A 57671-nucleotide genomic window follows, 5' to 3' on the forward strand; every position below is an offset into this window, starting at 1 on the left:
CGGGCGAACCGCTCGGAGTGCTCCGCCCAGAAGGCGGGCAGGTCGAAGTCCTCGTCCCGCGCGAAGCGCTCGTCGCCGGCCGCGACGGCGGAGAACCGGTCGATACGGTACGTGCGGTACGCCCCGTCCTCGGGCACCCGGGCGCACAGGTACCAGACCCCCGCCTTCAGGACCAGCCCGTACGGCTCCAGCACCCGCTCCACCTCGCGCTCGCCCCGCCGGTAGCGGGCCGTGACCCGGCGGTCGTCCCACACCGCCTCCGCGACCGCCGGCAGCAGCGGAGGCGTCTGCGGTTCCCGGAACCAGGCCGGCGCGTCCAGATGGAACCGCTGCGCCGCCGTACGGGAGGCGTCGCGCAGCGACGGCAGCAGCGCGGCGGACACCTTCAGCCGGGCTGCGGAGGCGGCGTCCTCCAGCCCCATCTCCCGCAGTGCCCCCGGCACCCCGGACAGGAACAGCGCCTCGGCCTCGCCGCGGGCCAGCCCCGTCAGCCGCGTGCGGTACCCGCCGATCAGCCGGTAGCCGCCGGCCCGGCCCCGGTCCGCGTACACCGGGACGCCCGCCTCGCTCAGCGCCTGCGCGTCCCGTGTGACGGTCCGCTCCGACACATCCAGCTCCCGCGCCAGTTCGGCGGCGGTCATCGAGGGCCGGGACTGCAGGAGGAGCACCATCTTGATCAGCCGGGCAGCACGCATACGGCCATCATGCCGGGGCCCACCGACAACGAAGGGGCACGGCGGACGCCGTACCCCTTCGTCGGGACCTGGGTGATTACAGGCCGTACTTCTCGCGGGCTTCCTTCACCGACGCGGCCTTGACCTCGCCGCGGCCGGCGAGCTGGGCCAGCGCCGCGACGACGATCGACTCCGCGTCGACGCCGAAGTGGCGGCGGGCGGCCTCACGGGTGTCCGACAGACCGAAGCCGTCGGCGCCCAGCGAGGACCAGTCCTGCTCCACCCACTGCGCGATCTGGTCCGGGACCTGGCGCATGTAGTCGGAGACGGCCAGCACCGGGCCCTCGGCGCCCTGCAGCGCCTGACGGACGAACGGCACCCGCTCCTCGCCGCGCAGGAGGGCCGCGTCGGCCTCCAGCGCGTCCCGGCGCAGCTCCGTCCAGGAGGTCGCGGACCACACGTCGGCGGCCACGCCCCACTCCTCGGCGAGCAACTGCTGCGCCTTCAGCGCCCAGTGGATCGCCGTACCGGAGCCCAGCAGCTGGATGCGCGGGGCGTTCGCCGGGACGGTGACGCCCGCGGACTCCGCCGTGTTGAAGCGGTACAGGCCCTTGACGATGCCCTCGTCGATGCCGAGACCCTGCGGCTTCGCCGGCTGCGGCATCGGCTCGTTGTAGACCGTCAGGTAGTAGAAGACGTTCTGGTCCTCGCCCGGCTTAGCCTCGCCGTACATCCGGCGCAGACCCTCGCGCACGATCACCGCGATCTCGTAGGCGAACGCGGGGTCGTAGCTGAGCGCGGCCGGGTTGGTCGCGGCGATCACCGGCGAGTGGCCGTCGGCGTGCTGCAGACCCTCACCGGTCAGCGTGGTGCGGCCCGCCGTGGCGCCGACGAGGAAGCCGCGGCCGAGCTGGTCGCCGAGCTGCCACATCTGGTCGGCCGTGCGCTGCCAGCCGAACATCGAGTAGAAGATGTAGAACGGGATCATCGCCTCGCCGTGCGTCGCGTACGACGACGAAGCGGCGATGAAGTCGGCCATGGAGCCGGCCTCGGTGATCCCCTCGTTGAGGATCTGGCCGTTCTTGGCTTCCTTGTAGTACATCAGCTGGTCGCGGTCGACCGGCTCGTACGTCTGGCCCTTGGGCGAGTAGATGCCGAGGGACGGGAAGAGCGACTCCATGCCGAAGGTGCGCGCCTCGTCGGGGACGATCGGCACCCAGCGCTTGCCGGTCTCCTTGTCGCGCACCAGGTCCTTGACCAGGCGGACGAACGCCATCGTGGTCGCCACGCTCTGCGAGCCGGAGCCCTTGTCGAAGGCGGCGAACGCCTTCTCGGCCGGGGCCGGCAGCGGGGCCAGCGCATGCGTGCGACGGGCCGGGGCCGGGCCGCCGAGCGCCGCGCGGCGCTCCTGGAGGTAGCGGACCTCGGGGGAGTCGGCGCCCGGGTGGCCGTAGGGGACCACGCCGTCGACGAAGTCGCTGTCCTTGATCGGCAGCTCGAGCAGGTCGCGCATCGCCTTGAACTCGTCCACCGTCAGCTTCTTCATCTGGTGGTTGGCGTTCTTCGACGCGAAGCCCTCGCCGAGGGTGTGGCCCTTGACCGTCTGGGCCAGGATCACGGTCGGCGCGCCCTTGTGCTCGACGGCGGCCTTGTACGCGGCGTAGACCTTGCGGGCCTCGTGACCGCCGCGCGAGAGGTGGAAGCACTCGAGGATCTTGTCGTCGCCGATCAGCTTCGCCATCTCGACGAGCGCCGGGTCGGCGCCGAAGAAGTCCTGGCGGATGTAGGCGGCGTCGCGGGTCTGGTACGTCTGGATCTGCGCGTCCGGTACCTGGCGCAGACGGCGTACGAGCGCGCCGGTGGTGTCGAGCGCGAACAGCTCGTCCCACGCGGTGCCCCACAGCGTCTTGACGACGTTCCAGCCGGCGCCGCGGAACTGGGCCTCCAGCTCCTGCACGATCTTGAAGTTCGCGCGGACCGGGCCGTCCAGGCGCTGCAGGTTGCAGTTGATGACGAAGGTGAGGTTGTCCAGCTCCTCACGCGCGGCGAGCGCGAGGGCCGCCGTCGACTCCGGCTCGTCCATCTCGCCGTCGCCGAGGAACGCCCACACGTGCGAGGCGGAGACGTCCTTGATGCCGCGGTTGGTGAGGTAGCGGTTGAAGCGCGCCTGGTAGATCGCCGACAGCGGGCCGAGGCCCATGGAGACGGTCGGGAACTCCCACAGCCAGGGCAGGCGGCGCGGGTGCGGGTAGGACGGCAGGCCGTTGCCGGCGGCCTCCTGGCGGAAGTTGTCGAGGTGGGCCTCGGTCAGGCGGCCGTCCAGGAAGGCGCGGGCGTAGATGCCGGGAGAGGCGTGGCCCTGGATGTACAGCTGGTCGCCGGAGCCGTCCCCCTCCTTGCCCTTGAAGAAGTGGTTGAAGCCGGTCTCGTAGAGCCAGGCCGCGGAGGCGAAGGTGGCGATGTGGCCGCCGACGCCGTGCTTGGAGCCGCGGGTCACCATGGCGGCCGCGTTCCAGCGGTTCCACGCGGTGATGCGGGCCTCCATCTCCGGGTCACCGGGCAGGCCCGGCTCCGCGGAGGTGGGGATGGTGTTGACGTAGTCCGTCTCGAGGAGCTTCGGCAGGGCGATGCCGGCGCCCTCGGCGCGCTCCAGCGTGCGCCGCATCAGGTACGCGGCCCGGTGCGGCCCGGCCGCCTTGGCGACGGCGTCCAGGGAGGCCTGCCATTCGGCGGTCTCCTCGGGGTCGCGGTCCGGGAGCTGGTCGAGCTCGCTCGGCTGGATGGCGTTGGGGTCGGTCATGTCGCCGCCTTCCTCAGTCGAAGGGGGTTCCCTCACAGTGAAGGGTTCAGGGGTGCCCTAGGTCTTTGGCAGGACAGGGCTCAAGAACTTCGGTGGAAGTCCGTCGGTGACTCTAACTCCGTGATCGATGATCGATCAAAGGGTTGAGGGTGAAAACCTCTTGATCACGAGAAAGTCGGCACGGGGTGCCTCCGGCGGTGGCACCGGGTGACTGCTCGGGGGAGGTGTTTGTGCAGGTGAGCGCGGTGCAGCTCGGGTGGTGCGGTGGGGCGGCGGGTGCGGGTCGTGTGGGGTTGGTCGCGCAGTTCCCCGCGCCCCTTCAGGGTGCGTTCCGCGCGTCCGCGCCGCGGGTGTGCCGGGGGGTGTTGGTGGGTGCGGGTCGTGTGGGGTTGGTCGCGCAGTTCCCCGCGCCCCTTCAGGGCGCGTTCCGCGCCCGTCCGCGCTGTGTGCCCTTCACGGCGGGGCCGCGATCCGCGTCCGCTGACGCCGCGCTCCGGGCGGCCTGCCCTCGCGGCGGGACCCCCGTAGCGACCAGGGGCGCGGGGAACTGCGCGGCGGGGGCCCGGGGGCGGAGCCCCCGGGGACGGGGAGGGTAGGGGCGGCGGGGGCGAAAACCCCTGGGCTCGGGGCAGCCAAGGGGGACGTGAGCCCTCCACGGCGGGGCGTGGCCAAGAGGGCGTGACCCCAGTGCGGGAGGGGGGCGTGACGGAGACAGGGGGTGCAACCCCACGCGCGGGGCGGGGCCGAGGCAGGGGGAGCAACCCAACGCGCGGGGCGGAGAGGCGGCGGGAGCGCCGCCGGCCCGGACGTGGGCGGCAGTCCTACGGACGCGGGGCGCAGCCCAGGACGTGGGCCTTCACCAGTTCCGCGATCCGGGGGTCGCGGCGCTGGAAGGCCTGCACCAGCTCCTCGTGCTCCTCCGCGTACGACTGCTGGACCGTGCCGAGCCAGCGGATCGACAGGGCCGTGAAGACCTCGATCCCGAGGCCCTCCCAGGTGTGCAGCAGCACGGAGTTGTCGGCCGCGCGGACCAGCTCACGGTGGAAGCCCACGGTGTGCCGCACCTGGGCCGTGCCGTCGGCGTTGCGGTCGGCCGCGTACAGGGCCGTGACGTGCGGCTGAAGCACCGAGCAGTCCACGGCCAGCTTCTCCGCCGCCAGCTCGGCCGCGATGGCCTCCAGGCCGGCCCGCACCGGGTAGCTCTCCTCCAGGTCGGCCGCCGTCAGGTTGCGTACCCGCACGCCCTTGTTCGGGGCGGACTCGATCAGCCGCAGCGACTCCAGCTCACGCAGCGCCTCGCGGACCGGGGTCTGGCTGACCTCCAGTTCGGTGGCGATACGGCGCTCCACGATCCGCTCGCCCGGCTGCCAGCGCCCGCTGACGATTCCCTCCACGATGTGCTCGCGGATCTGTTCGCGCAGCGAGTGGACGACGGGCGCGGTCATGAGAGCTCCTTAGGGAGGGCTGACATGTAGACAATACGGCGGGTTCGCTCCGCGGGGAGGGCGTGCGGGGGTGTCTTTGCGCAGGTGAGACCAGGGTTACACGCCGTGGGACGGGCGGGGTGCCCAGGAGCGCGGTTCCGTCCGTGTTCGGGCGGGTGGGGACCGTTCGTGGTTGCTCGCACAGTTCCCCGCGCCCCTGACGGGGTCGCATGTGCCGCATACCCGTTACGTTCCGTGTCGCCACATACGTCGGTGCCCCCGCCCGGAGATTCCGGGCGGGGGCACTCGATCCGCTGCGCCGAGCGATGGTTACAGGCCGAGCTCGACCTCGAACTCGCCCGCCTCCAGGATCGCCTTGACCGCGGTCAGGTAACGCGCGGCGTCGGCGCCGTCCACCAGGCGGTGGTCGTAGGACAGGGTCAGGTAGACCATGTCGCGGACGCCGATGACCGTGCCCTCGGGGGTCTCGATGACGGCCGGACGCTTGACCGTGGCACCGATGCCGAGGATCGCGACCTGGCCCGGCGGCACGATGATCGTGTCGAACAGCGCGCCGCGCGAACCGGTGTTGGAGATGGTGAAGGTCGCACCGGACAGCTCGTCCGGGGTGATCTTGTTGGCGCGGACCTTGCCGGCCAGCTCCGCCGTCGCCTTCGAGATGCCCGCGATGTTGAGGTCGCCGGCGTGCTTGATGACCGGGGTCATCAGGCCCTTCTCGGAGTCCACCGCGATACCGATGCTCTCGGTGTCGAAGTAGGTGATCGTGCCCTCGGCCTCGTTGATCTTGGCGTTGATGACCGGGTGGGCCTTCAGCGCCTGCGCGGCGGCCTTGACGAAGAACGGCATCGGGGAGAGCTTGACGCCCTCACGCGCGGCGAAGGAGTCCTTCGCCTGGGCGCGCAGCCGCATCAGCTTGGTGACGTCGACCTCGACCACGGAGGACAGCTGGGCCTGCTCGTGCAGGGCCTTGACCATGTTGTCGCCGATGACCTTGCGGATCCGCGGCATCTTCACGGTCTGGCCGCGCAGCGGGGAGACCTCCAGCGCCGGGGCCTTCTTGGCGGCGGCCGGAGCAGCGGCGGCCGGGGCCGGGGCGGCGGCGGGAGCCTTGGCGGCCTCGGCGGCGGCCACGACGTCCTGCTTGCGGATGCGGCCGCCGACGCCGGTGCCCTTGACGGTGGCCAGGTCGACGCCGTTCTCGGCGGCGAGCTTGCGCACCAGGGGGGTCACGTAGGCGCCCTCGTCGGTCGCCTGGGTGGCGGTCGGCGCGGTGGGCGCGGCAGCCGGGGCGGCCGGAGCCGGGGCGGGCGCCGGAGCGGCGGGCTGGGCCGGCGCCGGGGCGGCAGCGGCGGGCGCGGCCGGAGCGGCGGGGGCCGGGGCGGGGGCGGCCGGCTGGGCCGGGGCCGCGGGGGCGGCCGGGGCCTCGGCGGCGGGCGCCGGAGCCGGGGCCGGGGCGGCGGCCGGAGCGGCACCCGCCTCGCCGATGACGGCGAGCTTGGCGCCGACCTCGGCGGTCTCGTCCTCGCCGACCACGATCTCCAGCAGCACGCCGGAGGCGGGCGCCGGGATCTCGGTGTCGACCTTGTCCGTGGAGACCTCGAGCAGCGGCTCGTCGGCCTCGACGGAGTCGCCGACCGACTTCAGCCAGCGGGTGACGGTGCCCTCGGTGACGGACTCGCCGAGCGCCGGGAGGACCACGTCGGTGCCCTGTGCGGAGGAGGCGCCGGAGGTGGCCTCGGCGGACGGGGCCGGGGCCGGGGCGGCCTGCTCGGTGGACGGCGCGGCCGCGGCGGGCTCGGGGGCCGGAGCCGGAGCCTCCTCGGCGGCGGGGGCCGGAGCGGCAGCGGGGGCGCCGGTGCCGTCGTCGATGACGGCCAGCTCGGCGCCGACCTCGACCGTCTCGTCCTCGGCGACCTTGATGGAGGCCAGGACACCCGCGGCGGGGGAGGGGATCTCGGTGTCGACCTTGTCGGTGGAGACCTCGAGCAGCGGCTCGTCGGCCTCGACGCGCTCACCCTCGGCCTTCAGCCAACGGGTGACGGTGCCCTCGGTGACGCTCTCGCCGAGCGCCGGAAGGGTTACGGAAACCGCCATGGTTTCGGTTGCTCCTTACGAGTTGCGGAAAGTCTGTGTCGTCGCGCCCGAGGGCTGATCAGTCGTGCGCGTGCAGCGGCTTGCCGGCCAGCGCCAGGTGGGCCTCGCCGAGCGCCTCGTTCTGCGTCGGGTGGGCGTGGACGAGCTGGGCGACCTCGGCCGGCAGCGCTTCCCAGTTGTAGATCAGCTGGGCCTCGCCGACCTGCTCGCCCATGCGGTCGCCGACCATGTGGACGCCGACCACGGCACCGTCCTTGACCTGGACGAGCTTGATCTCGCCGGCGGTCTTGAGGATCTTGCTCTTGCCGTTGCCCGCCAGGCTGTACTTCAGAGCGACGACCTTGTCCGCGCCGTAGATCTCCTTGGCCTTGGCCTCGGTGATGCCGACGGAGGCGACCTCCGGGTGGCAGTACGTCACCCGCGGGACACCGTCGTAGTCGATCGGGACGGTCTTCAGACCGGCCAGCCGCTCCGCCACCAGAATGCCCTCGGCGAAGCCGACGTGCGCGAGCTGCAGCGTCGGGACCAGGTCACCGACGGCGGAGATGGTCGGAACGTTGGTGCGCATGTACTCGTCGACGAGGACGTAGCCGCGGTCCATGGCGACCCCGGCCTCCTCGTAGCCCAGGCCCTGGGAGACCGGCCCGCGGCCGACCGCGACCAGCAGGACCTCGGCCTCGAACTCCTTGCCGTCGGCGAGGGTGACCTTGACGCCGTCCTGGGTGTACTCGGCCTTCTGGAAGAAGGTGCCCAGGTTGAACTTGATGCCGCGCTTGCGGAAGGCGCGCTCGAGCAGCTTGGAGGAGTTCTCGTCCTCGACCGGGACGAGGTGCTTCATGCCCTCGATGATCGTGACGTCGGAGCCGAAGGACTTCCACGCGGAGGCGAACTCGACGCCGATGACGCCGCCGCCCAGGATGATCGCGGACTTCGGCACGCGGTCCAGGACGAGGGCGTGGTCGGAGGAGATGATCCGGTTGCCGTCGATCTCGAGGCCCGGCAGCGACTTCGGCACGGAGCCCGTCGCGAGCAGGATGTGGCGGCCCTGGACGCGCTGACCGTTCACGTCGACGGAGGTGGCCGACGACAGACGGCCCTCACCCTCGATGTAGGTCACCTTGCGGGAGGCGACGAGGCCCTGCAGACCCTTGTACAGGCCCGAGATCACCTCGTCCTTGTACTTGTGGACACCCGCGATGTCGATGCCCTCGAAGGTGGCCTTGACGCCGAACTGGGCGCTCTCACGCGCCTGGTCGGCGATCTCGCCCGCGTGCAGCAGGGCCTTGGTGGGGATGCAACCCCGGTGCAGGCAGGTACCGCCGACCTTGTCCTTCTCGATCAGGGCGACGTCCAGGCCCAGCTGAGCCCCGCGCAGGGCCGCGGCGTAACCACCGCTACCACCGCCGAGGATCACTAGGTCGAAAACGGTGCTGGCGTCGTTCGCCACGTCACGTCCTCCATGCATGTGCGCCGTACGCCGGTCGTCGATGACCGGCAGGCGGCTGGTGTCCGGCCGCTCGTTCTTCGGCCCTCGGGTAGGGGCCCTGTCCTGCCGGGCTCCATCTTTGCACTTGTCGGACGGGATCGAGACGCCGGGCCGGTGTGTGAGACGTCCCACGTCCCCTTGAAGCCAAGGGGAGGGATGCCAAGGGAAAGGGGCGCGAGGGACTGCGCGACCAGCCCCCCACGCTCCGAAAGCCGCCATATGACGGACATGACCCCTTCAGTGGGCGAACGCCGTCCGACGTTCACCCGGGATCACAGGTTCAGCCCAGATCCCCGGCCGCCGCCAGCTCGGCCACCCGGACCAGCGTCCGCACCGCCGTACCCGTGCCGCCCTTCGGCGTGTACCCGAACGCCCCGCCCTCGTTGAACGCCGGGCCGGCGATGTCGAGGTGCGCCCACGGGATGCCCTCGCCGACGAACTCGCGCAGGAACAGACCGGCGACGAGGCCGCCGCCCATCCGCTCACCCATGTTCGCGATGTCGGCGACCTGGGAGTCCATGCCCTTGCGCAGGTGCTCCGGCAGCGGCATCGGCCAGGCCGGCTCGCCGACCTCCTCCGCGGCCTCGTGCACCGCGGCGCGGAACGCGTCGTCGTTGGCCATCACGCCGAACGTCCGGCTGCCGAGCGCCAGCATCATCGCGCCGGTCAGGGTCGCCACGTCGATGATCGCGTCCGGCTTCTCCTCCGACGCGGCCCACAGGGCGTCGCCCAGCACCAGCCGGCCCTCGGCGTCGGTGTTGAGCACCTCGACCGTCTTGCCGCTGTACATGCGCAGCACGTCACCGGGGCGCACGGCGGAACCGGAGGGCATGTTCTCGGCCAGCGCCAGCCAGCCGGTGACGTTGACCTCCAGGCCCAGGCGCGCGGCGGCGACGACGGCGGCGAACACGGCCGCCGCACCGCTCATGTCGCACTTCATCGTCTCGTTGTGACCGGCCGGCTTCAGCGAGATGCCGCCCGAGTCGTAGGTGATGCCCTTGCCCACGAACGCGAGGTGCTTCTTGGCCTTGGAGCTGGTGTACGACAGCTTCACCAGGCGCGGAGCGGCCGCGGAGCCGCCGCCGACGCCGAGGATGCCGCCGTAGCCGCCCTTGGTGAGCGCCTTCTCGTCGAGCACCTGCACCTTGATGCCGTGCTCCTTGGCCGCGGCCTGCGCGATCGCGGCGAAGGACTGCGGGGTGAGGTCGTTCGGCGGGGTGTTGATCAGGTCGCGGGCCCGGTTCAGCTCCTCGCCGACCGCGGTGGCCCGGGCCAGCGCGCCCTTGAACGCGGCGTCGCGCGGCTTGCCGCCGAGCAGCACGGCCTCGGCGAGCGGCGCCTTGCCGTTCCTGGCCTTGGCGCCGTCCTTGGCCTGACGGCCCTCCTGCTTGTAGACGTCGAAGGAGTACGCGCCCAGCAGCACGCCCTCCGCGACGGCGCCGGCGTCCGCGGCGTCGGTCAGCGGCAGCGCGAACGCGGCCTTCTTCGCCCCGGTCAGGGTGCGGGCGGCCACGCCGGCGGCCCGGCGCAGCGCCTCGGCGTCGTACGTCTCGTCCTTCTCCGGCTCCGCGCCCAGGCCCACCGCGATCACGAGCGGAGCCTTGAACCCGGCCGGCGCCGGCAGCTTGGTCACCTCGCCCTCGGCACCGGAGGCCCCGAGGGTCTCCAGGACGGCGGCGAGCCGCCCGTCGTAGGGCTTGTCCACGGCCTCGGCGCCCGGTGCGACGACCAGGTCGCCGGACTTGGATCGGGTGCCCTTGGCGACACCGATCACGATCGCGTCGGCCCGCAGACCGGACGCCGCGGCGGTGCTGAGAGTGAGAGCAGTCACGGTGGTGATATCTCGCTTCCGATGTGAAGTTCCTGCGGCCGAGTGGTGTGGGTTCGACCGGACCCGACGGCCGACACTAGATCCGGGTCCGGGAGGCGGTCCCCACCGGGGGTCCCCGACCGGCGCGGCGAACCGGCGGGACACCCTGGAGGGAGCCTACGCTCGCGGCCCCGTTCGCTCACTCCTGCGAGCGTTCACCTGTCGGTGGCGTCGTGGCCATTTCCCGATCCTCGCACCTGATGACCTGAGTCACACTCATCGGGTTCCGGTGAGCACCGACCTCACCGCTTCGCATCATTTCCACGGATCCTCCGCGTACCGGCCACAACGGGCGGGGGTTTCCTTGGGGGGGAGAGGACCACATGGCGCACAGTGCGCGCAGAACCACGGCTGCCCTGGTGACGGCGGCGGCCACGATGGCGCTCGGGCTCGCGGTGCCCGGCGCGGCGGCGGCCGTCACGCCGCGCATCGACCTGAAGGTGCTGGTCGTGGACGACGGGAGCAGCCCCGTCGCGGCCATCACCGACCAGCTGACGAACACCGGCATCCCGTACACCACCGTCGACCTGAACGCCGTGAGCCGTCCGGTGATCGACGCGGCCTTCCTCGCCGACACCACCGGCTCCACGCCCCGCGCCCGCTACCAGGGTGTGGTGCTGCCCGACGAGGCCCCGTTCGGCTCGGCGACCTCGCCGGAGCAGCTCGCGCTGGAGGCGTACGAGAGGACGTACGCGATCCCGCAGGTCGACGCCTACACCTGGGCGCACCCCGAAGTGGGTCTGGACTACACCAGCGACGGCGGCTGGGCCGGCACCCTCGACGGGCAGGGAGCGCAGGTCACCGCGGCCGGCAAGGGCGGCTGGTTCGGCTACCTCGACGGGGCGTTCACCTTCGAGGACAACTCGCCCTACGTCCAGGAGAGTTACGGCTACGTGGCCCGCCCCCGCGCCGGCTTCACCTCCTACGTCGACACCGCGGTCCCCGGCTCCACCGGCCGCGGCAGCCTGGTCGGTGAGTACGCCCACGACGGCCGCCGCGAGCTGGTCGTGACGTTCGCCTACAACCGCTACCAGCAGCAGTTCCGGCTGCTCGCCCGGGGCATCGTGGAGTGGCTCACCCAGGGCGTGCACCTGGGGCAGGCCCGCAACTACTTCGCCGTGCACGTCGACGACGTCTTCGCTCCGGACAGCCGCTGGGACGCCGCGCGCAACTGCACGCCCGGTGACTTCGACTGCGTCGGCGGCGACGGGGCGGGCACCGTGCCGATCCGGATGACGGCGGACGACGCCGCCTACGCCGCGCAGTGGCAGCGGGAGCACGGCTTCACCCTGGACATGGTGTTCAACGCCGGGTCGGGCGAGGAGTGGAAGAGCGAGCACGGCGGCACCGACGCCCTCGCGGACCGGCTGCTCGCCGACAAGGCGCAGTACCGCTGGATCAACCACACCTACACGCACCAGTACCTCGGCTGCGTCCAGGACACCACCACCGTGCCGTGGAGCTGCGCGAAGAACGCCGACGGCTCCACGCAGTGGATGAGCCGCTCGGGGATCTCCGCGGAGATCCGCAACAACTACAACTGGGCCGTCACCAAGGGCCTTCCCCTCGACCGCACGGAACTGGTCACCGGCGAGCACTCCGGCCTGAAGACGCTTCCGCAGCAGCCCACCGACAACCCCAACCTGGCCGGCGCGCTCGCCGACAACGGCGTGAAGTGGACCGCGTCGGACAACTCGCGCGAGCCCGGGCAGCGCCCGGTCGGCGCCGCCCTGACCGTGCCGCGCTACCCGATGAACGTGTACTACAACGTGGGCACCAAGGCGGAGATGGCCGACGAGTACAACTGGATCTACACCTCCCGCACCGACGGCGGCAGCGGCATCTGCGAGAACAACCCCACGTCCACCTGCCTGACCGGCCCCCTGGACACCGCCACCGGCTACGACGACGTGATCGTCCCGCAGGAGGCGCGCACCGACCTCGGGCACGCGATCTCGAACGATCCGCGCCCGCACTACGCCCACCAGTCCAACCTGGCCGAGGACCGCATCCTCTACCCGGTGCTGGACAGGGTGCTCGCCGACTACAAGGCCCTGTTCGCCGACAACACGCCGCTGGAGAACCCGCGCCAGAGCGCGATCGGCACCGAACTCCAGCGCCGCGCGGCCTGGCAGTCGGCCCTCGCGAACAACCGTGTCACGGCGTACCGCGTCGGCACCACGGTGACGGTCACCGCACCGTCCGGGGTCCAGATCCCGGTGACGGTCCCGGAGGGCACGAAGAAGCAACTCCTCCTGGGCACCGGCACCTTCGGCACGCCGTACGCGGGGGAGCGCTCGGCGTGGACCACACCGGAGCCGCTGCAGTCCGCGGTCACTCTGAAACTGCCGTAGGGGGAAGCGCCCCGAAAGGGCGCGGGGAACTGCGCGGGCAACCACAACGGACCCGCAGCCGGGGCCCGGCGCAGTTCCCCCGACAGATCCGCACAACAGGGGGGAAGCGGCGCAGCCATGCGCGTCACCATGCTCACCGAAGGCACCTACCCGCACGTCCACGGAGGGGTCAGCACTTGGTGCGACCAGCTCGTCAAGGGCATGCCGGAGGTGTCGTTCGACCTGATATCCCTCACCGGCACCGGCCGTGAGCCCGTCACCTGGGAACTGCCGCCCAACGTCCACCGGCACACCTCCGTGCCCACCTGGGGCCCGCGCCCCGGCCGCAAGAGCCCGCCCCACGGCAGGGCCAGGCGCCGCTTCACCGACGCCTACGAGCAACTGCTGCTCTCCTTCCTCGACCCGCAGGCGGGTTGCGACTTCGGCGAGGCCCTCACCGAGCTGGCCCGCCTCGCCCGCGACGGGCGGCTGCCGGCCGCACTGCGCACGGAGGGCGCGCTGCGCTCGCTGATGTGGATCTGGACGATGCCGCATCTGCCGACGGCCCGCGCCCGGCCCACCGTGCACGACGCGCTCACCGCGACCGACCTGCTGGAACACGCGTTGCGCCCGCTCGGGGTGCGGGTTGCGGAGGACTCCGTCGCCCACGCGGTCAGCAGCGGTCTGGCCACCCTGCCGGCGGTCGCCGCCCGGGCCCTGGACGGCGTGCCGTTCCTGCTCACCGAGCACGGCATCTATCTGCGCGAGCGCTACCTCGGGTACCGGAGCGACAGCCAGCGCTGGCCGGTGAAGGCGTTCATGCTCGGCTTCTACCGTGAGCTGAACTCACACGGCTACCGGATGGCCGATCTGATCACACCGTGCAACCAGTACAACCGCCGCTGGGAGGAGCGCGGCGGCGCCGACGTCCACAGGATCCGGACCGTGTACAACGGCGTCGACCCGCACGCCTTCCCGCACGCCGGACCCGAGCCGGACGTCCCCACGCTCAGCTGGTGCGGCCGGATCGACCCGATCAAGGACCTGGAGACCCTGCTGCGCGCCTACGCCCTGGTGCGCGCCGAGCTCCCCGAGACCCGCCTGCGGCTCTTCGGCCCCGTCCCGCCCGGCGGCGAGGCCTACCGCACCCGCCTGGAGAAGCTCGCTGCCGAACTCGGCGTCACCGACGGCCTCACCTTCGAAGGCCGTATCAGCGAGGTGTGGCGCGCCTACGCGGCCGGCCATGTCGTCATGCTGTCCTCCATCTCCGAGGGCTTCCCCTTCTCGATCATCGAGGCCATGTCCTGCGGCCGTACGACCGTCTCCACGGACGTAGGCGGCGTGCGCGAGGCCGTGGGGGACACCGGGCTCGTCGTCCCGCCGCGCGAGCCGGAGAAGATGGCCGCCGCCGCGCTGACCCTGCTCAAGGACGACCGGCGGCGCCTTGAGCTGGGCGCGCTGGCCCGGCAGCGGGTCATCGACCGGTTCACCCTGAAACGCTCGGTGGACAACTTCCGCACGATCTACCAGGAACTCGCCGGGCTGCCCGAGGTGTACGAGCCGACGGTGGAGACGGTCGCCGACTGGACCGCCGAACTGCGCGACCCCTGGTACGCGGCCGTCGCGACGGACGGAGCCGGCTGGTGAGCGGCTCCGTCTGGCTGCCGCCCGGCGCCCGCCCGCAGACCCTGCCCGCCGTGCCGCGCCAGCGCACCACCCCGGCGTGGGCCGAGCCCGACCCGGTCGACGAACTCGCCACACGGCTGGAGGACTTCATCGCGGCCGCCGTCCACCCGGACGAGATAGCCGCCCTGCTGGAGTCCGACGGCCTCTCCGACGACCGGATACGCGAGCGGTACGGCGTGAAGAACTCCTTCGCGCTCGCCGAGGAGCTGTACGACCGCGTCGAGCGCCGCCATCCCGAGCCGGAGGGTCCACCCCACGACCCCTGGCAGGCCGGCCTGCTCGGCTGTCTGCTGCGCGGTGTGGTCTTCGCCCTGCCCGGCTTCGCCTACGTGCTCGGCGGTCCGCTCCTGGCCGGCCCCCGCGACGGCCTCGGGCTGCCCGCGGGCACGCTCACCCTCCTCGCGGGCGCCCTGACCGGCTGGACCTGGAACCAGGGCCTGGCCCACCGGGCGTACTCCTGGCTCGGCCTCGGCGACACCTCGGCCGCGCGCCGCTCCCTGCTGCTGGGCGCCCCGGTGGGCGCGCTGCTCGGCACGCTGGTCGCGCTCGCGGTCGGGGGCACCGGCCACCCGGCCGCGCCGGCCTTCGCCGCCGGGCAGTCCTGCTACCTGGGCGCGGCCACCACCCTGCTGGTCCTCGGCCGCGAACGCGCCCTGCTGGCGGCGCTCGCGCCGATGGCCGCGGGCGCCGCGGTGTCCCTGGCCACGCCGCTCCCCGGGCCGGTCCGGCTGGTCCTGCTCCTCGGTTCGCTCGCCGCCGTCGCGCTGCTCGCCCTGCGCGAGGTCGCCCCGGCCGTCAAGGATCTGGGCGAGGGGAGCTGGGCGGCGGGCCTGACCGCGCTGCTGCCCTTCGGCGGCCTCGGCGCGGCCCCCGCCCGCGATCGCGGTGCGCCGCTGTGGCTGACGGGCTCCCTGCCGTACGCGCTGTTCGGTCTGGGCAGCGGGGTGCTGGTGCTGTACGCCGCGCTCGGTGACGTGCTCGCGGGGGAGGAGCACAGCGCGATCGCCGCGCCCGCCGCGGTCGCGCTCACCTTGAGCATGGGGCCCGCCGAGTGGCTGCTGTACCGCTTCCGCAGCGGCAGCCTGGCCGGGCTGCGGTCCACCAGCAGCCCGCGCGCGTTCTGGCGGCGCACCGCGCGCACGGTGGCCGAGTGCCTCACCGGCTACCTCGCCGTGCTGTTCGCCCTGGCCCTGGCCACCACCGCGCTGTGGCCGCACTCCCCGGGACCGAGCGGCCTGCGCCTGGCGGGCCTGCTCCTGCTGGGCGTGGTGCTGTGGACCGGCCTGCTGCTGCAGTCGTTCGGCGCGGTGCACACCGCGGTCGCCGTGTGCTGCCTGGCCGCCCTCGCGCAGAGCCTCGCCCTGGCCACTCACGCGGCGGGACCGCACCAGGTCGCCGTGGCCGTGTACGGCACGGCCGGAGCCGCGCAGGCGGTCCTGGTCTGCGTCCTGCTGGGAAGGGCGACCGCACACCGATGAACACACCCATGAACACCCCCATGAACACAGCCATGGACACACCGATCACCGCCCCGAGGCCCGATCTGCTGGTCCCGTACTACGAGCACCCGTCGGTCCGCCCCGCCGAATGGGAGGCGATCATCGCCGCCGCGCCCCGCCTGTACGGCGTGGTGCTCAACCCGGCGAGCGGCCCCGGCACCGCCCCCGACCCGGCGTTCGCCGACGTCGCCGCGCGGCTGCGGGCGGCCGGGGTGCGGGTGCTCGGCTACGCCGACACCGGTTACGCGCTGCGGCCGCACGACGAGGTGGCGGCGGACCTCGCCCGCTACCGCGACTGGTACGGCGCGGACGGTGCCTTCCTCGACCAGGTGTCCGCGGGTCCGCACGCCCTCGTGCACTACCGCGGCCTGGCCGCCGCCGCGTGGCGCGCCGGCTGCGGCACGCTGGTCCTCAACCACGGCACCCTCCCGCACCCCTCCTACGCCCGGATCGCCGACGTCCTGGTGACCTTCGAGGGCGCCTGGGAGTCGTATCGCTCGCTGCCCGCGCAGCCGCTCCTGGACGGCGCGCTGACCTGTCACCTGGTGCACGCGGTGCCGTCCGGCGCCGACTGCGCGGTCCTGGCCCGGGCGCGCGGCGCCGGCCTGCATTGCGCGGTGCCGGGCGGCGGGGATCATCCTTGGGGTACGTTGCCGCACACCCTGGAGCCCGCCCGGTGAAACGCCCGATCCTGCTCGTCGTCGCCCTGCTGGCGCTGCTGGTGGCGGGCTGCACATCCGCCTCCGACGACCGCTCGGACAAGCCGCGGCCGACGGCACCGCCGGCCGGATCGCCCTCCGGATCGCCGTCCGGGCAGGCACGCTGGCAGCCGCGGCCGGGCACCCCCTGGCAGTGGCAGCTCAGCGGCCGTCTGGACACCTCCGTCGACGTCCCGGTGTACGACATCGACGGCTTCGACCACTCCCGGGAGACCGTGGCCGCGCTGCACCGCGCGGGCCGCAAGGTCGTCTGCTACCTGTCGACCGGCGCCTGGGAGGACTGGCGGCCGGACGCGGAGAAGTTCCCCGCGTCCGTGCTCGGCAAGGGCAACGGGTGGGACGGTGAGCGCTGGCTCGACATCCGCCGTACGGACACGCTGGAGCCGTTGATGGCGGCCCGCCTCGACCTGTGCCGGGACAAGGGCTTCGACGCGGTCGAGCCGGACAACATGGACGGCTACGTCAACGTGACCGGCTTCCCGCTCACGGCCGCCGACCAGCTCCGCTACAACCGGCTGATCGCACGGCTGGCGCACGAGCGTGGCCTGGCCGTCGGTCTCAAGAACGACCTCGACCAGATCCCGGAGCTGGTGGGCGACTTCGATTTCGCGGTGAACGAGCAGTGCGCCCAGTACGGCGAGTGCGTGCGGCTGACGCCGTTCGTGCGGGCCGGAAAGGCGGTCTTCCACGTCGAGTACGAGCTGCCGACGAGCCGGTTCTGCGCGGCCTCGCACCGCCTGGGGCTGAGTTCGATGCTCAAGAAGTACGAGCTGGGGGCGTGGCGCCGGCCCTGCTGAGACCCAGGCCCGTCACCGCCGTCCCCGCGATCCGGTCGGCCAGCGAGCGGCGGCTGGGGAAGAACACCGGCACCGCGTTGACCAGGAACAGCACCACCGCGAGCGCCCACACCAGGAACGACAGCGCGAAGTGGCCCTCGATCAGCAGCACGCAGGCCACCGCGTACACGGCGACGTCGGCGGCCGTGGTGACGGCGGCGCGCAGCGCGGCCCGGCGCGGGGCGGCCTGCGCCACCCTCAGGCCGAGCAGCCCCTTGCCGACGGTGCGCCCGAGGAGGGCGAGGCAGGCCCACTGGTAGGCGAACGTGACGAGCACCAGCACCGCGAAGGCCTGCTCCACGTACAGCACCACCTTGTGCCACAGCGACGACCCGAGGTGCTCGGAGGCGCCGAGCACGTCGCCGCGCGAGGTCACGAGGTCCAGGCCGCCCCGGGTGGCCAGTTCGGGCACGTCGGTGACGAGCGCGGATATCCGGTGGAAGGTGAGCACCGCGAGCGCCGACGCCGCCGCGACGACGAGCGCGAAGTCGATGAACCAGGCCACGGCACGGCGCAGCTTGGGCATGACGGTCCCCCGATCGGTCATTGTCCGTGTACGGCGGAAGAGATTACCGACCCAGGCAGAACACCAGCAGGGCGACCGTGCCCGCCGTCTCCGCCAGCGCGCCGAACACGTCACCGGTGACCCCGCCGAAGCGGCGGACACAGTGCCGCAGCAGGAGTTCGGCGGCGGCGAGCGCGAGCAGTACGGCGAGGGCGGCGCGCAGCGCGTCGTAGGCGCCGAGGAGGGCACCGCCCGCGGCGGCGGCAGCGGTGACCAGTGCCGTGGCGAGCAGCGCGCCGCCCGCCGGGACGACCCCCGCCACGGCGGCACCGAGCCCCTCGGGGCGGGCGGCCGGCACGCCGGGACGGGCCGCCAGCGTCAGCGCCAGCCGGGCGGTGGCCGCCGAGACGAGGGTGGCGAGGGCGCCCCGGCCCCATGAGCCGCCGTAGAGCTGGGCGAGCGCCGCGACCTGCGCGAGCACCACGAAGACCAGGGTCAGCACACCGAACGGCCCGATGTCCGACTGCTTCATGATCCGCAGCGCGTCCTCGGCGGGCTTGCCGCTGCCCAGCCCGTCCGCGGTGTCGGCGAGCCCGTCGAGATGCAGTCCCCGGGTCAGTACGGCGGGTACGGCGGCCCCGGCGACGCAGGCGAGCGGCGCGCCCGCGCCCAGGGCCAGCAGCGCGAGCGCGCAGCCGGCGGCCAGGGCGCCGACGACGAGGCCGGCGACGGGTGCCGCCAGCATGCCGCCGCGCGCGGCTCCGCGGTCCCAGCGGGTGACGGTGACCGGCAGGACGGTGAGCGTGCCGAAGGCGAATCGCAGGCCGTCGAGAGGGGAGGGGGTCGTGGACACCGGCGCAGGGTATCCGGGGGGCGCGCGGGCACGGACGGCGGCCGGGGACGAGCGCGACTAAAGTGCGGATATGGGGCATTGGTGGGTGCGCAACATCGTGGAGCCGGGCAAGCTCCCCCTGCTCCTCGCCCTGGCCGCCTTCGTCCTGACGTTTCTGATCACCCGGCTCGTCACCCGGCTGATCCGGGCCGGCCGGGGACCCTTCGGCAACGTCAAGGCAGGCGGGGTGCACGTCCATCACGTCGTCCCCGGAGTCGTCCTCACCGTCGTCGGGGGCTTCGGCGCGGTCGCCAGCGGGCGGCACGGCTTCGGCGCGGGACTGTGCGCGGTCCTGTTCGGCATCGGCGCCGGGCTCGTCCTGGACGAGTTCGCGCTGATCCTGCACCTCGACGACGTCTACTGGAGCGAGGCGGGCCGCAAGAGCGTCGAACTCGTCGTGTTCACCGCCGCGCTGGTCGGGCTGGTCCTCGTCGGCTTCTCACCCTTCGGCGTCAACGACGTCAGCCAGGCGGAACTGCAGAACCGCGGCGAGGCCATCCTGACGGTCGCGGTGAACTTCCTCTTCGCCCTGATCGCCCTCACCAAGGGCAAGGGCCGCATGGCCGTCCTCGGCGTGATCATCCCCTTCATCGCCCTGATCGGTGCCGTACGGCTGGCCCGCCCCGGCTCGCTGTGGGCCCGGCGCTTCTACGGCCGCCGCCCCCGCGCCCGCGCCAAGGCCGGGCTGCGCGCCTACCGCCACGACCGCCGCTGGTCGCGGCCCCGCCGCGCAGTCCAGGACTGGCTCGGCGGGAAACCGGACCCCGAGCCGACCCGCGCCGTCGAACGCCGGTGACGCCGTCGCCACTGCGCCGCCGCGCACAGCACCACCACACCGGCGAGCGCGGCCAGGTGCTCCTTGCCGGCCAGGTTGTCCTTCACCAGCACCTCGGCGATCATCGCCAGCGTCACCGCGCCGGCCGTGACATGGGCTCCGTAGCGCCAGCACAGGTACACCGCGAGGCACACCACGGCCGCCGACGGGCCGGTGTCGACCACCTGGGCGTCGGAGGCCGGCAGCCCGAGGGGAGCGTGCGGCCCGAGACGGATGCCGAGGCGGGCGTAGAGGGTGCCGGCCAGCGTCGCGGCGTAGGCGATGCCGAGCGTGCGCCACCAGCCCAGGCACAGCTCGGCGATGCCGAACACCAGCAGGATCTGCGCCAGCGCGCCCCACACGGGCAGGTCGAGCGCGGGCACGAACACCGACAGCGGGGTGCGCAGCAGTGACAGCCACAGCGGGTCCTCGGCCCGCACCGCGCCCACGTCCTGCACGAACCCGAACCCCCAGGACCGGTTCTGCACTACCTGCAGCACCGCCGTCAGGCACACCGCCGACAGCGTCATCGGAACCGCCCGCCATCTCCTCTCCAGCAGCGGCTCGCGCACGGTGACGTACAGCAGTCCCCATTCGGCGCGGGCCCAGCGGGCGAGGTGCTTCATCTGCGGGTCTCCAGATGGGTACGGTGCAGCCACTTCGGCAGCCCCGGCGCCTCGAGAAACCCTTCTGCCCGCGCGGCGGCGAGGCCGATGCGCAGCAGGTCCGCGCTCTTCTCGAAGAGCAGGAACCGGGGCTCCCAGATGGGCCGGTACTTCGCGTTGGCGCGGTAGAGCGACTCGATCTGCCACCAGCGGGAGAAGAAGCTGAGCAGCGACCGCCACAGCCTCAGCACCGGCCCGGCGCCGAGGCGTGCGCCACGTTCGAAGACCGAGCGGAACATCGCGAAGTTGAGAGAGACCTGCGTGATCCCGATCTCGTGGGCCCGCCGCAGCAGCTCGATGACCATGAACTCCATCAGACCGTTGTCGGAGTCCCGGTCCCGTCGCATCAGGTCCAGGGAGAGCCCCTTCGGACCCCACGGCACGAAGGACAGCAGCGCCCGCAGCCGGCCGTCGGCGTCATGGCACTCCAGCATCACGCACCGGCCGTCGTCACTGTCCCCGAGCCGCCCCAGCGCCATGCTGAAACCCCGCTCGGTGGCGCCGTCCCGCCAGTCGTCGGCACGCCGCACCAGGTACGTCATCTCGTCCGCGCGGATGTCCTCGTGCCGCCGGATCCGCACCGTGTACCCGGCCCGCCGCACCCGGTTGCAGGCCTGCCGGACCGTGCGCATGGCTCGGCCCTCCAGCGTGAACTCGGCGACCTCCACCACCGCCTCGTCGCCCAGCTCCAGCGCGTCCAGGCCGTGGCGCGCGTACACGGTTCCGGCCTCCTCGCTCGCCCCCATCACCGCCGGGATCCAGCCGTGCGCGCGGGCCTGCGCCAGCCACGGCTCGATCGCCCCGGGCCACGCCTCCGGGTCGCCGAGCGGATCCCCGGACGCCAGCGACACCCCGCCGACCACCCGGTAGGCGACGGCCGCCTTGCCCGTCGGCGACCACACCACGCTCTTCTCGCGGCGCAGCGCGAAGTAGCCGAGCGAGTCGCGCTCCCCGTGCCGCTCCAGCAGCTCCCGCAGCCCCTTCTCGTCCTCGGCGGTGAGCGGGTCGACGGCCCGCCGGGAGCGGAAGGCGGCGTACAGGACCGCGAGGACCAGGGCCGTGCTCAGCACGTTGACCGCCACGTCGACCCAGGTGGGCGTGGACAGGCCGGGGAAGCGGGAGTCGTCGGCGGCGACCGAGACCAGGTGCAGCGTGCCGTACCACCAGCGCGAGGCGAACGTCGAACGGCCGGCGTCCGCCGCCTGGTTGGTGACCGTCACCAGCAGCGCCGCCAGCAGGGACGCGGCGAGCCCGCCACCGGCGGCGACCACGGCGGCGAGCCGCGGATTGGACCGGTCGCCCTTGGCGTAGAACTCACGCCGGCCCGCGAGCAGCGAGGCGACGAAAGCCGCGGTCAGGGCCAGTGACACCCAGTTCTGCGCGGAGTGCCGGATCTCCGGCAGCAGGGCCGTGGCCAGGGCGAACAGCGCGAGGAACGCCCCGCCGAGCACCAGGTTCAAAATCCACGCGGCCCGCTTGCGCCGCCGCATGGTGACGGCCAGGAACGCGGTGAAGACTCCCGACGCGAACCCGGCCGTCAGCAGATAGGGCGTGAAGAGGTTCTCCTGGTTGTGCCGCCGCACGTCCTGCCCGAGGGAGACCCACACCGCGCTCAGGAAGTTGACGAAGGCGACGGCGCGCAGATACCAGACGGCGAAGGCGGCGGCCCGACGTGCGATGCGGCTCTCTCCCATGACCGGGGATCATATGGCCGCCGTCCGGGCAAACCGTCCTATTTGGGCCGTACGGGGTGGTCGCTACTCCTCGTCGGGTTCGCCCGCCGCGTCGACGGTGCCGCCCACGCCCGCGTCGGCCGTGTCGCCCCCGCCCTTGTCGTCCTCGTCGCCCTTGTCGTCCCTCTCCGGCAGCTCCGCCGCGAGGGCCGCCGCGGCCTGGACCAGCGGCAGTGCGAGCAGAGCGCCCGCGCCCTCACCGACCCGCACGCCCTGGTCCAGCAGCGGCTCCAGCGCCATCCGGTCCAGAGCCTTGGCCTGCCCCGGCTCCCCACCGGTGTGCCCGGCCAGCCACCAGTCCGGCGCCCGGAACGCGATCCGCTGCCCGACCAGCGCGCACGCCGCGCCCACCACGCCGTCCAGGATCACCGGCACCTTGCGCACCGCGCACTGCAGCAGGAAGCCCGTCATCGCGGTCAGGTCGGCGCCGCCCACGGTCGCCAGCAGCTGCAACTGGTCGCCCAGCACCGGCCGGGCCCGGCGCAGCGCGTCCCGGATCGCCGCGCACTTGCGCATCCACGCCAGGTCGTCGATGGCCAGCCCGCCCCGCCCGGTCACCACCGACGCGTCGGTCCCGCACAGCGCCGCGACCAGCACCCCGGCCGCCGTGGTCCCGCCGACGCTGATGTCGCCGAGCACGATCAGGTCGGTGCCGGAGTCGGCCTCCTCGTCGGCCACCGCGACCCCGGCCCGGAAGGCGGCCTCCGCCTCCTGAAGGGTGAGCGCGTCCTCGACGTCGATCCGGCCGCTGCCGCGCCGCACCCGGTGCCGTACGACGTCCGCGGGCAGCTCCTCCGGCGCGCAGTCCAGCGCCATGTCGACCACCCGCACCGGGACGCCGAGCCGCCGGGCCAGCACCGACACCGGCCGGGCGCCCTCCAGTACGTCCCGCACGAGCGCGGCCGCGGTGCCGGCGGGGCGCGCCGAGACGTCCAGTCCGGCGATCCCGTGGTCGCCGGCGAACAGCACGAGACGGGGATGTTCGACGGGACGCACGGGGACGACGCCCTGCGCCGCGGCCAGCCACTCGCCCAGTTCGTCCAGGCGTCCCAGCGCGCCGGGCGGCACGATCCGACGCTCGCGGCGGGACTCCGCGTCGCGGCGCACCCCGCCGTCGGGGCGCTCGATGAGATCGGTGAAGTCGTCGAGATTAAGCGAGCTCATTCGCCGAACAGTACCGGCCCCGGTCGAACACGACCGCGCCACGCCGTGACCCCGCGGGCACGGCGTCGTTGCACCCCGGAAGGCGGTCCCGTACGTTCCGTTTTGCACGGATTGTCGTATGGGAGGCGCCGATGTCGACCGTTCCGCCCCTGCCGGCCGTTCCGCCCATGCCGACCCTCCCGCCCACCCCGTCGGTGCCGCCGGCGCCGCGTGCGCAGTGCCCGTGGTGCGGCTCGGCGCTGCTGACCGGCCGGCGCCGGCTGCGCGCACTCGCCCGCCGCGTGGCACGCCTCGCCGCGGAACCCGAGAGCTGGCTCGACGTGGGCACGGGCGACGGCGCGTTCCCGGACACGGCACGGGAGTTCTTCCCGTACACCTCCTTCGACGGCGTCGACCCCGCCCCCCGCGTGCTGTGGGCGCGCGCGGCGGAACGCGTCGAGGAGGCCTACGTCGGCCCGCTCGCCGACACCGCGCTGAGCGACCGCTACGACGTGGTCACCCTGCTCCACCACCTGGAACACAGCGCCGACCCGCGCCGCGAACTGACCGCCGCCCTCACCGCCCTGCGCGTCGGCGGCCTCCTCGTCGTCCGGCTCCACACCCGCAACAGCCCCTTCCATCCCGCCGACGTCCACACCGAACTGACGGACCGGGGCTGCACCCTGCTGACGAAGAGACCCCGCGGCTGGTCACCGACCTGCCGCGTCGTCGCCCGCAAGAACTGACCTCCCCTCACCCCCGCAGCACCAGCGCCTGCCCGGCCACGACCAGCACCACCTGCTCGCACTCACCGGCCACCGCCGCGTTCAGCCGCCCCAGCTCGTCCCGGTAGCGCCGCCCCGAGGCGGTGGCCGGCACCACGCCGGAACCGACCTCGTTGGACACCAGCACCACCGTCCGCCGCGCCTCGCGCACCGCCCGGGCCAGCGCCGTCACCCGCTCGCGCAGCGCCCGCTCACCGCCACCGGCCCACGTGGCGTCGTCCCACGCCCCGACGGAGTCCATCGCGTGGGCCAGCCACAGCGACAGACAGTCCACCAGCAGCGGCGGCCCCTCCTGCGTCAGCAGCGGCAGCAGGTCGACCGTCTCCGCCGTGCGCCACGACGCCGGCCGCCGCTCCCGGTGCAGTTCCACCCGCGCCGCCCACTCCGCGTCCCCGTCCCGGGTACCGCCCGTCGCCACGTACAGCACGTCCGGGAAGGCCTCAAGCCGCCGCTCCGCCTCCACCGACTTGCCCGACCGGGCGCCGCCCAGCACCAGGGTGCGCCGCGGTACGTCGGGCACGTCCTCGTACGCCCCGACCACCAGCGTCGTCCCGTCCGGCACCGCCCGCGCGCCCGCCGCCGCGAGCCGCCGCGACAACTCGCCGCCCGGCGGCACGTCGTGGTCGAGGTGGACCGCGACGACGTCCGTGGTCGGCGCCACCGCTCCCACCGCCCGCAGCCGCGCCAGTGCGTCCGGCCGCCCCACGACGTCCGCCAGCACCATGTCGTACGGCGCCGCCCGACCGGCCCCCGCCTCCAGCCCGGCCGGCGCGCAGCCCGGAGGCAGATACAGCAGCCGCTGTCCTTCGGGACCGGTCACCGCGTAGCCCGTGCCCGGCGTGTCCATCGCCAGCGCCCGCACCCGATGCCCCGTCAGCAGGGCCAGCTCCCGTCCGTCCGGCACCCGCCCGGGCTGCGGCAGCCCGGCCGGCACCTCCACCGGCGGCCCGTCGTGCGGATGCGACAGCAGCACCTGCCGTACCCCGCCCAGCGAATGCCCGGCCCGGGCCGCCGCGAACGCCGCGCCGGGGGTGAGGTCCAGCAGCAGGGTCCCGTCGACCAGGGCAGCGGTCGCCGCCCGCGCGTCACCGCCGAGCGAGGTCGCGCAGATGGCGCAGGGACAGTCGGGGCGGGGCAGTCCCGCGGGGGCACCGGTGCCGAGCAGAGTCACGTCCACACCATGATTTTCTCCGTTCGGCGCCCGGCTCGCGTGACGGAGGCCCCCCAGGGGTGCGGCCGTGTTCGCTGTGCGGTTCCGCCGCGGGGGCGGGGCCGGCCCCACGACCCGCATTTTGACCGATCACCTGCGGTCTTACGGCGGTCTCTTGGCGGCTCACCCGGCGGAGCGAATACGCTGCGGGCTGGAGCCGGACCAAGATCCGGCGTCCGCCGGAGCAGGTACTCACACCCGGGAGGCGTACATGGCGGCATGGACGTGGCGGTTCGAGAAGGCCGACGGGACGGAGGTCCAGCCCGCGGTGCAGCCGGAGGAGTTCACCACGCAGGGGGACGCCGAGTCCTGGATCGGGGAGAACTGGAAGGCCCTGGCGGAGGGCGGCGCGGACCAGGTGCGGCTGTTCGAGGACGCCACGGAGATCTACGGCCCGATGAGCCTGCACGCGGACGAGTCGTAGGACAGCCGGTGTCCCGGGGGCGAACCGCCCCCGGGCACCGTCTCACTGCTCGCCGAGCGTCACGTCCACCGTCTTCTCACGGCCGTCCCGTGTGTACGTCACCGTGGTCCTCTGGCCCGGCTTGTCCGCGGCCAGCGCCTCGGAGAGCGAGGTGATGGTGGTGATGCGGGTGCCGCCCACCTTGGTGATGACGTCCCCGGCCCGCAGGGCCGCCTTGTCGGCGGCACCGCCACTCTTGACGTCGACCACCACGACCCCGGCCGGCTGGTAGCTGTCGTCGAGGAACGTGCGGGCCGTGATGCCCAGGGCCGCGCGGCCCGAGTCGGTCACCTTGCCGCTGCTGACGATCTGATCCGCGATGGTCTTCACCATCGACGCGGGGATCGCGAAACCGATACCGGGCGCCGAACCGCCGCCGAGCTGCGGGTCGGTGGCGGCCAGCGTCGGGATGCCGATGACCTGCCCGTCCAGGTTGACCAGCGCGCCGCCGCTGTTGCCGGGGTTGATGGCCGCCGACGTCTGCACCATGTTGGCGATGGTGGCGCCCGTACCCCCGCCGCTGCGGCCCTCGGTGACGGTCCGTCCGGTCGCCGAGACGATGCCCTGCGTCACGCTGGACGACAGGCCGAGCGGCGATCCCATGGCGAGCACGATCTGCCCCACCTCCACCTTGGCCGAGTCGCCGAACGTCGCGGCCCGCAGCCCGGCCGGCACCTTGTCCAGCTTGACGACCGCGAGGTCCTGCTGCGGGTAGGAGTAGACCAGGGTCGCGGTGAGCGGTTCGCCGCTGTTGGCCGCCGTGACCTCGAAGGTCTTCTCGTCGCCGACGACGTGCGCGTTGGTGACGATGTGTCCCTTGTCGTCGTACACCACGCCGGAGCCGAGTTCGTTGCTCGCCTGGATCTGCACGACCGACGGCAGGACCTCCCGGATCACCTTCAGGTAGTCGGACTGGAGGTCGGTGGCCTCCCGGCCGGGAGCGGCGGGCTGCGCCGCCTGCGTCGTCGCGTTCTCCTTCTCACCGGACGAACCGGCGCCGGAGCACCCGGCCAGCAGGACGGCACCGCACACACAGGCCGCGACGGCGAACCGGAGACGGGCGACAGCGACACGGGAAACGTCCATGGCCCGAGTCTCAGGCCCGGGTGGCTCCCCGGCCCGCGCAGCTCACCCGAACGAGCGAGACCGGAACCCGGCGGCCGCACGTCAGTGGCGCAAACCGGCGCGCACGATTGCGACGCACGCCGCCCGCGAGGCACCCGCCGACCCGCAAGGGGCCGTGGTGACCGGCGCAGGCGGGTGCGGCTCGCTCGCCCGGCCGCCGGCGACCCGCAGTGGGCCCGCGACGTCGGGCGGCCGCGGCTGTCAGCCGCGTACCCCGCACAGATGCAGCAGCGCCGCGACGCCCCGGTAGGGGTCCGTGCGGCCGGCCTTCTCCTCGACCGTCAGCAGCGTGTCGAGGTCGGCGGGCGCCTGAGCGCCGTCCGCCGCCGTGTCGGTGAAGACCCGCACGCCGTACCAGCTCTGCAGAGGCGCGCCGATCCCGGCGAGCGTGGCCGTCAAAGTCGCCAGCCGGTCGGCGCGTACGTCCATGCCGAGGCGGTTGCGATAGGCGGTGGTGTCGAACGCGCCCAGCGCCCCGGCCCAGTCGCCGGACAGGCCCGGCCGCATCGCCAGCGCGTCACCGTTGCGCACCAGCAGCGACAGCAGTCCGCCCGGGGCGAGCATCCGGGCCAGCCCCGCGAGCAGCGGGTCGGGCTCCTCGACGTACATCAGCACGCCGTGGCACAGCACCACGTCGAAGCTGCCCGGCAGGAAGTGCACGCCGGTGTCCCGGCCGTCCCCCTCGATGATCCGCATCCGCTCCCGGATGCCCTCCGGCTCACCGGCGAGAGTCTCCCGGGCCGCGGCGATCATCGTGCGGTCCTGCTCCAGACCGGTCACCTTGTGCCCGGCCCGGGCCAGCCGCAGCGCCTGCGTGCCCTGGCCCATCCCCACGTCGAGCACCCGCAGCCGCTGCCCGATGGGGAACCGCCCGGCTATCTGCTCGTCCAGCTGCCGTGCCACCAGTTCCTGGCGGACGACGTCCCGCAGCCCGCCCAGCTTGCTCAGCCAGGCCTCGGCCGCGCCCCCGGTGAACGGTGTCGTGCTCAGGGCCGCTCTCCGCGCTTGACCTGCGGCTTGGGCAGCCGGAGCCGGCGCATCTGCAGCGAGCGCATCAGGGCGTAGGCCACCGCGCCGCGCTTGGGCGTGTCGGGGAAGCGCTCGGCCAGCCGCTTCTTCAGGCGGAACGCCGTGACGATCGAGTCGAGCACGATCAGCACGATCACGACCAGCCACAGCAGCAGCGCGATGCTCTGCAGCGAGCCCACCCGGATCATGCTCAGCACGAGGATGACCACGGCCATCGGGAGGAAGAACTCCGCGATGTTGAACCGCGAGTCGATGAAGTCGCGCGCGAAGCGGCGCACCGGGCCCTTGTCCCGGGGCGGCAGATAGCGCTCGTCACCGCTGGCCAGCGCCTGGCGCTGGCGCTCCATCGCGACGCGGCGCTCCTCGCGCTGCCGCTTGGCGGCCTCCTTGCGATTCGTCGGCGTGGTGGCGACACTGCGGCGCTGGGAACGGGCCTCACTCCGCTTGGGAGTGGGCCTGCCCTTCGGGGCCTGCGGGTCGCGGGGCTGCTTGGAGAGGTCTACCGCCGCCTGGTCGGCGCCGGGGGCCTTCTCTTCCTTGGCACGGCTACGGAACACAAAATCCAAGGGTAAGGGCATGACGGGCATGGACCCCAGCCCGCTGGGGAACGATCCCGCAACACCAGTCGTCTGTACAGGACAGAAGGGGCACCGTGGGACGCCGCGGTCGGGGTCCGCTCTCCTCCCTCCGCCGGAGCGGTGTCCACCGCAGTCGTCCTTGGGGATGAGCGCATCCGTCCCCGAACAGTGCGTCAATGGAGGCAGGGCCCGTACTGTGGGTCTTGTCGCAGAGCTGGAGCCGGAGTCCGTCAGAAGGGGGCGCGCGAAGCCCATGAGCGGTGTCATGAAGCGTATGGGGATGATCTTCCGCGCGAAGGCGAACAAGGCCCTTGACCGGGCCGAGGACCCGCGCGAGACCCTCGATTACTCGTACCAGAAGCAGCTGGAGCTGCTGCAGAAGGTCCGCCGCGGCGTCGCCGACGTGGCCACCTCGCGCAAGCGCCTGGAGCTCCAGCTCAACCAGCTGCAGCAGCAGTCCACCAAGCTGGAGGACCAGGGCCGCAAGGCCCTCGCCCTGGGCCGCGAGGACCTCGCCCGCGAGGCGCTGTCCCGCAAGGCCGCCCTCCAGCAGCAGGTGACGGACCTCGAGACGCAGCACGCGACCCTCCAGGGCGAGGAGGAGAAGCTCACCCTGGCGGCCCAGCGCCTGCAGGCCAAGGTCGACGCCTTCCGCACCAAGAAGGAGACCATCAAGGCCACCTACACCGCCGCCCAGGCCCAGACCCGCATCGGCGAGGCGTTCTCCGGCATCTCCGAGGAGATGGGCGACGTCGGCCTGGCCATCCAGCGGGCCGAGGACAAGACCGCGCAGCTGCAGGCCCGCGCCGGCGCCCTCGACGAGCTGCTGGCCTCCGGCGCCCTGGACGACCCCTCCGGCATGCACAAGGACGACCTCCAGGCCGAGCTGGACCGGCTCTCCGGTGGTACGGATGTAGAGCTGGAGCTGCAGCGCATGAAGGCCGAGCTGGCCGGGGGCACGTCCGCCGACCGGCAGGCCCTCGAGGGCGGCAACGGCCAGGCGCAGACCCAGCAGCAGCCGCAGGACACCCCGCGCTTCGACAAGCAGTAGGCGAGCGCCGAGAGCCCGGAGGGCGACATGGCCGACATGATCGTACGGATCATGGGGGAGGGGCAGGTGAGGCTGGCGGACAGCCACCTCACCGAACTCAACAAGCTGGACGACGAACTCCTGGCCGAGATGGAGAACGGCGACGGCCCCGGCTTCCGCCGCACCCTGACGGCCCTGCTGACCAAGGTGCGCGAGCTGGGCACACCGCTGCCCGACGACTCCCTCGAGCCGTCGGACCTGATCCTCCCCGCGGCCGAGGCCACGCTGGAGGAGGTCCGCGAGCTGCTCAGCGACGACGGGCTGATCCCCGGCTGACGACGACCGGTCACGGCGTCCCGGTGCCGGGCGGCACCGGGACGCCGTACCGTACTCAGGCGTGAGCACCCCCCGTACCCTCGACCGCGCCCGATGCCGGCTCAAGGCGCACCCCGCGGCGTTCGACGCGGCGCTGGCCGCCGGGGTGCTGCTCTGCATGGTCGCCGGATCCTTCGTGGACCCGCACGGCGAGAACGGCGTGACGTGGGGCGTACGCCGCCCCGACCCGCTCAGTCTGCTGCTCATGACGATCGGCGCGGCCGCACTGGTGGCCCGCCGCCGCGCCCCGCTGCGAGTCCTCCTCGTCACGGGCACGGTCGCGGTCGTCGAATGCGTCACCAGCGACCCGCGCGCCCCCGTCGCGATGTCCGCCGTGGTGGCCCTCTACACGGTGGCGGCGACGACCGACCGTCCCACGACCTGGCGGGTCGGTCTGCTGACGATGACCGTCCTCACCGGCGCCGCGATGTTGGCGGGCCCGCTGCCCTGGTACGCCCAGGAGAACCTCGGCATCTTCGCCTGGACCGGCATGGCCGCTGCCGCCGGCGACGCCGTCCGCAGCCGGCGCGCCTTCGTGCACGCGATCCGCGAACGAGCCGAACGCGCGGAACGCACCCGCGAGGAGGAAGCCCGCCGCCGCGTCGCCGAGGAACGCCTGCGCATCGCCCGCGACCTGCACGACGTGGTCGCCCACCACATCGCGCTGGTCAACGTGCAGGCCGGAGTCGCCGCCCACGTCATGGACAAGCGCCCCGACCAGGCCAAGGAAGCCCTGGCCCACGTCCGCGAGGCCAGCCGCAGCGCGCTGAACGAACTGCGCGCCACGGTCGGCCTGCTCCGGCAGTCCGGCGACCCGGAGGCCCCCACCGAGCCGGCCCCCGGCCTGGACCGTCTCGACGAACTCGCCGGCACGTTCCGCAGCGCGGGCCTGCACGTGGAGGTGGTCCGGGCGGACCAGGACACCACCCTGCCCGCCGCCGTCGGCCTGGCCGCCTACCGGGTCATCCAGGAGGCCCTCACCAACGTCCACAAACACGCGGGCACCGGGGCGAAGGCCGAGGTCAGCGTGGTCCGGGTGGGCCCCCGCATCGAGATCACGGTCCTCGACGACGGCGCGGGCAAGGAGGCCCCGACGCCCGCCCCCGGCGGCGGCCACGGCCTCCTGGGCATGCGCGAACGCACCACGGCCCTCGGCGGCACCCTGACCACGGCCCCCCGCTACGGAGGAGGTTTCCGCGTCCACGCCACGCTGCCGCTGAAGCCACCCGGTTCTGACCCAGGGTGACCCCCACGCCTGCGCGGCCCGTGCCGACCGCGTCCTGCCTGCTCCCCGCGCCCCTGATGCATCCGGCGCCGCCGTCAGTGCCGCAGGACCCAGGGGGCCCGCACCCGAGACGAAACGGGCGACGGCCCGCACCCGCGTACGTCGGGAAGGGGCCGGGGTGGGGGGTGTCCGCCCGCAGCGGCCGGCACCGAGACACAGCGAGCCCGTCGGAAACGGCCGGCCGGACCGAGGACGGACACCCCCCCACCCCGGCCCCGCCCCACAACGCACCGCAGGCGCGACACCAGCCCACCACGCACCGCAACGGGCCGCCGCAGGCAAAAAAAGGGGCGCGGGGAACGGCGCGACCAGCCACAACGCACCCGCAGCCGCAACACGACCAGGCGCCGCAGGCGAGGGCGGCCGGCCACGACGCACCCCCCCCGCAGGCAAGGGCGCCGCAGGCGAGGGCGGCCGACCACGACGCACCCCCCGCAGGCAAGGGCGCCGCAGGCGGGGGCGGCCGACCACGACGCACCCCTCGCAGGCAAGGGCGCCGCAGGCAAGCGCGGTCGGCCACAACGCATACCGCCCCCCGACAACGCCCCCGAGCCCCATGAAATCCTGCCCCCATGACCACCCCCATCCGCGTACTCCTCGCCGACGACCAGGCCCTGCTCCGCAGCGCCTTCCGCGTGCTCGTCGACTCCGAGCCCGACATGGAGGTCGTCGGCGAGGCCTCCGACGGCGCCGAAGCCGTCACCCTCGCCAAGGAACACCGCGCCGACGTCGTCCTCATGGACATCCGCATGCCCGGCACCGACGGCCTCGCCGCCACCCGCCTGATCAGTGCCGACCCCGACCTGGCCGGCGTCCGCGTCGTGATCCTCACGACCTTCGAGGTCGACGACTACGTCGTGCAGTCCCTGCGCGCCGGAGCCTCCGGCTTCCTCGGCAAGGGCTCGGAACCCGACGAACTCCTCAACGCCATCCGCGTCGCCGCCGCCGGGGAGGCCCTGCTCTCGCCCGTCGCCACCAGGGGCCTCATCGCCCGCTTCCTCGCCCAGAGCGACCCTGCCGACGGGGACGGCGACCGCGATCCCGCCCGCGCCGACCGCCTCGCCGCCCTCACCGTCCGCGAGCGCGAGGTGCTGGTGCAGGTCGCCGGCGGCCACTCCAACGACGAGATCGCCGAGCGCCTCGAGGTCAGTCCGCTCACCGTGAAGACGCACGTCAACCGCGCCATGGCCAAGCTCGGCGCCCGCGACCGTGCCCAGCTCGTGGTGATCGCCTACGAGTCCGGCCTGGTCCGTCCACGGGTGGAGTGACCTCAACCCGGCCGTACTGCACCCGGAGTATGCCCCGCATAAGGAAACGGGACCTGCGGCCTACGGAAGTGCACCCGGGCATGCCACAAGGTGAGAGGGCCACGCTTCTGCCGCTCGCAGAAGCCACCGCTTCTGCCGCTCACAGAAGGAAGACCCTGACGCCATGTCCTGGCTGTCCCGATTCAGCCTGGCACAACGTGCCCTGATAGGCCTGATGTCCCTCATCGCGCTCGTGTTCGGCGCGATCGCCATCCCGCAGCTGAAACAGCAGCTCCTGCCCACCATCGAACTGCCGATGGTCTCCATCATCGCTCCCTACCAGGGCGCCTCCCCGGACGTCGTCGAGAAGCAGGTCGTCGAGCCGATCGAGGACCGCCTCGACGCCGTCGACGGCATCACCGGCGTCACCTCCAAGGCCGGCGAGGGCAACGCCGTGATCATGGCGTCCTTCGACTACGGCAACGACACCAAGCGGATCGTCGCCGACGTCCAGCAGGCCGTGAACCGCGCCCGCGTCCAGCTCCCGGACGCCGTCGACCCGCAGGTCGTCGCGGGCTCCACCGACGACATGCCGGCCGTCGTCCTCGCCGTCACCTCCGGCAAGGACCAGCAGGCCCTCGCCGACCAGCTCGACAAGACGGTCGTACCGGCGCTGAAGGACATCGACGGCGTCGGCCAGGTCACCGTCAGCGGCGTGCGCGATCTCCGGGTCGCCGTCACCCCGGACGAGGCCAAGCTGGCCGCGGCGGGTCTGACCGTGCAGTCCCTCGCCCAGGCCCTCCAGGGCGGCGGCGCGGCGATGCCGGCCGGTGCCTTCGACGAGGGCGGCCACAACCGCACCGTCCAGGTCGGCGGCGGCTTCACTTCCCTGGAGCAGATCCAGAATCTGACGATCCCCGCCCGGGACGGTCACCGGGCGGCCCGGCTCGGCGACGTGGCGACGGTGAAGCAGCAGGAGGCCCCGGCGGACTCCATCACCCGCACCGACGGCAAGCCCAGCCTCGCCGTGATGGCGACCATGGACCACGACGGCAGCGCGGTGGCGATCTCCGACGCGGTCAACGACAAGCTCCCGGACCTGCGCAAGGACCTCGGCAAGGACGCGACGATCACCGTCGTCAGCGACCAGGGCCCGGCGGTGTCCAAGTCCATCTCCGGCCTGACCACCGAGGGCGCGCTCGGCCTGCTCTTCGCGGTCCTCGTGATCCTGGTCTTCCTGGCGTCGATCCGCTCCACCCTGGTCACCGCGGTCAGCATCCCGCTGTCCGTCGTCCTTGCGCTGATCGTGCTGTGGACGCGCGACCTGTCCCTGAACATGCTCACCCTGGGCGCGCTGACCATCGCCATCGGCCGGGTCGTCGACGACTCGATCGTGGTCCTGGAGAACATCAAGCGCCACCTCGGCTACGGCGAGGAGCGCCAGGACGCGATCCTGAACGCGGTGCGCGAGGTCGCGGGCGCGGTCACCTCCTCCACCCTCACCACGGTCGCCGTGTTCCTGCCGATCGGCCTGGTCGGCGGCATGGTGGGCGCCCTGTTCGGCTCGTTCAGCATCACGGTGACGGCCGCCCTGCTGGCCTCGCTCGTGGTCTCGCTGACGGTCGTACCGGTCCTGTCGTTCTGGTTCCTGCGCGCCCCGAAGGGCACGCCCGAGGACGCCGAGGAGGCCCGCCGCAAGGCCGAGGAGAAGGAGGCGAACAGCCGCCTGCAGCGCTTCTACGTCCCCGTCCTGCGTTTCGCCACCCGCCGCCGCCTCACCAGCGTGGCCATCGCCGTCGTCGTCCTCGTCGCCACCTTCGGCATGGCGCCGCTGCTGAAGACGAACTTCTTCGACTCCGGCGACCAGAAGGTCCTCACCCTCAAGCAGAAGCTGCAGCCGGGCACCAGCCTGGCCGCGACCGACGCGCAGGCGAGGAAGGTCGAGCAACTGCTGGCCTCCACCCGGGGCGTCAAGGACTACCAGGTCACCATCGGCTCCTCCGGGTTCATGGCGGCCTTCGGCGGCGGCACCGACAGCAACCAGGCCTCCTACCAGGTCATGCTGGAGGACTCCGCGACCTACGACGACGTGCAGGACCGCATCGAGGCCGGTTTGAAGAAGCTCGACGGCATCGGTTCGACCACCGTGTCCGCCGGAGACGGCTTCGGCAGCCAGGACCTCAGCGTGGTCGTCAAGGCCGCCGACGGCGGTGTCCTGCGCACCGCCGCGGAACAGGTCCGCAAGACCGTCGCGTCGCTGGACGACGTCACGGACGTCACCAGCGACCTCTCGCAGAGCGTGCCGCGCATCTCGGTGAAGGCGAACGCCAAGGCGGCCGCGGCCGGCTTCGACGACCAGACGCTGGGCACCGCGGTCGGGCAGGCCGTGCGCGGTACCCCGGCGGCGAAGGCGGTGCTGGACGACACCGAGCGCGACGTCGTCATCACCTCCGCCAAGCCGGCGCGGACGCTGGACGAGCTGCGCAACCTGCGCCTCGGCCCGGTGAAGCTCGGTGACATCGCCGATGTGAAGCTGGTGGACGGACCCGTCTCCATGACCCGGATCGACGGTCAGCGCGCGGCGACCATCACCGCCAAGCCGACCGCCGACAACACCGGCGCGGTCAGCGCGGACCTCCAGTCGAAGATCAAGGCGCTGAAGCTCCCGGCGGGTGCGACGGCCGAGATCGGCGGCGTGACGCAGGACCAGGACGACGCGTTCAAGAACCTCGGCCTGGCCATGCTCGCGGCGATCGCGATCGTCTTCATGCTGCTGGTCGCGACGTTCCGCTCGCTGGCCCAGCCGCTGATCCTTCTGGTGTCCATCCCGTTCGCGGCCACCGGCGCGCTCGGCCTGCTGGTCGCCACCGGCACCCCGATGGGCGTCCCCGCGATGATCGGCATGCTGATGCTGATCGGCATCGTGGTGACGAACGCGATCGTCCTGATCGACCTGATCAACCAGTACCGCGGCCAGGGCTACGGCGTCGTCGAGGCCGTGATCGAGGGCGGCCGCCACCGCCTGCGCCCCATCCTGATGACGGCACTGGCGACGATCTTCGCTCTGCTCCCGATGGCCCTCGGCGTCACCGGCGAGGGCGGCTTCATCGCCCAGCCGCTCGCCGTGGTCGTCATCGGCGGCCTGATCACCTCCACCCTGCTGACCCTCCTCCTCGTCCCGACGCTCTACGCGATGCTGGAGCTCCGCAAGGAGCGCCGTGCGAAGAAGCGCGCCGCGAAGCGGGAGGCCGAGCCGCAGGAGAAGCTGGAGCCGGCCGGGGTCTGACCCCGGGCCTTCGCCACGGCACCGCTGCCTATCCTGTGACCCTGTACTGCTGAACGGGGGAAGGGGAGTGGGGGAGCGGTGCCGCTGCGCAAGGACGACCCCAGGTCGGTGGGTGGGTACCGGATCGTCGACCGGCTCGGGGCGGGCGGCATGGGTGTCGTCTACCGCGGCCGGTCGCGCTCGGGCCGTGAGGTCGCCGTCAAGGTGGTGCACGCCCAGTACGCCGCGGACGGCGTGTTCCGGGCCCGTTTCCGGCAGGAGATCGCCGCTGTCCGCAAGGTGAGCGGCGCGTTCACGGCGCCCGTGGTGGACGCCGACCCGGAGGCCGCGCGGCCGTGGATGGCCACGCAGTACGTGCCGGGGCCGTCGCTGGCCTCGCTGATCCGCGGTCAGGGCGCGATCGTGGGACCCGCGTTGCGGAATCTGGCTCTGGGGCTGGTTGAGGCGCTGCGGGACATCCACCGCGCCGGAGTGGTGCACCGCGACCTCAAGCCCGGCAACGTCCTGATGGCCGACGACGGGCCCCGGGTCATCGACTTCGGCATCTCCCGGGCCGCGGGCGACCAGACGCTGACCGAGACCGGGCATCTGATGGGCACCCCGCCGTTCATGTCGCCGGAGCAGCTCACGGACGCCCGCTCGGTGGGCCCGGCCTCCGACGTCTTCTCGCTCGGCGCGCTGCTGGTGTTCGCGGTGACCGGGCGCGGCCCCTTCGACACGGACAGCCCGTATCTGACGGCGTACCGGGTGATGCACGAGGAGCCGGAGCTGGGCGCCGTACCGCACCCGCTGCGGGACGTGCTGGCCCGCTGCCTGGCCAAGGAGCCGGCCGACCGGCCCGGACTGGACGTCCTCGCCCGGGAGTTCGCCGTCCTGCTGCCCGAGGAGGCGGCGGACGACCGGCTCACGATGAACCTGGGCCGTCCGCCGGCTCCGGAGGCCGGGGGCGAGCGCCCGCGGCGCCGTGGCCGTGCGCTGCCGGTGACGGCCGCCACCATCGGCACGGCCGGCCTCGCACTCACGGCGTATCTGCTGTGGGGAGGCGCCGACGGCACCGAGCGCACCGCCGCCCAGCCGCCCGCGACGGCGTCGCCGGCCGCGCGCTGGGGGACGGTGCCGCGGGGCTGGCATCCGTGGAGGACGAGTCTTGACGACCCCCCCACGGCCGGTGACGACGGGTCCCGGATGAGCAGCGGCGGGATGATGGACGCGGGGTCCTGCCGGGCGAGCGGGGGCGACGTCTACTGCGGTGGGTCCGCGGTCCGCCCCAAGCGGATCGACGGCCGCACCGGCGCGATCCGCTGGCGGGCCGCCCTGCCGGAGGGGCTGCCCCTCAACCGCTACGAGTCCCATGTGCTCGGCGTGCGGGACGGGGCCGTGGTGACGGTGCAGACCGTCAGCAGCGCGTCGCAGAGCCCCACCGTCACCAAGGTCGTGGGACTGGACACGCGCACCGGCCGGCAGCTGTGGTCACGCGTGGTGACCGCCGACGACGTCGGGCCGGCCATGTCCGCCGGTCTGGTGCTCATCCCGGAGGGCGACGGCCGCACGGTGACGGCGCGCTCGCCCCGGGACGGCAGCAGGCGGTGGACGCTGACCCTGCCGGCGAGTGACCACTGCACCCTGCGCGACGTGGAGGGCAGGCCCTACGCGCAGTGCGGCAGTTACGGACCCGGGGACGGACAGCTCGTCGTCGTCGACCCGGCCGACGGCTCGGCACGCCGTCTGCGCACGCCCTCCGGCCGGGCGACCCTGATGGGCACGGTCTCGGGACGGCTGCTCCTCGCCGAGTACGAGGAGGACGCGGCCGCCGGCCCCACCTCCGACGTGTCCTGGACCCGCTTCGTGCTGGTGGATCCGGTCACCGGGGCGCGTACGTCGGTCAAGGCGGCCGAGGAGTACCGGGGCGGGCTGACGCTGGCGGACGGCAGGCTCTACGTCGCCGGGTCCACCGGCAGGGTCACCGCGGTGTCGCCCGGGACCGGCCGGCGCCTGTGGCAGACCACGACGACGCTGCAGCAACCGGGGAACGCCTTGGCCGACGAGCGGACCGGCACCCTGTATCTGGCCAGCGCGAACGGGCGGGTGGCCGCCCTGGACGCGCGCGGTGGCGCCTTGCTGTGGGAGTCCTCCGCGCAGGCGGACCGCGTCGACAGCGAGGGCTGGACCGAGCCCGGGGCGGTGATGAACGACGGCGCCCTGGTCGTCGACACCCCGGACGGGACCGTGTTCTCCCTCGACCCGGCTCACCCCGACCGCAGGTCCGCGGCGGGGTGAGCCGGACCGTGGGCGCCGGCTACGGCAGCGCCAGCATCCGCTCCAGCGCCAGCTTCGCGAACGCCTCGGTCTCCTTGTCGACCTCGATGCGGTTGACGAGCTTGCCGTCGGCGAGGGACTCCAGGGCCCACACGAGGTGCGGCAGGTCGATGCGGTTCATCGTGGAGCAGAAGCAGACCGTCCGGTCGAGGAAGACGATCTCCTTGCCCTCGGGGGCGAAACGGTTCGCCAGGCGGCGGACCAGGTTCAGCTCCGTGCCGATGGCCCACTTGGAGCCGGCCGGGGCGGCCTCCAGCGTCTTGATGATGTACTCCGTCGAGCCGACGTAGTCCGCCGCGGCCACGACCTCGTGCCGGCACTCGGGGTGGACGAGCACGTTCACGCCGGGCACCCGCTCGCGCACGTCGTTGACCGAGTCCAGGCTGAAGCGGCCGTGCACCGAGCAGTGGCCCCGCCACAGGATCATCTTCGCCGCGCGCAGCTCCTCGGTGGTCAGCCCGCCGTTCGGCTTGTGCGGGTTGTAGAGGACGCAGTCGTCCAGCGACATGCCCATGTCCCGCACCGCGGTGTTGCGCCCGAGGTGCTGGTCCGGCAGGAACAGGACCTTGTCCCCCTGCTCGAACGCCCACTCCAGAGCCCGCTGCGCGTTGGACGAGGTGCAGATCGTGCCGCCGTGCTTGCCGGTGAAGGCCTTGATGTCGGCGGAGGAGTTCATGTACGAGACGGGCACCACCTGCTCGGCGATCCCGGCCTCGGTCAGCACGTCCCAGCACTCGGCCACCTGCTCGGCCGTCGCCATGTCGGCCATCGAGCAGCCGGCGGCGAGGTCGGGCAGGACGACCTTCTGGTCGTCGGAGGTGAGGATGTCCGCGGACTCCGCCATGAAGTGCACACCGCAGAACACGATGTACTCGGCCTCCGGCCGGGCGGCGGCGTCGCGGGCCAGCTTGAAGGAGTCGCCCGTGACGTCCGCGAACTGGATCACCTCGTCCCGCTGGTAGTGGTGACCGAGCACGAAGACCTTGTCGCCGAGCTTCTCCTTGGCCGCGCGGGCGCGCTCGACCAGGTCGGGGTCGGACGGCGACGGCAGGTCACCGGGGCACTCGACGCCCCGCTCGCTCTTCGGGTCGGCCTCGCGGCCGAGCAGCAGCAGGGCGAGCGGACTCGGCTGCACGTCGAGCTCCGGGGTCTGGGCGGTGGTCACGACACGCACCCTTTCTACTTTTCGTCTAACTGACGCTATATATCATAACGGCTTCACGTCAGTTTGACGATGGCCCTCATGTCGATGTGACGTGAATCCCGATGCCCGGGTGTCCTCTCCCGCCGCAGGCTGCTGTGCGCTCACCGGCGCGTGTGCGAGCATGAAAAAGAGCCGAGGACGAAAGAACCGGGGACGTCCCGGAATGAATCCGTGGCCCTGCCGGTTGCACACGTCGGCAAGCAGTCTCCGTACAACCTTGGAGAGATGTAGATGTCCGTATCGGACGAGACCAGCACCGTGACCGACGGCATCGTCCTGACCGACGCCGCCGCGTCCAAGGTCAAGGCCCTGCTCGACCAGGAAGGCCGTGACGACCTCGCCCTGCGCGTCGCCGTCCAGCCCGGCGGCTGCTCCGGCCTGCGTTACCAGCTCTTCTTCGACGAGCGGTCCCTCGACGGCGACGTGGTCAAGGACTTCGGCGGGGTCAAGGTCGTCACCGACCGGATGAGCGCCCCGTACCTCGGCGGCGCCACCATCGACTTCGTGGACACCATCGAGAAGCAGGGCTTCACGATCGACAACCCGAACGCGACCGGCTCCTGCGCCTGCGGCGACTCCTTCAGCTGAGCCACGCCGCACAGCCGACACGGCGGAAGGCGGCGACCCCCACCCGGGGTCGCCGCCTTCCGCCGTACCGGTCACCGCGGGTCGGCCGGCAGCCGTGCCCCCACCTTCTGCAGCGGAATGCCGTGGCCGTCCGGCCCGACCACCCTGCGGTCGCCCAGCGGCTCCTTCAGCTGCACCGTGCGGTGGTAGAACTTCGCGATCATCGGGCAGATCTTGTCCTTCCACGGATGCGCGGTCACCGTGACCACCACCCGGTCGGCGCTCTCCCGCGCCGTCACGTCGTACGAGGCGCACACACCGCCCGTGAACGTCACCGTCAGCTCCCTGCCCTCGGCCGTGTAGCCCTCGGCCCGCACGCCGTACGGCGCCGGGGCCGAGTCGTTCGCGGGCCCCGTCGGCCGGGGGCTGGGCCGTCCGGTCGGCTCACCGGGCGGCGCCGACGGCGGCGTCGACGGCCGGGCCGAGGTCAGGTACTTCGGGTCGAGCGCCGGATACGTCACCGTGAAGTCGTCCTTGGCGCCCGGCGGCCGCACCTCGAACAGCCAGGACGGGACCAGCACCTGCCGCCCCGCGGAGTAGTGCGTGGCCAGCCCGAACACCGCCTTGCGCACGGTGATCACCTCCCGCTGCCCCGCGCCCGAGGACCGCCCGCAGGGCGCCTCCAGCCGGTCCTTCAGCGGTACGGGACTGGCGCAGCCGCCGATGCCCATCCGGTGCTCGGTGCTCGTCCCCGGCGCCGCGTTCATCAGTGCCAGCGTCCGCTCCGCGCTCAGCACGGGATACGTGTCGGCCTTGACCGGCGTGCGCAGCATCCCGCTGCCGCCGACCACCTGCCCGTGTGCGTCGACGATCACCCCGGTCGTCCAGCCGTAGGTGGGCAGCCCGCCGATCTCCGGGTCGGCGTTCACCGCCCGGCGCACACCCATCACCTGGCTCGCGTCCAGCTTCGCGTCGTCCTGGCCCACCGCCTTCAGCACCGGCGCGGCCGCCTTCTCGGCCACCGCCACGCTCACCGGGTCCCCGGCGGTCTCGGCCGGGCCCGGTGCGCACACGGAGCCCTTGCAGTTGTCGGTGCCCGGCGCGAACCGGGTGAACGTCCACGTCCCCGGCGCCTGCCGGTTCACCTGCAGCATCGGCCCGGCGCCGTCCTTGCCGGTGCCCACCCGCCAGGTCTGCCCCTCGGCCACCGGCGCCCCGTCCACGCCGAGCGCCTTCGCCAGTCGGGCCACGTCCGCGCGGGACACCTCGCCCGTCGCCCGGTACGCCGGCGACGATCGGGGCCCCTCGGGCAGCTTGCCGCCGGCCCGGTAGGTCACGCCGTACGGATTCGGCTCCCCGGGCGCGATCCCGTTCGTCCCGCCCGGACCCGTGGACCCCGGACCCGTACCGCCCGCGTAGTCGTCGAGCGCAAGGGGCGTCGGCGAGCCGTTCTTGCCCGACGCCCCGGCCCCCGGTGAGCCGCCGGCGGCGTTCGCCGCGAGATACGCCCCGCCGCCCCCGACCAGCAGCACGGCGGCCGCCACGGAGGCGACGGCCAGCGGAGACCGCCGGCGCGCGGCGCCCCGCTCACCGGCACTCCCGTGCTCCTCGGGCCCGGCCGGTGCGTCGTCGTTGTCGGGTCGCTCGGTGTTCACCGCATCGCTCCTTCGGCTGCGCAGCTGTCCCTCAACCCTGACCAGGCCCTGTCAAATGTGCCTGCCGGAGGGTCGTATCACCCGTCCCCTTTCCGGGGGACAGCGATGGGACGCAGCAGGGGAGCGTACGGTTCCCTTCCGTACGCCGAACCGGTCGCGCGACCCGCGCGCGGTCAGTCGCCGTAGTCCGACATCGCCTCCAGCAGCCTGGCGGAGGTGTCCGGAACCCGCACGCCGTGGATGTGCGACGGCGGTACCGGACGGGGCGCTTCCCGCTCGGGGACCGCCCAGTGCGGAGCCATCCGGGCGCTGTCACCGATCAGCGAGGCCAGGCCGCCCTCCGGGTCGGCGGGCGCGGTCCGCGGGAACTCGAGGTTCGTCATAGCGGAACCGTAGGCACCGGCCGGGCTGCCGGGAAAGATCTACTATCGGGTAGTTTCGTCCACTGCGCAGCCGGCCCTCCAGCGGGTAGCGTGAACTGTCAATCCCCCTCCACACAGGAGCGTCCACGCCGTGCGCATCGCAGTCACCGGCTCCATCGCCACCGACCACCTCATGACCTTCCCCGGCCGCTTCGCCGACCAGTTCGTCGCGGACCAGCTGCACACGGTCTCCCTCTCCTTCCTGGTCGACCAGCTGGACGTACGGCGCGGAGGGGTCGGCGCGAACATCGCCTTCGGCATGGGCCAGCTCGGTACCCGGCCCGTCCTCGTCGGCGCCGCCGGGGCCGACTTCGACGAGTACCGGGCCTGGCTGGACCGGCACGGCGTAGACACCGGCTCCGTCCGCATCTCCGAGACGCTGCACACGGCCCGCTTCGTGTGCACCACGGACGCCGACCACAACCAGATCGGCTCCTTCTACACCGGCGCCATGAGCGAGGCCCGCCTCATCGAGCTCAAGACGGTCGCCGACCGCGTCGGCGGCCTCGACCTCGTCCTGATCGGCGCCGACGACCCCGAGGCGATGCTGCGCCACACGGAGGAGTGCCGCTCCCGCGCGATCCCCTTCGCCGCCGACTTCTCCCAGCAGATCGCCCGGATGAGCGGCGACGAGATCCGGATACTGCTGGACGGCGCGACGTACCTGTTCTCCAACGAGTACGAGAAGGGCCTCATCGAGAACAAGACCGGCTGGAGCGACGAGGAGATCCTCTCCCGCGTCGGCCACCGCGTCACCACGCTCGGCGCGCGCGGCGTGCGCATCGAGAAGGCCGGCGAGGACGCGATCGAGGTCGGCTGCCCGGAGGAGGACCGCAAGGCCGACCCGACGGGTGTCGGCGACGCCTTCCGGGCGGGCTTCCTGTCGGGTCTGGTGTGGGGCGTGTCCCTGGAGCGGGCGGCGCAGGTGGGTTGCATGCTGGCGACCCTCGTCATCGAGACGGTGGGGACGCAGGAGTACCAGCTGCGGCGCGGCCACTTCATGGAGCGGTTCACCAAGGCGTACGGCGACGAGGCCGCCTCGGAGGTCCAGAAGCACCTCTCCTGAGACCCCGGGCGGCTGCTGGTCCGGCCCCGGGTCCGGCGCTGCCGGGCGCGCGGGCGTGGGGCTGGTCGCGCGTGCGGCGGAGCCGCGGATCGACACAGCCCCGCGCCCCGCGTGCCTCACCTGATCCGGCGCACCAGGTAGGCCGTCCCCCTCTCCGCCGGCTCCTCGCCCGCGTACTCCTGACCGCGCATCTCGCACCACGCCGGGATGTCCAGGCGGGCCGCCTCGTCGTCGGAGAGGACTCGGACCGTGCCGCCCACCGGCACGGTGCCGATGACCTTGGCCAGCTCGATCACCGGCAGGGGGCAGCGCTTGCCGAGGGCGTCCACGACCAGTTCGTCCTCGCTCCCCACCGCCGCGGCCGGCGTCGGCGCCCCGAGCTGCTCCCGTACGCCCGCCACCGCCTCCGGCAGCACCTGGAGGAACCGCTCGACATCCTCCTCCGGCGTCCCCGGGGGCAGCGACACCCGGACGTTGCCCTCGCTCAGCACGCCCATCGCCTTCAGGACGTGGCTCGGCGTCAGCGTGCTCGACGTACAGGACGAACCGGACGAGACGGAGAAACCCGCCCGGTCCAGCGCGTGCAGCAGCGCCTCACCGTCGACATAGAGACAGGAGAAGGTGACGATGTGCGGCAGCCGCCGCTCCGCGTCGCCGACCACCTCCACGTCCGGCACCAGTTGCGGCACCGCCGCCCGGATCCGCCGCGTCAGCTCCCGCAGCCGTACCGCCTCCTGGGCCGCCTCGGCGCGCACGGCCCGCAGGGAGGCCGCCGCCGCCACGATCGCCGGGATGTTCTCGAAGCCGGCCGCCCGCCCCGACTCCCGCTCGTCCACCGGCCCTTGCACCGCGAACCGCACCCCCTTGCGCACGGCGAGCAACCCCACCCCCGACGGCCCGCCCCACTTGTGCGCGCTCGCCGCCAGCAGCGACCAGTCACTCCCGACGGGTCCCCACGCCAGCGACTGGGCCGCGTCCACCAGCAACGGCACCCCGGCCGCCCGGCACGCCGCGGCCACCTCGGCGACCGGCTGCACGGTCCCCACCTCGTGGTTGGCCGCCTGCAGACAGGCCAGCGCGGTGTCCTCCCGCAGGGCGGCGGCGAACGCGGAAGCGTCCACCCGGCCGCCCCGGTCCACGCCCACCTCGGTCACCGTGCCCCCGTCCGCCTGGTGCGCCTCGGCCGAATGGAGGACAGAGGAGTGTTCGACAGCCGACACGATCAGGTGACGTCCGATGCGCCGCCGCCCGGCCAGCGCCCCGGCGACACCGGTATGAACGGCCCGGGTCCCCGACGAGGTGAACACCAGCTCATCGGCCCGGCACCCCACGACCTCGGCAGCCGCCTCCCGAGAGGCGTCCAACAGCATCCGGGCCCTGCGCCCTTCCTTGTACAGCCGAGCAGGATCCGCCCACCCCTCATCCAGAGAGGCCAACAACGCCTGACGAGCAACGGGGTGGAGAGGAGCGCCGGAAGCAGCGTCGAAGTAGCCCATACGGCAACGTTAAAACCCCGGGAGGGCAGCCGACTCAAGGGGCGCGGGGCTGTGCACATAGCGGCTCCGCCGCGGGGCGCGACCAGCCCCGACGGGCCCGCAGCCGCCAATCCAGCGAACCACCCCCTTCACTAGGCACCCCTCCCCGCGAACCCTCGGAGAGCGTCGGCTAGGGTTTGGTCCGCATAAACATCCAAACCCCTGCCCGACGCAGGGCGGCGACCGACCAGCGAGAAGGCCGCAGCCGAACAGCGCGGGCGAGACTCTCGGGAAGGCGCTACGTGAGTCCCAACGGCTCCGACCGCTCGCCGCGGCGCCCGATGCGGCGGAAGCTGCTGCAGGCACTGACCGCGGGCCTGGTCCTGGCGACCGCAACCGGTTGCACATACAAGGACTTCCCCCGCCTTGGTATGCCCACCCCGACCACGGAAGAGGCTCCGCGGATCCTCTCCCTGTGGCAGGGTTCCTGGGCTGCCGCGCTCGCCGTTGGCGTGCTGGTGTGGGGTCTGATTCTGTGGAGTGCTTTCTTCCACCGGCGCAGCCGCACCAAGATCGAGGTTCCTCCGCAGACCCGCTACAACCTCCCCATCGAGGCCCTGTACACGGTCGTTCCGATCCTCATCGTCTCGGTGCTGTTCTACTTCACCGCCCGCGACGAGTCGAAGCTGCTCAGCCTCGACAAGAAGCCCGACGTCACGGTCAACGTGGTCGGCTTCCAGTGGAGCTGGTGCTTCAACTACATCGAGAGCGTCAACGGTTCCTCCGGTGACGCCAAGACCGCCCCGGAACTCAACGCGATCCCGGAGCGGTTCACCAAGGCGTTCCCGGCGGGCGCCGGCGGCGTCTACGACTGCGGTGTCCCGGGCACCCGGAACCCGCAGACGAACAACCCCGGTCCGACCCTCTGGCTCCCCAAGGGCAAGACGGTCCGGTTCGTCCTCACGTCGCGGGACGTCATCCACTCGTTCTGGGTGCTGCCGTTCCTGATGAAGCAGGACGTCATCCCGGGCCACACCAACGCGTTCCAGGTGACCCCCAACGCGGAGGGCACCTTCCGGGGCAAGTGCGCCGAGCTCTGCGGCGTCGACCACTCCCGGATGCTGTTCAACGTGAAGGTCGTCTCTCCCGAGCGCTACGAGCAGCACCTGAAGGACCTCGTCAAGAAGGGGCAGACCGGTTACGTTCCCGCCGGCATCGCGCAGACGGGGCACGAGAAGAACCGGGAGTCGAACGTCCTGTGAGCATCGTCAACGAACCCCAGGGTGCCTCGGCGGCCGACAAGCCGTATTACGAGGACGAGCTGCCGGTGCGGCGCAAGCAGCCCGGCAACGTCGTGGTCAAGTGGCTCACCACCACCGACCACAAGACCATCGGAACGCTGTACCTGGTCACGTCGTTCGCGTTCTTCTGCATCGGTGGCGTCATGGCGCTGCTCATGCGCGCCGAGCTGGCGCGCCCGGGCCTGCAGATCATGTCGAACGAGCAGTTCAACCAGGCGTTCACGATGCACGGCACGATCATGCTGCTGATGTTCGCGACGCCGCTGTTCGCGGGCTTCGCCAACTGGATCATGCCGCTCCAGATCGGTGCCCCGGACGTCGCCTTCCCGCGGCTGAACATGTTCGCCTACTGGCTGTACCTGTTCGGCTCGACGATCGCCGTGGGTGGCTTCCTCACCCCGCAGGGTGCGGCCGACTTCGGCTGGTTCGCCTACTCCCCGCTGTCGGACGCGGTCCGCTCGCCGGGCATCGGCGCCGACATGTGGATCATGGGTCTGGCCTTCTCCGGCTTCGGCACCATCCTCGGCTCGGTCAACTTCATCACCACGATCATCTGCATGCGCGCTCCGGGCATGACGATGTTCCGCATGCCGATCTTCGTGTGGAACGTGCTGCTGACCGGTGTCCTGGTCCTGCTGGCCTTCCCGGTCCTCGCGGCCGCGCTGTTCGCCCTGGAGGCGGACCGCAAGTTCGGCGCCCACGTCTTCGACGCCACCAACGGCGGCGCACTGCTGTGGCAACACCTCTTCTGGTTCTTCGGGCACCCAGAGGTGTACATCATCGCCCTGCCGTTCTTCGGCATCATCTCCGAGGTCATCCCGGTCTTCTCGCGTAAGCCGATGTTCGGCTACATGGGTCTGATCGCGGCCACCATCGCGATCGCCGGTCTGTCCGTGACGGTGTGGGCGCACCACATGTACGTCACCGGCGGTGTGCTGCTGCCGTTCTTCTCCTTCATGACCTTCCTGATCGCGGTCCCGACCGGTGTGAAGTTCTTCAACTGGATCGGCACGATGTGGAAGGGCAGTCTGTCCTTCGAGACGCCGATGCTGTGGGCGACCGGCTTCCTGATCACCTTCACCTTCGGTGGTCTGACCGGTGTCATCCTGGCCGCGCCGCCGATGGACTTCCACGTCTCGGACTCGTACTTCGTGGTGGCGCACTTCCACTACGTCGTGTTCGGCACCGTCGTCTTCGCGATGTTCTCCGGCTTCCACTTCTGGTGGCCGAAGTTCACCGGCAAGATGCTCGACGAGCGCCTGGGCAAGATCACCTTCTGGCTGCTGTTCGTCGGTTTCCACGGCACCTTCCTGATCCAGCACTGGCTGGGCGCCGAGGGCATGCCGCGTCGTTACGCCGACTACCTGGCGGCGGACGGCTTCACCACCCTGAACACGATCTCGACGATCGCGTCCTTCGTGCTCGGCCTGTCGATCCTGCCCTTCCTCTACAACGTGTGGAAGACGGCCAAGTACGGCAAGCCGGTCGGCGTCGACGACCCGTGGGGCTACGGCCGCTCCCTGGAGTGGGCCACCTCCTGCCCGCCGCCGCGGCACAACTTCCTCACCCTGCCGCGGATCCGCAGCGAATCCCCGGCGTTCGACCTGCACCACCCGGAGATCGCCGAGCTCGACCAGCTGGCGCACGCCGGCCACGGTGAGAAGGCCATCGCGGGCGGCAAGGAGGCCGGCAAGTGAAGATCCAGGGCAAGATGTTCATCTGGCTCAGCGCCTTCATGCTGATCATGGCCATCGTGTATGGCGTGTGGTCGAAGGAGCCGGCCGGTACCACCGCACTCTTCCTGGCCTTCGGCCTGTCCATCATGATCGGCTTCTACCTCGGCTTCACGGCCAAGCGGGTCGACACCGGTGCGCAGGACAACAAGGAGGCCGACGTCGCGGACGACGCGGGTGAGCTGGGCTTCTTCAGCCCGCACAGCTGGCAGCCGCTCGCCCTCGGCATCGGCGGTGCGATCGCCTTCCTCGGCGTAGCGGTCGGCTGGTGGCTGCTGTACTTCTCCGTCCCGATCATCCTGATCGGCATCTGGGGCTGGGTCTTCGAGTACTACCGCGGTGAGAACCGCACCCAGTAACACGCGCTGAACGCCGCTGAGCCCGGACACTCCTCACGGAGCGTCCGGGCTCACGCGTTCACAGGGGTCCGCGTGTCCGTTCGCCGTAATCCATGTCACTCGGGAGAGTGACCCCGCGCGCCGCCATTGACGAAGCTTCCTAGCGTGAAGTCATGAGCACGCCTTCCCGCCCCCGCACAGCCGTCGGCTGCACGCTGCTGGTGATCGCCCTGAGCGCGGCCGCCACAGCCTGCGGCTCGGACGGCAACCCGCTCGCCGACCGCCCCTACGACGCGGCCGACCAGATCGCCTTCAACGGCCCCTCAGGGGACGGGAAGAAGGCCGACCCGGACAAGCCCCTGGAAGTCACCGCCGAGGACGACGACCGGATCACGGACGTCACCGCCGTGGACGCCACAGGACGCTTCGTGGCGGGCGAACTCTCGGCCGACGGCACCCGCTGGCACAGCACCGAGCCGCTGGCCGCCAACGCCCACTACACGGTCCGGGTGAGTACCGAGGACGACGACGGCGCCCCCGGGCGCAAGGTCCTCACCTTCGACACCGGCAAGCCCACGTCGAAGAAGACACTCACCGTGAAGTTCGGCCCCAAGTCCGGCACCTACGGCGTGGGACAGCCCATCACCGCCGAGCTGAGCCAGCCCATCAAGGACAAGAACCAGCGGGCCGTCGTCGAACGCGCCCTGAAGGTGACCTCCACCCCCGCGGTGCAGGGCTCCTGGTACTGGGTCGACGACAAGCAGCTCCACTTCCGGCCCGAGGAGTACTGGCCCGCCCACGCCACCATCGAGGTGCGCAGCAACCTGGACGGCATCAAGATCGGCGACCGCCTGTGGGGCGGCAAGTCCGCCTCGGTGAAGCTCTCCACGGGCGACCGGGTCATCGCGGTCACGGACGCCGCGGCGCACACGCTGACGTACTACAAGAACGGTGAGGAGGTCGAACAGTTCCCCGTCACCACCGGCAAGCCCGGCTTCGACACCCGTAACGGCGTCAAGGTCGTCCTGGGCAAGGAGTACTTCGTACGGATGCGCGGCACCACCATCGGCATCGCCGAGGGCAGCGCGGACTCCTACGACCTGCCGGTCTACTACGCCACCCGGGTGACCTGGAGCGGCGAGTACGTCCACGCCGCCCCGTGGTCCGTCGGCTCCCAGGGCTACGCCAACGTCTCCCACGGCTGCACCGGCATGAGCACCGCCAACGCCGAGTGGTTCTTCGACCACGTCCGCGAGGGCGACGTCGTCCAGGTCGTGAACTCGGCCGGCGAGACGATGGAACCCTTCGGCAACGGCTTCGGCGACTGGAACCTGGACTGGAAGAAGTGGCGCACAGGCAGCGCCGTCGCGGCCGTGAAGAGCAACACGACGGTCACGCAGGATGCGGCAAGGCTCCAGCCCAGGGCCCTGTGACCCATTTCAGGGGCGGGGCCGGGTCGATATACGGCTCCGCCGCGTGGGCGCGACCGGCCACGAGCGGCCCGCAGTCGCGCAACGACCTCGCGCCCCGAGCCGCTAGGCGCTCTGCAACCGCTCCTGCCGCAGCAGGGAAGCCAGCGCCCCGGCGAACTCCACCGGCTCCACCGGCAGCGCCACCGCCGCATCCGCCCGGCTCCACGTCGCCAGCCAGGCGTCCTGGGGCCGTGCGATCAGCACCAGCACCGGCGGGCACTGGAAGATCTCGTCCTTGAGCTGCCGGCACATCCCCATGCCGCCCATCGGCACGGCCTCGCCGTCCAGCACACAGGCGTCGATGCCGCCCTTGTCCATCTCCCGCAGGACCGCCTCGGGCGTCGCGCACTCGATGAACTCCACCACCGGGGCGTCCGGCGCGGGCCGCCGCCCGGTCGCGAGCCGTACCTGCTCCCGCGTGTTGGAGTCGTCGCTGTAGACCAGCACCGTGGCGGTCGGCCGCATGGTTCCTCCGAGACGTCAGCGTCGTAAGAGACAAGCCCGTTGCGGCGGATGCTACTCCCTCGCGCAGCCCGTCAACACCTGTTGGAACACCTCTGCGATGGGCCATCCGGGCAGTACACACGCGGGGAACACTCCGAACGGCACCCCCCGGAGTGAGGGCGGGATAAGCGACCGACATAATGTCGGTCGTGGCGACAGCAACGACAGTAGATACCGGGCACGCGCACCCGTCGGTCAATCGGCCGAACCTCACCAGCGTCGGAACCATCATCTGGCTGAGTTCCGAGCTGATGTTCTTCGCGGCCCTCTTCGCGATGTACTTCACCCTGCGTTCGGTGACGGGTGCCGATCACTGGAAGGAGATGGCGCATGCCCTGAACGTGCCCTTCTCCGCGACGAACACCACGATCCTGGTGCTCTCCTCCCTCACCTGCCAGCTCGGCGTGTTCGCGGCCGAGCGCGGGGATGTGAAGAAGCTCCGGGGCTGGTTCATCGTCACCTTCATCATGGGTGCGATCTTCATCGGCGGTCAGATCTACGAGTACACCGAGCTGGTGAAGAAGGACGGCATCTCGCTGTCCTCGGACCCGTACGGTTCGGTGTTCTACCTGACCACCGGCTTCCACGGCCTGCACGTGACGGGCGGTCTCATCGCCTTCCTGCTGGTCCTCGGCCGTACCTACGCGGCCAAGAGGTTCACGCACGAGCAGGCGACCGCCGCCATCGTCGTGTCCTACTACTGGCACTTCGTCGATGTCGTCTGGATCGGCCTCTTCGCCACGATCTACCTGATCAAGTAGCGAGAAGATCCCACGCGCGTTCTCGCAACGCACCACCCAGAAGCATCGACGCTGAAGATCCTGACACCGGGGTAATCCGTGAAAAAGCTTTCCGCACGACGACGCCATCCGCTGGCGGCGGTCGTCGTCCTACTCCTCGCGCTGGCGGCCACGGGGGGTCTGTACGCCGCGTTCGCGCCCGCGGGCAAGGCGCAGGCCGACGACTCCTCCCAGTCCCTCGCCATCGACGAGGGCAAGAAGCTCTACACCGTGGGCTGCGCCAGCTGCCACGGCACCGGCGGTCAGGGCTCCTCCGACGGTCCGAGCCTGGTCGGCGTGGGCGCCGCCGCGGTCGACTTCCAGGTGGGCACCGGCCGTATGCCGGCCTCCACCTCGCAGATGGCCCAGATCCCGCGCAAGAAGAACATCTACACGCAGGCCCAGATCGACCAGATCGCGGCCTACGTGGCCTCGCTCGGCGCCGGCCCGGCCGTCCCGACGAAGCAGCAGTACGGCCCGGAGGGCGCGGACATCGCCAAGGGTGGCGAGCTGTTCCGCACCAACTGCGCGCAGTGCCACAACTTCACCGGCAAGGGCGGCGCGCTGACGAACGGCAAGTACGCCCCGACGCTCGAAGGTGTGGACCCCAAGCACATCTACGAGGCCATGCAGACGGGCCCGCAGAACATGCCGTCGTTCCCCGACACCACCATGTCGGAGCAGAACAAGAAGGACATCATCGCGTACCTGCACGCGGTCAACGGCAGCGATACGACGAACCCGGGTGGTCTCGAGCTGGGCGGCCTCGGGCCGGTCAGTGAGGGTCTGTTCGCCTGGATCTTCGGCCTCGGCGCCCTGATCGCGGTCGCCGTCTGGGTCGCCGCTCGGACCGCAAAGGCCAAGAAGTCATGAGTAGCCAAGACATTCCAGAAGAGAACCTGCCCGCAGAGCAGGCCCACGCGCACGGCGCGGTAGGCGTCGCTGACGGCGAGAACCCGTTCACCGACCCCGGCCTGCCGCCCCACGAGCACCGGATCCAGGACATCGACGAGCGGGCCGCCAAGCGGTCCGAGCGTGTGGTCGCCCTGCTGTTCACGGTGTCGATGCTGGCCACCCTCGGCTTCATCGCCGCGTACGTGACGATCCCGCATCACAAGTCGATCTTCGTCTTCCCGATCGGCCACCTCAGCGCGATGAACTTCGCGCTGGGTCTGACCCTCGGCACGGCGCTGTTCTGCATCGGCGCGGGCGCGGTCCACTGGGCCCGCACCCTGATGTCCGACGTGGAGGTCGCCGACGAGCGTCACCCCATCGAGGCCACCCCGGAGGTCCGGGCGAAGGTCCACGCGGACTTCCGCCAGGGCGCCAAGGAGTCGGCGCTGGGCCGGCGCAAGCTGATCCGCAACACGATGTTCGGCGCGCTGACCCTGGTCCCGCTGTCGGGCCTGTTCCTGCTGCGCGACCTCGGTCCGCTGCCCGGGACGAGCCTGCGTCACACGCTGTGGTCCAAGGGCAAGCTCCTCGTCAACGTGAACACGAACGAGCCGCTGCGTCCCGAGGACGTCGCGGTCGGTTCGCTCACCTTCGCCAAGCCCGAGGGCCTGGAGGAGCACGACGAGGACTTCCAGACCGAGATCGCCAAGGCGGCCCTGATGATCGTCCGGCTCCAGCCGGAGAACATCAAGGACAAGCGTGAGCTGGAGTGGTCGCACGACGGCATCGTGGCGTACTCCAAGATCTGCACCCACGTCGGTTGCCCGATCTCGCTGTACGAGCAGCAGACGCACCACGTGCTGTGCCCCTGCCACCAGTCCACCTTCGACCTGTCCGACGGTGCCCGTGTGATCTTCGGTCCCGCTGGTCACGCCCTGCCGCAGCTGCGCATCGGTGTGAACGACGAGGGCTACCTCGAGGCGCTCGGCGACTTCGAAGAGCCCGTCGGTCCTGCTTTCTGGGAGCGCGGATGAGTACTGCAGCGAACGAAGCACCCCGCTCTCGCGGGAAGGCACCGGCCGGCGAGCGCGTCGCCGACTGGGCCGACGGCCGGCTGGGGATCTACTCCCTCGCCAAGTCGAACATGCGCAAGATCTTCCCCGACCACTGGTCGTTCATGTTGGGCGAAGTGTGCATGTACAGCTTCCTCATCATCATTCTGACGGGTGTCTATCTGACGCTGTTCTTCCACCCGTCGATGAACGAGGTCGAGTACCACGGCACGTATGTCCCGTTGCAGGGACAGATGATGTCCGAGGCGTTCAGGTCGACCCTGCACATCTCCTTCGACGTGCGCGGTGGTCTGCTGATCCGGCAGATCCACCACTGGGCCGCGCTGATCTTCCTCGCGGGCATGTTCGTGCACATGATGCGCGTGTTCTTCACGGGCGCGTTCCGCAAGCCGCGTGAGGTCAACTGGCTGTTCGGCTTCCTGCTGTTCGTCCTGGGCATGTTCACCGGCTTCACCGGTTACTCGCTCCCGGACGACCTGCTCTCCGGCACCGGTGTCCGCTTCATGGAGGGCGCGATCCTGTCCGTGCCGATCGTCGGCACGTACCTGTCGTTCTTCCTCTTCGGCGGCGAGTTCCCGGGCGGCGACTTCGTGGCCCGCTTCTACTCGATCCACATCCTGCTGCTGCCGGGCATCATGCTGGGCCTGATGGTGGCCCACCTGATCCTGGTCTTCTACCACAAGCACACCCAGTTCGCGGGTCCCGGCAAGACGAACAAGAACGTCGTCGGCATGCCGCTGCTTCCGGTGTACATGGCGAAGGCGGGCGGCTTCTTCTTCCTGGTCTTCGGTGTCATCGCGGTCATCTCCGCGGTCGCGCAGATCAACCCGATCTGGGCCATGGGCCCCTACCGGCCGGACCAGGTGTCCACGGGCGCCCAGCCCGACTGGTACATGGGCTTCTCCGAGGGTCTGATCCGCTTCATGCCGGGCTGGGAGATCAACTTCTGGGGTCACACGCTGGTCCTCGGTGTGTTCATCCCGCTGGTGATCTTCCCGCTGGTCCTGGTGGCGATCGCGGTCTACCCGTTCATCGAGGCCTGGGTCACCGGTGACAAGCGCGAGCACCACATCCTGGACCGCCCGCGCAACGCCCCGACGCGTACGGGTCTCGGCGTCGCCTGGATGACGGTGTACCTGACCCTGCTGATCGGTGGCGGCAACGACCTGTGGGCCACGCACTTCCACCTGTCGATCAACGCGGTCACCTGGTTCGTGCGGATCTTCGTCTTCGTCGGACCGGTCCTCGCGTTCCTGATCACCAAGCGGATCTGCCTCGGCCTGCAGCGCCGGGACAAGGAGAAGGTGCTGCACGGTCGCGAGACCGGCACCATCAAGCGCCTGCCGCACGGTGAGTTCATCGAGGTCCACGAGCCCCTCAGCCAGGAGGCGCTGCACACCCTCACAGCGCACGAGCAGTACCAGCCGCTCGAGATCGGCCCCACGGTCGACGAGAACGGTGTCGAGCGCAAGCTGAAGGGCGGCGAGAAGCTGCGCGCCAAGCTCAGCGAGGCGTACTTCGGTGAGGAGTCGCAGATTCCGAAGCCGACCGCCGAGGAGTACAGGGAGATCACGAGCGGCCACGGCCACCACTGATCGCTGCGTCAGCCACGCCACGGTCGAAGGGCCCCGTCCGGTGTTCGGACGGGGCCCTTCGCCGTGCCCGGGGCCGCCGTGCCGGGTTGCCTGTCCGGAGGTCGCCTACCCGGCGGGTCGCCGTGCCCGGCGAGCAGCCCTGCCCGGGGGCCGCCGTGCCCGGCGGGTCGCCTTGCCCGGTCGGGCTTCGAGGTGTCGGGCCGGGATGAGGGGGCCGGTGACGTAGTGGGGTCGGTCGCGGGTTCGGGGCGAGGGGGCGTCGGCCCGTCCTGCCGCCCGTGGTGCAGGCCCCGTCCGGTGATGGGACGGGGCCCTTCGCCGTGCCCGGGGGTCGCCGTGCCCGGCCAGTAGCCGTGCCTGGCGGTTAGCCCTGCCCAGGGGGTCACCGTGCCCGGCGGGTTGCTCTGCCGGGGCCTCGCTTGCCCGGCGGGTTGCCTTGCCCGGTCCGGCTTCGAGGTGCCGGGCCGGGACAGAGGGGGCGGTGACGTAGTGGGGTCGGCCGTGGGTTCGCAGCGAGGGGGGCGACGGCCATTTTGCGCCCGTGGTGCAGGCCCCGTCCGGGGTTCGGACGGGGCCCTTCGCCGTGCCCGGGGGGCGCCGTGCCCGGGGGGTAGCCCTGCCCGGGGGGCGCCGTGCCCGGCGGGTGGCCCCGCCCGGGGGTCGCCTGCCCGGCAGGTTGCTCTGCCGGGGCCTCGCTTGCCCGGCGGGTTGCCTTGCCCGGTCCGGCTTCGAGGTGCCGGGCCGGGACAGAGGGGCCTGGCCGGGACAGAGGGGGCGGTGACGTAGTGGGGTCGGCCGTGGGTTCGCAGCGAAGGGGGCGACGGCCGTTTTGCGCCCGTGGTGCAGGCCCCGTCCGGGGTTCGGACGGGGCCCTTCGCCGTGGCCGGGGCTGGATAGGGTGGAGGTGTCATTCGATGTGTGAGACGACCAGGAGCGGCTGATGAGCGCTGTGACCCCCGCTGGAGGCGACACCGCGGCGGGCCGTTCCTGGCCCCGCGTGCTGAACGGCCTGCTGGAGGGCCGTGACCAGAGCGCCGAGGACACCGCCTGGGCGATGGACCAGATCATGCGCGGCGAGGCCACCGACGCGCAGATCGCCGGATTCGCGGTCGCGCTGCGGGCCAAGGGCGAGACGGTCGAGGAGATCACCGGTCTCGTCCGGGCGATGTACGACCACGCCAACGTCATCGAGGTGCCCGGTCCGACCGTCGACATCGTCGGCACCGGCGGCGACGGCGCGAAGACGGTGAACATCTCCACGATGTCCTCGATCGTCGTGGCCGGCACGGGCGCGAAGGTCGTCAAGCACGGCAACCGTGCCGCGTCCTCGGCCTCCGGCGCCTCGGACGTGCTGGAGAAGCTCGGCGTCAATCTCAACCTGCCGCTGCACCGGGTGCCCCAGGTGGCCGAGGAGGCGGGCATCACCTTCTGCTTCGCGGTGAAGTTCCACCCGGCGCTGCGTCATGTGGCCGCCGCCCGCGGCCAGTTGGGCATCCGCACCACCTTCAACGTGCTGGGTCCGCTGACCAACCCGGCGAAGGTGCGGGCGCAGGCCGTCGGCGTCGCCGACGCGAAGATGGCGCCCATCGTGGCCGGCGTCTTCGCGGAGCGCGGCAACTCCTCCCTGGTCTTCCGGGGCGACGACGGCCTGGACGAGCTGACGATCACCGCCACGTCCCGGGTCTGGATCGTCCGCGACGGCAAGGTCACCGAGGAGACCTTCGACCCGCGGGAGGTCGGCATCGACCTTGCCCCCGTGGAGGCCCTGCGCGGCGCCGACGCGTCCTACAACGCCGAGGTGGCCCGGCGCCTGCTGGACGGCGAGCAGGGCCCCGTCCGGGACGCCGTCGTGCTCAACTCGGCGGCCGCGCTGGTCGCCCTGGCGCCGACCGACGCACCCCTGACGGAACAGATCCGCACCGCCATGGCGAAGGCGGCCCACTCCATCGACTCCGGGTCGGCCAAGCGCACGCTGGAGCGCTGGGTGGCGGCCAGCAACTCCTAGCGTCGACTGAGACGCGTCCCGCGATCCGGACTCGGGTTGCGGGACGCCGATCACTTCCGTTACGTTCCTTGACCAGGTCATGAGTGACAGTCATGAGGCCCCGGCCGACTGTCCGGCAACCCTCCGTCCGTGGCGGGGTGCCCCGGGTGAAGACCAGGCCGCAGTCAGCAAGGTCTGCGGCAAGCGCGGACCCCTCGCGAACCCAGGGGTCCTGGTCGTCGAGGAGTCTTCCGTGAGCAAGCGAATGCGATAGGGCCGCCGAGCCCCGCCTCCGCACACCCTTCTTCGTATCTTTCCCGCGCCTTCTCGCGCGTCCTCACGGGAGTTCCGCCATGTCTGTCTCCACCGCTGCCTCCGACCGTTCCGTTTGTGCCCCGCTGCCCGTTCTGGGCCGGGATGTCACCGTCCCGCTCGTCACCGGCGGCGAGGTCACCTACGCCGCCCTCGACTACGCCGCCAGCGCCCCCGCCCTGCAGCGGGTCTGGGACGACGTGGCCGCGTACGCGCCGTACTACGGCAGCGTGCACCGCGGTGCCGGCTACCTCTCCCAGCTGTCCACCGACCTGTTCGAGAACGCCCGGAACACGGTCGCGGAGTTCCTCGGCTGCCGCGAGGGCGACCAGGTCGTCTTCACCCGCTCCACCACGGACTCGCTCAACCTGCTGGCCCGGGCGATCCCGGCCGACTGCCAGGTCTTCGTCTTCGAGACCGAGCACCACGCCTCGCTGCTGCCCTGGCAGCACGCCAAGGTCACCTACCTCAACGCCCCGCGCACCCCGCAGCAGGCCGTCGAGACCCTGGAGCGCGCCCTCGCCGGCCGCACCGAGTCGATCGAAGGGGGCCACGGCCCGGCCCTGGTCTGCGTCACCGGTGCCTCCAACGTCACCGGCGAGCTGTGGCCGGTGCGCGAGCTGGCGGCCGCCGCGCACGCCCACGGTGCGCGGATCGTCCTGGACGCCGCCCAGCTGGCGCCGCACCACCCGGTGAGCGTGCGCGACCTCGACGTCGACTGGGTCGCCTTCTCCGGCCACAAGCTGTACGCCCCCTTCGGCTCCGGCGTCCTCGCCGGGCGCGCCGACTGGCTCCAGGCCGCCGACCCCTACCTCGCGGGCGGCGGTGCCAGCCGCAAGGTCGCCCGGCGCGAGGACGGGGGAGTGGACGTGGAGTGGCACGACAGCGCCGCCCGTCATGAGGCCGGCTCCCCGAACGTGATCGGCGCCTACTCCATCGCCTCCGCCTGCAAGGCGCTGACCGAGGCCGGCTGGGACACCCTGGTCGCGCGCGAGCAGCACCTGATCGCCACGGTCCGCGAGGGCCTGGCCGACGTGCCGGAGGTGCGGATCCTCTCCCTCTTCGGCGACGACGCCCCCCGGGTCGGTGTGATCTCGTTCGTCGTCGAGGGCTGGAACAGCTCCCACTTCGCCGCGGCCCTGTCCGCCGAGTACGGCATCGGCGTCCGCGACGGCCTCTTCTGCGCCCACCCCTTGGTGCGCACCCTGCTCGGCAGCGACCCCCAGACCCAGGGCGAGTGCGGCGCCCCCGAGGCGGCCCCCGGCGAGAAGTCCCTCAACGCCATCCGTGTGAGCTTCGGCGCGGGCACGCCCGACGAGCACGTCGAGCGCTTCGTCACGGCGGTGCGGGAACTGGTCACCCAGGGCGCCCAGT

General features: G+C 71.8%; 46 protein-coding genes and 1 riboswitch (2 of these 47 only partly in view). Of the genes, 26 read left to right on the forward strand and 20 right to left on the reverse strand.

Annotation, left to right across the window (positions count from 1 at the left end; genetic code table 11):
- From ACZ67Q_RS10305 to ACZ67Q_RS10330, 6 genes are all read right to left on the reverse strand, one after another.
- Positions 1 to 695, reverse strand: the 5' portion of a protein-coding gene (locus ACZ67Q_RS10305; protein WP_471179108.1) for a helix-turn-helix transcriptional regulator. 307 nt of this gene lie to the left of the window's left edge; only the first 695 of its 1002 coding nucleotides appear in the window; its start codon is at positions 693 to 695; its stop codon lies off the left edge, out of view.
- Positions 696 to 771: 76 nt separating this feature from the next.
- The gene (aceE, locus tag ACZ67Q_RS10310; protein WP_471179110.1) at positions 772 to 3474 is read right to left on the reverse strand and encodes a pyruvate dehydrogenase (acetyl-transferring), homodimeric type; all 2703 of its coding nucleotides are present in this window, start codon (positions 3472 to 3474) and stop codon (positions 772 to 774) included.
- Between the two features lie 821 nt (positions 3475 to 4295).
- A complete protein-coding gene (locus ACZ67Q_RS10315; protein WP_471179113.1) occupies positions 4296 to 4919 on the reverse strand; it encodes a GntR family transcriptional regulator in 624 nt (207 codons plus the stop codon).
- 309 nt (positions 4920 to 5228) lie between these two features.
- A complete protein-coding gene (gene sucB / locus ACZ67Q_RS10320) occupies positions 5229 to 7013 on the reverse strand; it encodes a 2-oxoglutarate dehydrogenase, E2 component, dihydrolipoamide succinyltransferase (RefSeq protein WP_471179115.1) in 1785 nt (594 codons plus the stop codon).
- 58 nt (positions 7014 to 7071) lie between these two features.
- On the reverse strand, positions 7072 to 8460 hold the full coding sequence (gene lpdA, locus ACZ67Q_RS10325) for a dihydrolipoyl dehydrogenase (RefSeq protein ID WP_471179118.1): 1389 nt from the start codon (positions 8458 to 8460) through the stop codon (positions 7072 to 7074).
- 319 nt (positions 8461 to 8779) lie between these two features.
- Positions 8780 to 10330 (reverse strand): leucyl aminopeptidase, encoded by a 1551-nt coding sequence (locus ACZ67Q_RS10330; protein ID WP_471179120.1) that lies wholly within the window; start codon positions 10328 to 10330, stop codon positions 8780 to 8782.
- A gap of 362 nt (positions 10331 to 10692) precedes the next feature.
- Here ACZ67Q_RS10330 and ACZ67Q_RS10335 point away from each other — a divergent pair, with 362 nt between their 5' ends.
- From ACZ67Q_RS10335 to ACZ67Q_RS10355, 5 genes are all read left to right on the forward strand, one after another.
- The gene (locus tag ACZ67Q_RS10335; protein WP_471179123.1) at positions 10693 to 12723 is read left to right on the forward strand and encodes a hypothetical protein; all 2031 of its coding nucleotides are present in this window, start codon (positions 10693 to 10695) and stop codon (positions 12721 to 12723) included.
- Positions 12724 to 12840: 117 nt separating this feature from the next.
- Entirely contained in the window at positions 12841 to 14349 is a 1509-nt protein-coding gene (gene pelF / locus ACZ67Q_RS10340) for a GT4 family glycosyltransferase PelF (RefSeq protein WP_471179125.1), read from the forward strand.
- Positions 14346 to 15866 carry a hypothetical protein gene (locus tag ACZ67Q_RS10345; RefSeq protein ID WP_471179127.1) on the forward strand — a complete coding sequence of 507 codons (1521 nt, stop codon included), beginning with the start codon at positions 14346 to 14348 and terminating at the stop codon, positions 15864 to 15866. Before pelF ends, ACZ67Q_RS10345 begins: the two co-directional genes overlap by 4 nt.
- 20 nt (positions 15867 to 15886) lie before the next feature.
- Positions 15887 to 16567, forward strand: a complete 681-nt coding sequence (locus ACZ67Q_RS10350; RefSeq protein WP_471179130.1) for a spherulation-specific family 4 protein — start codon at positions 15887 to 15889, stop codon at positions 16565 to 16567.
- On the forward strand, positions 16564 to 17403 hold the full coding sequence (locus ACZ67Q_RS10355) for an endo alpha-1,4 polygalactosaminidase (protein ID WP_471179132.1): 840 nt from the start codon (positions 16564 to 16566) through the stop codon (positions 17401 to 17403). The genes ACZ67Q_RS10350 and ACZ67Q_RS10355 overlap by 4 nt, the downstream gene beginning before the upstream one ends.
- Here the strand turns inward: ACZ67Q_RS10355 and ACZ67Q_RS10360 are convergent.
- Together ACZ67Q_RS10360 and ACZ67Q_RS10365 are read right to left on the reverse strand one after the other, a co-directional pair.
- Positions 17363 to 17968: an RDD family protein gene (locus tag ACZ67Q_RS10360; protein ID WP_471179134.1), complete on the reverse strand. Its 606-nt coding sequence runs from the start codon at positions 17966 to 17968 to the stop codon at positions 17363 to 17365. The genes ACZ67Q_RS10355 and ACZ67Q_RS10360 overlap by 41 nt on opposite strands.
- A gap of 43 nt (positions 17969 to 18011) precedes the next feature.
- Complete coding sequence (locus ACZ67Q_RS10365) at positions 18012 to 18800, reverse strand: adenosylcobinamide-GDP ribazoletransferase (RefSeq protein WP_471179137.1); 789 nt, start codon at positions 18798 to 18800, stop codon at positions 18012 to 18014.
- Positions 18801 to 18870: 70 nt separating this feature from the next.
- On the opposite strand from ACZ67Q_RS10365, the gene ACZ67Q_RS10370 reads away from it, so the two are divergent.
- The gene (locus ACZ67Q_RS10370) at positions 18871 to 19635 is read left to right on the forward strand and encodes a hypothetical protein (protein ID WP_471179140.1); all 765 of its coding nucleotides are present in this window, start codon (positions 18871 to 18873) and stop codon (positions 19633 to 19635) included.
- On the opposite strand, the gene ACZ67Q_RS10375 is transcribed toward ACZ67Q_RS10370, so the two are convergent.
- From ACZ67Q_RS10375 to cobT, 3 genes are all read right to left on the reverse strand, one after another.
- Positions 19533 to 20279: a hypothetical protein gene (locus ACZ67Q_RS10375; RefSeq protein ID WP_471179142.1), complete on the reverse strand. Its 747-nt coding sequence runs from the start codon at positions 20277 to 20279 to the stop codon at positions 19533 to 19535. The two genes, ACZ67Q_RS10370 and ACZ67Q_RS10375, sit on opposite strands and share 103 nt — an antisense overlap.
- Positions 20276 to 22012, reverse strand: a complete 1737-nt coding sequence (locus ACZ67Q_RS10380) for a phosphatidylglycerol lysyltransferase domain-containing protein (RefSeq protein WP_471179145.1) — start codon at positions 22010 to 22012, stop codon at positions 20276 to 20278. Before ACZ67Q_RS10380 ends, ACZ67Q_RS10375 begins: the two co-directional genes overlap by 4 nt.
- A gap of 63 nt (positions 22013 to 22075) precedes the next feature.
- On the reverse strand, positions 22076 to 23215 hold the full coding sequence (gene cobT / locus ACZ67Q_RS10385) for a nicotinate-nucleotide--dimethylbenzimidazole phosphoribosyltransferase (protein ID WP_471179147.1): 1140 nt from the start codon (positions 23213 to 23215) through the stop codon (positions 22076 to 22078).
- A gap of 131 nt (positions 23216 to 23346) precedes the next feature.
- Between cobT and ACZ67Q_RS10390 the strand changes: the two genes are divergently transcribed.
- Positions 23347 to 23940: a class I SAM-dependent methyltransferase gene (locus ACZ67Q_RS10390; protein ID WP_471179150.1), complete on the forward strand. Its 594-nt coding sequence runs from the start codon at positions 23347 to 23349 to the stop codon at positions 23938 to 23940.
- 7 nt (positions 23941 to 23947) lie between these two features.
- On the opposite strand, the gene ACZ67Q_RS10395 is transcribed toward ACZ67Q_RS10390, so the two are convergent.
- The gene (locus ACZ67Q_RS10395) at positions 23948 to 25156 is read right to left on the reverse strand and encodes a bifunctional adenosylcobinamide kinase/adenosylcobinamide-phosphate guanylyltransferase (protein WP_471179152.1); all 1209 of its coding nucleotides are present in this window, start codon (positions 25154 to 25156) and stop codon (positions 23948 to 23950) included.
- A gap of 244 nt (positions 25157 to 25400) precedes the next feature.
- On the opposite strand from ACZ67Q_RS10395, the gene ACZ67Q_RS10400 reads away from it, so the two are divergent.
- Complete coding sequence (locus ACZ67Q_RS10400; protein ID WP_363268318.1) at positions 25401 to 25613, forward strand: hypothetical protein; 213 nt, start codon at positions 25401 to 25403, stop codon at positions 25611 to 25613.
- A 42-nt stretch (positions 25614 to 25655) separates the two neighbouring features.
- On the opposite strand, the gene ACZ67Q_RS10405 is transcribed toward ACZ67Q_RS10400, so the two are convergent.
- The 3 genes from ACZ67Q_RS10405 to ACZ67Q_RS10415 all read right to left on the reverse strand — a co-directional run bounded on the left by ACZ67Q_RS10405 (position 25656) and on the right by ACZ67Q_RS10415 (position 28393).
- Complete coding sequence (locus ACZ67Q_RS10405) at positions 25656 to 26738, reverse strand: S1C family serine protease (protein ID WP_471179155.1); 1083 nt, start codon at positions 26736 to 26738, stop codon at positions 25656 to 25658.
- A gap of 240 nt (positions 26739 to 26978) precedes the next feature.
- Positions 26979 to 27680 carry a class I SAM-dependent methyltransferase gene (locus tag ACZ67Q_RS10410; protein WP_471179158.1) on the reverse strand — a complete coding sequence of 234 codons (702 nt, stop codon included), beginning with the start codon at positions 27678 to 27680 and terminating at the stop codon, positions 26979 to 26981.
- Between the two features lie 83 nt (positions 27681 to 27763).
- Complete coding sequence (locus ACZ67Q_RS10415) at positions 27764 to 28393, reverse strand: DUF3043 domain-containing protein (RefSeq protein ID WP_471179160.1); 630 nt, start codon at positions 28391 to 28393, stop codon at positions 27764 to 27766.
- Positions 28394 to 28649: 256 nt separating this feature from the next.
- Here ACZ67Q_RS10415 and ACZ67Q_RS10420 point away from each other — a divergent pair, with 256 nt between their 5' ends.
- The 6 genes from ACZ67Q_RS10420 (at position 28650) to ACZ67Q_RS10445 (ending at position 37884) form a co-directional block, all read left to right on the forward strand.
- Entirely contained in the window at positions 28650 to 29435 is a 786-nt protein-coding gene (locus ACZ67Q_RS10420) for a PspA/IM30 family protein (RefSeq protein WP_471179162.1), read from the forward strand.
- Between the two features lie 36 nt (positions 29436 to 29471).
- Positions 29472 to 29750 (forward strand): PspA-associated protein PspAA, encoded by a 279-nt coding sequence (gene pspAA / locus ACZ67Q_RS10425; RefSeq protein ID WP_471180086.1) that lies wholly within the window; start codon positions 29472 to 29474, stop codon positions 29748 to 29750.
- A 61-nt stretch (positions 29751 to 29811) separates the two neighbouring features.
- Positions 29812 to 31035: a sensor histidine kinase gene (locus tag ACZ67Q_RS10430; protein ID WP_471179165.1), complete on the forward strand. Its 1224-nt coding sequence runs from the start codon at positions 29812 to 29814 to the stop codon at positions 31033 to 31035.
- Between the two features lie 611 nt (positions 31036 to 31646).
- Positions 31647 to 32342, forward strand: a complete 696-nt coding sequence (locus ACZ67Q_RS10435; RefSeq protein WP_471179168.1) for a response regulator — start codon at positions 31647 to 31649, stop codon at positions 32340 to 32342.
- A 163-nt stretch (positions 32343 to 32505) separates the two neighbouring features.
- Complete coding sequence (locus ACZ67Q_RS10440) at positions 32506 to 35607, forward strand: efflux RND transporter permease subunit (RefSeq protein WP_471179170.1); 3102 nt, start codon at positions 32506 to 32508, stop codon at positions 35605 to 35607.
- Positions 35608 to 35685: 78 nt separating this feature from the next.
- Entirely contained in the window at positions 35686 to 37884 is a 2199-nt protein-coding gene (locus tag ACZ67Q_RS10445; RefSeq protein ID WP_471179173.1) for a protein kinase domain-containing protein, read from the forward strand.
- A gap of 19 nt (positions 37885 to 37903) precedes the next feature.
- Here ACZ67Q_RS10445 and nadA read toward each other — a convergent pair whose 3' ends face one another.
- On the reverse strand, positions 37904 to 39088 hold the full coding sequence (gene nadA / locus ACZ67Q_RS10450; RefSeq protein WP_471179176.1) for a quinolinate synthase NadA: 1185 nt from the start codon (positions 39086 to 39088) through the stop codon (positions 37904 to 37906).
- A gap of 270 nt (positions 39089 to 39358) precedes the next feature.
- Between nadA and erpA the strand changes: the two genes are divergently transcribed.
- Positions 39359 to 39715 (forward strand): iron-sulfur cluster insertion protein ErpA, encoded by a 357-nt coding sequence (erpA, locus tag ACZ67Q_RS10455; protein WP_009188190.1) that lies wholly within the window; start codon positions 39359 to 39361, stop codon positions 39713 to 39715.
- A 71-nt stretch (positions 39716 to 39786) separates the two neighbouring features.
- Here the strand turns inward: erpA and ACZ67Q_RS10460 are convergent, their stop codons facing one another.
- Together ACZ67Q_RS10460 and ACZ67Q_RS10465 are read right to left on the reverse strand one after the other, a co-directional pair.
- A complete protein-coding gene (locus ACZ67Q_RS10460; protein WP_471179178.1) occupies positions 39787 to 41349 on the reverse strand; it encodes a hypothetical protein in 1563 nt (520 codons plus the stop codon).
- Between the two features lie 173 nt (positions 41350 to 41522).
- On the reverse strand, positions 41523 to 41732 hold the full coding sequence (locus ACZ67Q_RS10465) for a hypothetical protein (protein WP_471179181.1): 210 nt from the start codon (positions 41730 to 41732) through the stop codon (positions 41523 to 41525).
- Positions 41733 to 41862: 130 nt separating this feature from the next.
- Between ACZ67Q_RS10465 and ACZ67Q_RS10470 the strand changes: the two genes are divergently transcribed.
- Entirely contained in the window at positions 41863 to 42837 is a 975-nt protein-coding gene (locus tag ACZ67Q_RS10470) for a carbohydrate kinase family protein (RefSeq protein WP_361632648.1), read from the forward strand.
- A gap of 116 nt (positions 42838 to 42953) precedes the next feature.
- Here ACZ67Q_RS10470 and ACZ67Q_RS10475 read toward each other — a convergent pair whose 3' ends face one another.
- Positions 42954 to 44333, reverse strand: coding sequence for an aminotransferase class V-fold PLP-dependent enzyme (locus ACZ67Q_RS10475; RefSeq protein WP_471179184.1), 1380 nt, complete (start codon positions 44331 to 44333; stop codon positions 42954 to 42956).
- A gap of 281 nt (positions 44334 to 44614) precedes the next feature.
- Between ACZ67Q_RS10475 and ctaC the strand changes: the two genes are divergently transcribed.
- From ctaC to ACZ67Q_RS10495, 4 genes are all read left to right on the forward strand, one after another.
- Entirely contained in the window at positions 44615 to 45574 is a 960-nt protein-coding gene (gene ctaC, locus ACZ67Q_RS10480; RefSeq protein WP_471179186.1) for an aa3-type cytochrome oxidase subunit II, read from the forward strand.
- Complete coding sequence (gene ctaD / locus ACZ67Q_RS10485; RefSeq protein ID WP_471179189.1) at positions 45571 to 47310, forward strand: aa3-type cytochrome oxidase subunit I; 1740 nt, start codon at positions 45571 to 45573, stop codon at positions 47308 to 47310. The genes ctaC and ctaD overlap by 4 nt, the downstream gene beginning before the upstream one ends.
- Positions 47307 to 47705: a cytochrome c oxidase subunit 4 gene (locus ACZ67Q_RS10490; protein WP_471179191.1), complete on the forward strand. Its 399-nt coding sequence runs from the start codon at positions 47307 to 47309 to the stop codon at positions 47703 to 47705. Before ctaD ends, ACZ67Q_RS10490 begins: the two co-directional genes overlap by 4 nt.
- Before the next feature lie 152 nt (positions 47706 to 47857).
- Complete coding sequence (locus ACZ67Q_RS10495; protein WP_471179194.1) at positions 47858 to 49117, forward strand: L,D-transpeptidase; 1260 nt, start codon at positions 47858 to 47860, stop codon at positions 49115 to 49117.
- 102 nt (positions 49118 to 49219) lie between these two features.
- Here the strand turns inward: ACZ67Q_RS10495 and ACZ67Q_RS10500 are convergent, their stop codons facing one another.
- On the reverse strand, positions 49220 to 49621 hold the full coding sequence (locus ACZ67Q_RS10500; RefSeq protein ID WP_471179196.1) for a response regulator: 402 nt from the start codon (positions 49619 to 49621) through the stop codon (positions 49220 to 49222).
- Between the two features lie 179 nt (positions 49622 to 49800).
- On the opposite strand from ACZ67Q_RS10500, the gene ctaE reads away from it, so the two are divergent.
- The 6 genes from ctaE to ACZ67Q_RS10530 all read left to right on the forward strand — a co-directional run.
- Positions 49801 to 50421, forward strand: a complete 621-nt coding sequence (gene ctaE / locus ACZ67Q_RS10505) for an aa3-type cytochrome oxidase subunit III (protein ID WP_361632662.1) — start codon at positions 49801 to 49803, stop codon at positions 50419 to 50421.
- Positions 50422 to 50499: 78 nt separating this feature from the next.
- Entirely contained in the window at positions 50500 to 51312 is an 813-nt protein-coding gene (gene qcrC, locus ACZ67Q_RS10510; protein ID WP_471179199.1) for a cytochrome bc1 complex diheme cytochrome c subunit, read from the forward strand.
- Positions 51309 to 52367: a cytochrome bc1 complex Rieske iron-sulfur subunit gene (gene qcrA, locus ACZ67Q_RS10515; protein WP_471179201.1), complete on the forward strand. Its 1059-nt coding sequence runs from the start codon at positions 51309 to 51311 to the stop codon at positions 52365 to 52367. Before qcrC ends, qcrA begins: the two co-directional genes overlap by 4 nt.
- A complete protein-coding gene (qcrB, locus tag ACZ67Q_RS10520; RefSeq protein WP_471179203.1) occupies positions 52364 to 54001 on the forward strand; it encodes a cytochrome bc1 complex cytochrome b subunit in 1638 nt (545 codons plus the stop codon). The genes qcrA and qcrB overlap by 4 nt, the downstream gene beginning before the upstream one ends.
- Positions 54002 to 54941: 940 nt before the next feature.
- Positions 54942 to 56006, forward strand: a complete 1065-nt coding sequence (trpD, locus tag ACZ67Q_RS10525) for an anthranilate phosphoribosyltransferase (protein ID WP_471179206.1) — start codon at positions 54942 to 54944, stop codon at positions 56004 to 56006.
- 75 nt (positions 56007 to 56081) lie between these two features.
- A riboswitch (SAM riboswitch) is annotated at positions 56082 to 56198 on the forward strand.
- Between the two features lie 140 nt (positions 56199 to 56338).
- Positions 56339 to 57671 carry the 5' portion of an aminotransferase class V-fold PLP-dependent enzyme gene (locus ACZ67Q_RS10530; RefSeq protein ID WP_471179208.1) on the forward strand. It continues 44 nt past the right edge of the window, so only the first 1333 of its 1377 coding nucleotides appear in the window; its start codon is at positions 56339 to 56341; the stop codon falls past the right edge of the window.

Source organism: Streptomyces sp. NPDC036813, assembly GCF_055609245.1.

Excerpts from the sequence above, each read along its gene's own strand:
- ACZ67Q_RS10415 (WP_471179160.1), bottom strand. The coding sequence starts at position 28,393 with ATGCCCGTCATGCCCTTACCCTTGGATTTTGTGTTCCGTAGCCGTGCC.
- qcrA (WP_471179201.1), top strand. The coding sequence starts at position 51,309 with ATGAGTAGCCAAGACATTCCAGAAGAGAACCTGCCCGCAGAGCAGGCC.
- cobT (WP_471179147.1), bottom strand. The coding sequence starts at position 23,215 with ATGAGCTCGCTTAATCTCGACGACTTCACCGATCTCATCGAGCGCCCC.
- ACZ67Q_RS10315 (WP_471179113.1), bottom strand. The coding sequence starts at position 4,919 with ATGACCGCGCCCGTCGTCCACTCGCTGCGCGAACAGATCCGCGAGCAC.
- ACZ67Q_RS10405 (WP_471179155.1), bottom strand. The coding sequence starts at position 26,738 with ATGGACGTTTCCCGTGTCGCTGTCGCCCGTCTCCGGTTCGCCGTCGCG.
- qcrB (WP_471179203.1), top strand. The coding sequence starts at position 52,364 with ATGAGTACTGCAGCGAACGAAGCACCCCGCTCTCGCGGGAAGGCACCG.
- ACZ67Q_RS10495 (WP_471179194.1), top strand. The coding sequence starts at position 47,858 with ATGAGCACGCCTTCCCGCCCCCGCACAGCCGTCGGCTGCACGCTGCTG.
- ACZ67Q_RS10400 (WP_363268318.1), top strand. The coding sequence starts at position 25,401 with ATGGCGGCATGGACGTGGCGGTTCGAGAAGGCCGACGGGACGGAGGTC.
- ACZ67Q_RS10465 (WP_471179181.1), bottom strand. The coding sequence starts at position 41,732 with ATGACGAACCTCGAGTTCCCGCGGACCGCGCCCGCCGACCCGGAGGGC.
- ACZ67Q_RS10420 (WP_471179162.1), top strand. The coding sequence starts at position 28,650 with ATGAAGCGTATGGGGATGATCTTCCGCGCGAAGGCGAACAAGGCCCTT.
- ACZ67Q_RS10390 (WP_471179150.1), top strand. The coding sequence starts at position 23,347 with ATGTCGACCGTTCCGCCCCTGCCGGCCGTTCCGCCCATGCCGACCCTC.
- pspAA (WP_471180086.1), top strand. The coding sequence starts at position 29,472 with ATGATCGTACGGATCATGGGGGAGGGGCAGGTGAGGCTGGCGGACAGC.
- ACZ67Q_RS10370 (WP_471179140.1), top strand. The coding sequence starts at position 18,871 with ATGGGGCATTGGTGGGTGCGCAACATCGTGGAGCCGGGCAAGCTCCCC.
- pelF (WP_471179125.1), top strand. The coding sequence starts at position 12,841 with ATGCGCGTCACCATGCTCACCGAAGGCACCTACCCGCACGTCCACGGA.
- ACZ67Q_RS10500 (WP_471179196.1), bottom strand. The coding sequence starts at position 49,621 with ATGCGGCCGACCGCCACGGTGCTGGTCTACAGCGACGACTCCAACACG.
- ACZ67Q_RS10375 (WP_471179142.1), bottom strand. The coding sequence starts at position 20,279 with ATGAAGCACCTCGCCCGCTGGGCCCGCGCCGAATGGGGACTGCTGTAC.
- trpD (WP_471179206.1), top strand. The coding sequence starts at position 54,942 with ATGAGCGCTGTGACCCCCGCTGGAGGCGACACCGCGGCGGGCCGTTCC.
- ACZ67Q_RS10380 (WP_471179145.1), bottom strand. The coding sequence starts at position 22,012 with ATGGGAGAGAGCCGCATCGCACGTCGGGCCGCCGCCTTCGCCGTCTGG.
- ACZ67Q_RS10350 (WP_471179130.1), top strand. The coding sequence starts at position 15,887 with ATGAACACAGCCATGGACACACCGATCACCGCCCCGAGGCCCGATCTG.
- ACZ67Q_RS10475 (WP_471179184.1), bottom strand. The coding sequence starts at position 44,333 with ATGGGCTACTTCGACGCTGCTTCCGGCGCTCCTCTCCACCCCGTTGCT.
- erpA (WP_009188190.1), top strand. The coding sequence starts at position 39,359 with ATGTCCGTATCGGACGAGACCAGCACCGTGACCGACGGCATCGTCCTG.
- sucB (WP_471179115.1), bottom strand. The coding sequence starts at position 7,013 with ATGGCGGTTTCCGTAACCCTTCCGGCGCTCGGCGAGAGCGTCACCGAG.
- aceE (WP_471179110.1), bottom strand. The coding sequence starts at position 3,474 with ATGACCGACCCCAACGCCATCCAGCCGAGCGAGCTCGACCAGCTCCCG.
- ACZ67Q_RS10435 (WP_471179168.1), top strand. The coding sequence starts at position 31,647 with ATGACCACCCCCATCCGCGTACTCCTCGCCGACGACCAGGCCCTGCTC.
- ACZ67Q_RS10335 (WP_471179123.1), top strand. The coding sequence starts at position 10,693 with ATGGCGCACAGTGCGCGCAGAACCACGGCTGCCCTGGTGACGGCGGCG.
- ACZ67Q_RS10440 (WP_471179170.1), top strand. The coding sequence starts at position 32,506 with ATGTCCTGGCTGTCCCGATTCAGCCTGGCACAACGTGCCCTGATAGGC.
- ACZ67Q_RS10360 (WP_471179134.1), bottom strand. The coding sequence starts at position 17,968 with ATGCCCAAGCTGCGCCGTGCCGTGGCCTGGTTCATCGACTTCGCGCTC.
- ctaE (WP_361632662.1), top strand. The coding sequence starts at position 49,801 with ATGTCGGTCGTGGCGACAGCAACGACAGTAGATACCGGGCACGCGCAC.